General features: G+C 71.5%; 42 protein-coding genes and 1 pseudogene (1 of these 43 cut by a window edge). 25 read left to right on the forward strand and 18 right to left on the reverse strand.

Going from position 1 to position 48,429, the window contains the following annotated elements:
- Window positions 1–1,028: the 3' portion of an amidohydrolase family protein gene (locus CSR00_RS05860; protein ID WP_099021455.1), read on the forward strand. The gene continues 307 nt to the left of window position 1, outside the view; 1,028 of the gene's 1,335 nt are visible here — the last part of the coding sequence; its start codon lies beyond the left edge, outside the window; its stop codon occupies window positions 1,026–1,028.
- Window positions 1,029–1,048: 20 nt separating this feature from the next.
- Here CSR00_RS05860 and CSR00_RS05865 read toward each other — a convergent pair.
- Window positions 1,049–1,282, reverse strand: a pseudogene (locus CSR00_RS05865) (acyl-CoA dehydrogenase family protein); the annotation flags it as partial.
- A 46-nt stretch (window positions 1,283–1,328) separates the two neighbouring features.
- Window positions 1,329–2,225 (reverse strand): alpha/beta hydrolase, encoded by an 897-nt coding sequence (locus tag CSR00_RS05870; RefSeq protein ID WP_099021456.1) that lies wholly within the window; start codon window positions 2,223–2,225, stop codon window positions 1,329–1,331.
- 167 nt (window positions 2,226–2,392) lie between these two features.
- Between CSR00_RS05870 and CSR00_RS05875 the strand changes: the two genes are divergently transcribed.
- Entirely contained in the window at window positions 2,393–3,037 is a 645-nt protein-coding gene (locus CSR00_RS05875) for a TetR/AcrR family transcriptional regulator (RefSeq protein WP_176561921.1), read from the forward strand.
- Here CSR00_RS05875 and CSR00_RS05880 read toward each other — a convergent pair.
- Together CSR00_RS05880 and CSR00_RS31170 are read right to left on the reverse strand one after the other, a co-directional pair.
- Window positions 3,017–4,216 (reverse strand): thiolase family protein, encoded by a 1,200-nt coding sequence (locus CSR00_RS05880; RefSeq protein ID WP_245905851.1) that lies wholly within the window; start codon window positions 4,214–4,216, stop codon window positions 3,017–3,019. The two genes, CSR00_RS05875 and CSR00_RS05880, sit on opposite strands and share 21 nt — an antisense overlap.
- Window positions 4,213–4,623, reverse strand: a complete 411-nt coding sequence (locus tag CSR00_RS31170; protein WP_245905852.1) for a Zn-ribbon domain-containing OB-fold protein — start codon at window positions 4,621–4,623, stop codon at window positions 4,213–4,215. Before CSR00_RS31170 ends, CSR00_RS05880 begins: the two co-directional genes overlap by 4 nt.
- Before the next feature lie 294 nt (window positions 4,624–4,917).
- Here CSR00_RS31170 and CSR00_RS05885 point away from each other — a divergent pair, with 294 nt between their 5' ends.
- Both CSR00_RS05885 and CSR00_RS05890 read left to right on the forward strand, forming a co-directional pair.
- Entirely contained in the window at window positions 4,918–6,138 is a 1,221-nt protein-coding gene (locus tag CSR00_RS05885; protein WP_245905853.1) for a cytochrome P450, read from the forward strand.
- Window positions 6,135–6,848 carry an enoyl-CoA hydratase/isomerase family protein gene (locus CSR00_RS05890; protein ID WP_176561922.1) on the forward strand — a complete coding sequence of 238 codons (714 nt, stop codon included), beginning with the start codon at window positions 6,135–6,137 and terminating at the stop codon, window positions 6,846–6,848. The genes CSR00_RS05885 and CSR00_RS05890 overlap by 4 nt, the downstream gene beginning before the upstream one ends.
- 4 nt (window positions 6,849–6,852) lie before the next feature.
- Here the strand turns inward: CSR00_RS05890 and CSR00_RS05895 are convergent, their stop codons facing one another.
- Together CSR00_RS05895 and CSR00_RS05900 are read right to left on the reverse strand one after the other, a co-directional pair.
- Window positions 6,853–7,557, reverse strand: a complete 705-nt coding sequence (locus CSR00_RS05895) for a GntR family transcriptional regulator (protein WP_099021458.1) — start codon at window positions 7,555–7,557, stop codon at window positions 6,853–6,855.
- Window positions 7,554–8,093, reverse strand: coding sequence for an HD family phosphohydrolase (locus CSR00_RS05900; protein ID WP_099021459.1), 540 nt, complete (start codon window positions 8,091–8,093; stop codon window positions 7,554–7,556). The genes CSR00_RS05895 and CSR00_RS05900 overlap by 4 nt, the downstream gene beginning before the upstream one ends.
- Window positions 8,094–8,201: 108 nt before the next feature.
- Here CSR00_RS05900 and CSR00_RS05905 point away from each other — a divergent pair, with 108 nt between their 5' ends.
- From CSR00_RS05905 to CSR00_RS05940, 8 genes are all read left to right on the forward strand, one after another.
- On the forward strand, window positions 8,202–9,317 hold the full coding sequence (locus tag CSR00_RS05905; protein ID WP_176561923.1) for a TIGR03364 family FAD-dependent oxidoreductase: 1,116 nt from the start codon (window positions 8,202–8,204) through the stop codon (window positions 9,315–9,317).
- A gap of 72 nt (window positions 9,318–9,389) precedes the next feature.
- The gene (locus CSR00_RS05910; RefSeq protein ID WP_099021460.1) at window positions 9,390–10,073 is read left to right on the forward strand and encodes a phosphonatase-like hydrolase; all 684 of its coding nucleotides are present in this window, start codon (window positions 9,390–9,392) and stop codon (window positions 10,071–10,073) included.
- Between the two features lie 48 nt (window positions 10,074–10,121).
- Window positions 10,122–11,168, forward strand: coding sequence for a 2-aminoethylphosphonate ABC transporter substrate-binding protein (locus CSR00_RS05915; protein WP_099021461.1), 1,047 nt, complete (start codon window positions 10,122–10,124; stop codon window positions 11,166–11,168).
- 1 nt (window position 11,169) lies between these two features.
- Entirely contained in the window at window positions 11,170–12,351 is a 1,182-nt protein-coding gene (locus CSR00_RS05920; RefSeq protein WP_099021462.1) for an ABC transporter ATP-binding protein, read from the forward strand.
- On the forward strand, window positions 12,348–13,286 hold the full coding sequence (locus tag CSR00_RS05925) for a 2-aminoethylphosphonate ABC transporter permease subunit (RefSeq protein ID WP_099021463.1): 939 nt from the start codon (window positions 12,348–12,350) through the stop codon (window positions 13,284–13,286). The genes CSR00_RS05920 and CSR00_RS05925 overlap by 4 nt, the downstream gene beginning before the upstream one ends.
- Window positions 13,264–14,061: an ABC transporter permease gene (locus CSR00_RS05930; RefSeq protein ID WP_099021464.1), complete on the forward strand. Its 798-nt coding sequence runs from the start codon at window positions 13,264–13,266 to the stop codon at window positions 14,059–14,061. The genes CSR00_RS05925 and CSR00_RS05930 overlap by 23 nt, the downstream gene beginning before the upstream one ends.
- Before the next feature lie 85 nt (window positions 14,062–14,146).
- A complete protein-coding gene (locus tag CSR00_RS05935) occupies window positions 14,147–15,364 on the forward strand; it encodes an alpha/beta hydrolase (protein WP_099021465.1) in 1,218 nt (405 codons plus the stop codon).
- 40 nt (window positions 15,365–15,404) lie between these two features.
- The gene (locus CSR00_RS05940) at window positions 15,405–16,823 is read left to right on the forward strand and encodes a WS/DGAT/MGAT family O-acyltransferase (protein ID WP_099021466.1); all 1,419 of its coding nucleotides are present in this window, start codon (window positions 15,405–15,407) and stop codon (window positions 16,821–16,823) included.
- Between the two features lie 7 nt (window positions 16,824–16,830).
- Here CSR00_RS05940 and CSR00_RS05945 read toward each other — a convergent pair whose 3' ends face one another.
- From CSR00_RS05945 to CSR00_RS05955, 3 genes are read right to left on the reverse strand one after another with little or no spacing between them, the layout of a single operon-like run.
- Window positions 16,831–18,066: an alpha/beta hydrolase gene (locus tag CSR00_RS05945; protein WP_245905854.1), complete on the reverse strand. Its 1,236-nt coding sequence runs from the start codon at window positions 18,064–18,066 to the stop codon at window positions 16,831–16,833.
- Window positions 18,050–19,675 (reverse strand): acyl-CoA ligase FadD12, encoded by a 1,626-nt coding sequence (fadD12, locus tag CSR00_RS05950; RefSeq protein ID WP_099021495.1) that lies wholly within the window; start codon window positions 19,673–19,675, stop codon window positions 18,050–18,052. Before fadD12 ends, CSR00_RS05945 begins: the two co-directional genes overlap by 17 nt.
- 12 nt (window positions 19,676–19,687) lie before the next feature.
- Window positions 19,688–20,503, reverse strand: coding sequence for a 1-acyl-sn-glycerol-3-phosphate acyltransferase (locus tag CSR00_RS05955; protein WP_099021467.1), 816 nt, complete (start codon window positions 20,501–20,503; stop codon window positions 19,688–19,690).
- A gap of 112 nt (window positions 20,504–20,615) precedes the next feature.
- Here CSR00_RS05955 and CSR00_RS05960 point away from each other — a divergent pair, with 112 nt between their 5' ends.
- The 3 genes from CSR00_RS05960 (at window position 20,616) to CSR00_RS05970 (ending at window position 23,388) form a co-directional block, all read left to right on the forward strand.
- Window positions 20,616–21,392 (forward strand): crotonase/enoyl-CoA hydratase family protein, encoded by a 777-nt coding sequence (locus CSR00_RS05960; protein ID WP_099021468.1) that lies wholly within the window; start codon window positions 20,616–20,618, stop codon window positions 21,390–21,392.
- Between the two features lie 42 nt (window positions 21,393–21,434).
- Entirely contained in the window at window positions 21,435–22,325 is an 891-nt protein-coding gene (locus CSR00_RS05965) for an arylamine N-acetyltransferase family protein (RefSeq protein WP_099021469.1), read from the forward strand.
- A gap of 190 nt (window positions 22,326–22,515) precedes the next feature.
- Entirely contained in the window at window positions 22,516–23,388 is an 873-nt protein-coding gene (locus CSR00_RS05970; protein ID WP_099021470.1) for a type IV toxin-antitoxin system AbiEi family antitoxin, read from the forward strand.
- Between the two features lie 71 nt (window positions 23,389–23,459).
- Here CSR00_RS05970 and CSR00_RS05975 read toward each other — a convergent pair whose 3' ends face one another.
- Window positions 23,460–24,554 carry an acyl-CoA dehydrogenase family protein gene (locus tag CSR00_RS05975; RefSeq protein ID WP_099021471.1) on the reverse strand — a complete coding sequence of 365 codons (1,095 nt, stop codon included), beginning with the start codon at window positions 24,552–24,554 and terminating at the stop codon, window positions 23,460–23,462.
- A 60-nt stretch (window positions 24,555–24,614) separates the two neighbouring features.
- Window positions 24,615–25,778, reverse strand: coding sequence for an acyl-CoA dehydrogenase family protein (locus tag CSR00_RS05980; RefSeq protein ID WP_245905855.1), 1,164 nt, complete (start codon window positions 25,776–25,778; stop codon window positions 24,615–24,617).
- A gap of 64 nt (window positions 25,779–25,842) precedes the next feature.
- Here CSR00_RS05980 and CSR00_RS05985 point away from each other — a divergent pair, with 64 nt between their 5' ends.
- From CSR00_RS05985 to CSR00_RS06000, 4 genes are read left to right on the forward strand one after another with little or no spacing between them, the layout of a single operon-like run.
- Window positions 25,843–26,388, forward strand: coding sequence for a dihydrofolate reductase family protein (locus CSR00_RS05985; RefSeq protein WP_099021496.1), 546 nt, complete (start codon window positions 25,843–25,845; stop codon window positions 26,386–26,388).
- 50 nt (window positions 26,389–26,438) lie between these two features.
- Window positions 26,439–27,938, forward strand: coding sequence for a class I adenylate-forming enzyme family protein (locus CSR00_RS05990; RefSeq protein ID WP_099021473.1), 1,500 nt, complete (start codon window positions 26,439–26,441; stop codon window positions 27,936–27,938).
- A 23-nt stretch (window positions 27,939–27,961) separates the two neighbouring features.
- Entirely contained in the window at window positions 27,962–28,261 is a 300-nt protein-coding gene (locus CSR00_RS05995; protein ID WP_099021474.1) for a hypothetical protein, read from the forward strand.
- A gap of 41 nt (window positions 28,262–28,302) precedes the next feature.
- Complete coding sequence (locus CSR00_RS06000) at window positions 28,303–30,138, forward strand: acyl-CoA dehydrogenase (RefSeq protein ID WP_099021475.1); 1,836 nt, start codon at window positions 28,303–28,305, stop codon at window positions 30,136–30,138.
- Between the two features lie 27 nt (window positions 30,139–30,165).
- Here the strand turns inward: CSR00_RS06000 and CSR00_RS06005 are convergent, their stop codons facing one another.
- The 3 genes from CSR00_RS06005 to CSR00_RS06015 all read right to left on the reverse strand — a co-directional run bounded on the left by CSR00_RS06005 (window position 30,166) and on the right by CSR00_RS06015 (window position 33,897).
- A complete protein-coding gene (locus CSR00_RS06005) occupies window positions 30,166–31,350 on the reverse strand; it encodes a thiolase family protein (protein WP_099021476.1) in 1,185 nt (394 codons plus the stop codon).
- 242 nt (window positions 31,351–31,592) lie between these two features.
- On the reverse strand, window positions 31,593–33,074 hold the full coding sequence (locus tag CSR00_RS06010) for an aldehyde dehydrogenase (RefSeq protein ID WP_176561924.1): 1,482 nt from the start codon (window positions 33,072–33,074) through the stop codon (window positions 31,593–31,595).
- A 55-nt stretch (window positions 33,075–33,129) separates the two neighbouring features.
- On the reverse strand, window positions 33,130–33,897 hold the full coding sequence (locus tag CSR00_RS06015) for a class I SAM-dependent methyltransferase (protein ID WP_099021497.1): 768 nt from the start codon (window positions 33,895–33,897) through the stop codon (window positions 33,130–33,132).
- 28 nt (window positions 33,898–33,925) lie between these two features.
- Here CSR00_RS06015 and CSR00_RS06020 point away from each other — a divergent pair, with 28 nt between their 5' ends.
- Entirely contained in the window at window positions 33,926–35,098 is a 1,173-nt protein-coding gene (locus CSR00_RS06020) for a glycosyltransferase family 4 protein (RefSeq protein WP_099021478.1), read from the forward strand.
- Between the two features lie 132 nt (window positions 35,099–35,230).
- A complete protein-coding gene (locus tag CSR00_RS06025) occupies window positions 35,231–35,722 on the forward strand; it encodes a nuclear transport factor 2 family protein (protein WP_099021498.1) in 492 nt (163 codons plus the stop codon).
- A 20-nt stretch (window positions 35,723–35,742) separates the two neighbouring features.
- Here the strand turns inward: CSR00_RS06025 and CSR00_RS06030 are convergent, their stop codons facing one another.
- The gene (locus CSR00_RS06030) at window positions 35,743–37,479 is read right to left on the reverse strand and encodes an MmpA family trehalose lipid delivery protein (protein ID WP_099021479.1); all 1,737 of its coding nucleotides are present in this window, start codon (window positions 37,477–37,479) and stop codon (window positions 35,743–35,745) included.
- A gap of 7 nt (window positions 37,480–37,486) precedes the next feature.
- Window positions 37,487–38,704, reverse strand: a complete 1,218-nt coding sequence (locus CSR00_RS06035) for a cell envelope lipid trafficking protein PgfA (protein ID WP_099021480.1) — start codon at window positions 38,702–38,704, stop codon at window positions 37,487–37,489.
- 130 nt (window positions 38,705–38,834) lie between these two features.
- On the opposite strand from CSR00_RS06035, the gene CSR00_RS06040 reads away from it, so the two are divergent.
- Genes CSR00_RS06040 through CSR00_RS06055 form a run of 4 tightly spaced genes read left to right on the forward strand, consistent with a single transcriptional unit; the run spans window position 38,835 to window position 43,614 of the window.
- Complete coding sequence (locus CSR00_RS06040) at window positions 38,835–40,061, forward strand: acyltransferase family protein (RefSeq protein WP_407662401.1); 1,227 nt, start codon at window positions 38,835–38,837, stop codon at window positions 40,059–40,061.
- A gap of 37 nt (window positions 40,062–40,098) precedes the next feature.
- On the forward strand, window positions 40,099–41,433 hold the full coding sequence (locus CSR00_RS06045) for a nucleotide disphospho-sugar-binding domain-containing protein (RefSeq protein WP_245905856.1): 1,335 nt from the start codon (window positions 40,099–40,101) through the stop codon (window positions 41,431–41,433).
- Window positions 41,426–42,631 carry a glucosamine kinase gene (locus CSR00_RS06050; protein WP_099021482.1) on the forward strand — a complete coding sequence of 402 codons (1,206 nt, stop codon included), beginning with the start codon at window positions 41,426–41,428 and terminating at the stop codon, window positions 42,629–42,631. Before CSR00_RS06045 ends, CSR00_RS06050 begins: the two co-directional genes overlap by 8 nt.
- Window positions 42,628–43,614 (forward strand): SIS domain-containing protein, encoded by a 987-nt coding sequence (locus CSR00_RS06055; protein WP_099021483.1) that lies wholly within the window; start codon window positions 42,628–42,630, stop codon window positions 43,612–43,614. Before CSR00_RS06050 ends, CSR00_RS06055 begins: the two co-directional genes overlap by 4 nt.
- Window positions 43,615–43,627: 13 nt before the next feature.
- Here CSR00_RS06055 and CSR00_RS06060 read toward each other — a convergent pair whose 3' ends face one another.
- Both CSR00_RS06060 and CSR00_RS06065 read right to left on the reverse strand, forming a co-directional pair.
- Window positions 43,628–47,854, reverse strand: coding sequence for an alpha-(1->3)-arabinofuranosyltransferase (locus tag CSR00_RS06060; RefSeq protein ID WP_218014427.1), 4,227 nt, complete (start codon window positions 47,852–47,854; stop codon window positions 43,628–43,630).
- A gap of 52 nt (window positions 47,855–47,906) precedes the next feature.
- A complete protein-coding gene (locus CSR00_RS06065) occupies window positions 47,907–48,080 on the reverse strand; it encodes a DUF2613 domain-containing protein (RefSeq protein ID WP_099021485.1) in 174 nt (57 codons plus the stop codon).
- Window positions 48,081–48,429: the final 349 nt, after the last annotated feature.

Here is a 48,429-nt window from a genome sequence, read left to right on the forward strand (position 1 = left end):
TCGCCGGGGAACTGACCCGCCACATCCTCGACGCCGCCGCGCCCGAGAACCCGGTGCGGGTCCAGCACCGCAGCGGGGCGCTGTGGGTGCTCAACTCCGCCGCGCTGCGGCGGGTCGGTGCCGCCGACCACGCCGACGGCCGTTTCCTGCGCGGCGACCCGCTGCCGGAGCCGCCCCGCCGGGAGCCGTCGCTGGATGCGCTCGGCGAGCTCCTGGTGGCCCGCGGCGTCACCGGTGTCACCGACGCGACACCCGGTCAGGGTGCGCGCGATCTGGACGGGATCGCCGCGCAGCGGCGCTCGGGACGGTTCCGGCCGCGGGTGCACTGCCTGGCGCCGGCGGGGCTGAGCGCACCCGAGGGCCTTTCCGTGGGCCCCGCGAAGCGGATCCTCGACGACCACACCCTGAACCTCGCCGAACTGCAGGACTGGGTGGCCGCCAACCATGCCGAGGATCACCCGGTGGCCGTGCACTGCGTCACCGACGCCCAACTCGTCGTCGTCCTGGCGGCGCTGCAAGCTGTCGGCGCGCACCCCGGGGACCGGGTCGAGCACGCGGCGATGGTCCCCGACGACTGCGTCGAGGACCTGGCCGCTCTCGGGGTCACGGTGGTGACGCAGCCGAACTTCGTGGCCGAACGCGGTGACGAGTACCGCGCCGAGCTGCCCGCCGCGGAGCTCGACCGGCTCTGGCGGGTGGGCACGCTGGTGGCCGCGGGGGTGCGGGTGGCGCTGTCCACCGATGCCCCGTTCGGGGTGGCCGACCCGTGGGCGGCGATGCGTGCGGCGGTGCACCGGCGTTCCCCGTCGGGGGCACTCATCGGGCCGCGGGAACGGCTCTCGCCGGACGCGGCGCTGTCGATGTTCCTCGGCCGCGCCGACGACCCCGCCCGCGCGCGCACCCTGGCGCCGGGGGAGCCCGGCGATGTGTGCGTGCTGTCGGGTCCACCGGCGGCGGTGCTGGGCGAACTCGACGCCGGAATGGTGGCGGCGACGGTGGTCGGCGGTCGGGTCTGCTATCGGCGCTGAGGGCAGGCGGTTCGGTGCGGTCAGTGCGGGAGGTCCCGAAACGGGGTGTCCCGGAAGGGGTCGGGTTCCTTGGGCAGCCCGAGCACCCGTTCGCCGATGATGTTGCGCTGGATCTGGTCGGTGCCGCCGCCGATCGAGGTGAAATAGGCGTTGAGCGCGCGGAAGGTGACCGCGTCGCCGACCGGGTTGTCCGGTCCGGACAGCATCGTCTCGGCGCCGGCGATCTCGGTCTGAACCCGGGCCGTCTCGTGCAGCGTGCCCCGTTCCTCCTCCGTCGCTTGCGGTGTCATGGCCGGCGCGTCATTCCCCGAACGCCGACCGCAGGCTGGCGCATTGGCTCTCGAAGAACGACCGGGCCACCGCCGAACCCGGCCGGAGGCCGTCGAACCCGTGGAACGCCCCGGGAACCACCTCCACCTCGCAGGGCACGCCGGCCTCGGTGAGTCGTTGCGCGTAGGACAGATCCTCGTCGTGGAACAGGTCCATGGTCCCCACCCCGATCCAGGCCGGCGGCAGCCCCGCCAGGTCGGTACGTCGGGCCGGGACGGCGACATCCGGGTCGGCGGTACCGAGATAGGCCCGCCATCCGAAGGCGTTGCTGTGCCGGTCCCACAACCGGTACTCGCGACCGTCGTGGCGGGGGTCGGCGGCGCTGCGGTCGTCGAGCATCGGGTAGACCAGCAGCTGTCGCACCGGGGTCACGGCGGAACGCTCGCGCGCCAGGAAGGCCAGCGCGGCCGCGAGGCCACCGCCGGCGCTGGCGCCGCCGACGGCCACCCGGTCGGGGTCCACCGCGGGCAGGCCGGCCAGCCAGGTCAGCGCGGCGTGGCAGTCCTCGACGCCGGCCGGATAGGGATGCTCGGGGGCCAGCCGGTAGTCGACGGCGGCGACGGTCGCCCCGAGCTCGTCGGCGAAACGCCGGCACAGCCGGTCGTCCTGGGCCGCGGTGCCGATGAGATAGCCGCCGCCGTGGATCCACAACAGCGCCGGGCCCGGCTCGGTGCGCCCGGGCGGGCGGTGCAGCCGGACCCGGATCCCGTCGGCGGTGGTGAGCTGCTCGACGCCGGGGGGTTGCGGCAGCAGTCTCTGCAGATTCTGTGCGGCCCGCAACACGCTGAGAGAGCGGGGCCGGACCAGGACCTGCGGGGTGAACCGTGCGGCGGTGCGCAGTTCGGGGTGAATATCGGTGATGGCCATCACAGCGAGCCTAGGGCAGGGTGACCGTGGTCGCGGCGTCCCGCCCGGGCCGGCGGCTATCGTCGCGGAGTGGGCGTGCGGCGGGTACGCGGGATGCCTGGCGCCGGGACCCCCACATGCGGGTGGAGGCGGGGAAGATCCCGGAGAAGACCGGAGAAGGAGGCGGGGTGACGAAGTCGACGGGCCCGGGTGCGGAGCGGCTCGGGCGTCCCCGCCTGTTCGATGACGACACCGAGCGGCGGATGATCATGGACGCCGCGGTGCGGGTGATGGACCGAAACGGCTACACGGCGATGTCGGTCGCGGATGTGTTGGCCGAGGCCGCCCTGTCGACCAGCAGTTTCTACCGGCATTTCGCGTCCAAGGACGCGCTGGCCGAGGCGTTGATCCGCCGGGACGGCCGTTCGGCGAGGCGCTATCTGGAGCGGGCCGTCGGCGCGGCGGCCGACCCGCTGGCCGCGTTTCACGCCTGGCTGGACGCGCTGCTCGACTTGTTCTTCGCGCCCCGGCGAGCCGAACGGGTGGTGCTGTTCAGCGCGGCCGACGTGCTGGGCTCCAAGACCATGACCGAGGTGACCGAGGAGATGCGGTGGCTGCTGGCCGAGCCGGCGGTCGAGGTGCTGCGCGCCGGCCACCGTGCCGGGGTGCTGAATTCGCCTGCCCCCGAGGCCGATGCGGTGAGCCTGTTCGCTCTGGTGAGCCAGCTGGCGTGGTCCGAGCACGGGTACCGCGGGGACCGGGTGGGCACCCGCGCCCACGTGATGCGGTTCGCCGGTCCGGCCCTGCGGCTGTCACCCCAGCCGGGTCAATAGCATGCATCCCGAGACGGGGCCGCCCCCGTTGGACACCACCGCGACCTCGGGCGTCCCGCCGACCTGACGGGCGCCGCCCTCGCCGCGCAGCTGCAGCACCGCCTCGTGCAGGAATCCGTACCCGTGCAGGCGGCCCGCCGACAACTGGCCGCCGTGGGTGTTGACCGGCAATTCGCCGTCGAGTGCGATCCGGTGCCCGCCGTCGACGAACGGCCCGCTCTCGCCGTGGCCGCAGAACCCGAGTGCCTCCAGCCACGACATCGTCAGCCAGGAGAAGCCGTCGTAGAGTTCGGCGACGTCGACGTCGGTGGGCCGCAGGTCGGTGCGCGACCACATCTGTGCGGCCGAGGTCCGTGCGGGCATGGTCGTCAGGTCGTCCCACTGGTCCCAGGACGGGCGGCCGCGCAGCGCGGTGCCGACGGCCTCGATGCGCGCCACCGGATGGGCGACGGCCCGGGCGTGCTCGGAGAGCGAGACGACCAGCGCCGTGGAACCGTCCACCGGGACGTCGCAGTCGTAGAGCCGGAACGGGGTGGAGATCATCCGCGCGGCCAGGTAGTCCTCCATGGTCAGCGGGTCGCGGAAGACCGCCCTGTCGTTCAGTGCGGCGTTGCGCCGCGCGGTGAGCGCGATCTGGGCCAGTTGCCGTTCGGTGGTGCCGAATTCGTGGATGTGCCGGTTGGCGTACATGGCCAGCCAGTTGGCCGCGGAGTACGCGCGAAACGGCAGGGTCCACTGCATCACCCCCGTCGCGGTCACCCCGGTCGCACCGTCGCCGCCGAGGCCGATGCCGGGCCGTCCGCCCCGGCCCTGCGCGGTGGATTCGGTCACCGTCCGGTAGACCAGCACGTGGCGGGCCAGTCCCATCGAGACGGCCATCGCGGCGTTGATCACGGCCTGCAGCTGTGCCGGTCCCTCGGCGCCGCCGCTGTGCCAGTTCAGCTCCAGCCGCAGCGCATCCTGGACGGCGGGCGAGCCGGGGCCGCTGAACCCCGGATATCCGGCGATGCCGCCCGGATAGGTGGCCAGGCCGTCGATGTCGGCGACGGTCAGCCCGGCGTCGCCGATCGCCGCCAGTGCGGCGTCGACGGTGAGCGCGAGTTCGTCGCGGCCGAGCCGGCGGCCGATCTCCGACTGGCCGATGCCGGAGATGACCGCGCGGTTCTCCGGGGACCTCATGACGCCGCGGGACAAAACAGCGGCAGGTGGATCGGTTCGTGCCGCTCGAACGTCACCTCGAGTGGCATGCCGACGTGGACGTCGTCGGGGGAGACGCCGACGACGTTGGTCGTCAGCCGCAGTCCGGGTTGTTCGGGGAATTCGACGATGCCGATGACGTAGGGCCGGCTGTCGCCGTCCCAGGCCTGGTGGTTGACCGTGAACGAGTACAGCGTGGCGCGCCCGGACACGGGATGTGGCGACGCGTCGCGGCTCCCGCACCGGGGGCAGTACGGGGCGGGCGGGTGGATGTAGAACGTGCACGCCGTGCACCGCAGAAACCGCAGCGCCCCGTCGCGGCCCATGGTCCAGAAGAAGCCGGTGGGCCCGTCCGCCGGCGGCAGCACGCGCCTCGGTTCCGTCGGCATGGTGCGCTCCCTCCAGCCTCGTGGGCGGCAGTGCCCGAGACTTCAAAAATAGCATTTGAAAAATATGGTGCCTAATGGCACGCTGGTCACAGCGACGCGGCTGGGGGGACCGCGCCGCCGAGTGTGACGTCGACGACAACGTCGGTGAAGACGTCGGTGAAGACGGTCGGTGAAGACGTCGCTGAAGACGTCGGTGAGCCTGTCGAGGAGCCTGCAGTGGCGCACGAAACGCCGGCACCGCGAGAACCGCGTGCATCGTCGGCTGCATCCGGGTCGGTGACACCAGGGCCTTCGGTGACACCAGGGCCTTCGGCGACACTGTCCAACCCGCTGGGGCTGGCCGGGGACGAGGTGGGCACCAACCCCCACCCGATCTACGCGGGCCTGCGCGAGAACTCGCCGGTGCTGCACGTCGACGGGGTCGGCACCCTGGTCAGTTCGTGGGCGCTGGTCGACGAGGTGCTCGACGACGTGGGACTGTTCTCCTCGGCGTTGACCGCCGGCGACCTCAAGAATGAGCGCCCGTTGATCCCGCTGCAGATCGACCCGCCCGAGCACCGCAAGTTCCGGCGCATCCTCGACCCGCTGTTCTCGCCGAAACGGATGAAACAGCGTGAGGGTGACGTCGAGGATCTGGTCCATCGTCTGATCGACGGCTTCGCGGGATCGCCCGAAATCGACTTCGTCGCCGACTTCTCGGTGCCCTTTCCCAGCCAGGTGTTCCTGACGATGCTGGGGCTGCCCGTCGCCGAGCTCCCCCGCTTCCTGGCGATGAAGGACGGCATCATCAGGCCCGATGCCGTGGTGGGCAAGCCCTACGACCATCCCGAGGTCCAGGCGCACCAGCGTGCCACGGCCCGGTCGATCTACGACTACTTCGACGGGGTGATCGCCTCGCGCCGGGGCCAGGGTGGCGACGACCTGATGAGCCATTTCCTGAGCGCCGAGATCGACGGCGAACGGCTGAGTCACGACGACATCCTCGACATCTGCTTTCTGTTCCTGATCGCCGGTCTGGACACCGTGTCGGCCTCGCTGGACTGCTTCTTCAAGCATCTGATCGACAACCCGGCCCTGCGGCGGGCCATCACCGATGACCCGGACCTGGTCCCCGCGGTGGTCGAGGAGCTGCTGCGTTGGGAGACGCCGGTGATGGTGGTCCCGCGTGCGGCGACCCGCGACACGGTCCTGGGCGGCTGCCCGATCCGGACCGGTGAGCGGGTCCTGGTGATGCTCGGTGCGGCCAACACCGACGGCTCCGCCGAACCGGGCAACGAGTCTCCCGAGTTCTCCCGCAAGATCAAGCGCCACTTCGGTTTCGGTGGCGGACCCCACCGGTGTCTGGGGTCGCATCTGGCGCGTGTCGAACTGCAGATGGCCCTGCGGGTCTGGCACCGGCGCGTCCCCGACTACGCGCTGAAGCCGGGTGCCGAGCTGAGGTTCACCACCGGTGTCCGGGCCGCGCACGCCTTCCCGATGACCCTGGGCCCCGTGCTGCCCCGCGGATATCCGTGATCGAGGAACGCGGCGACGGCGGCGTGACATGGCTGACGGCCGACCGGCCGGATCGGTTGAACAGCTTCACCGCCGACGACTATCGGGACCTGCACCTGGCCCTGAGCCGGCTGAAGGCCGACCCGGCGACCCGTGTCGTGGTGCTGTCCGGCCGGGGACGGGCGTTCTCCGCGGGCGCGGACCGCTCACTGCTGTCCGACGTGCACGGCGAGGAGGACGGGCGGCGTGCGGGTGCCGAGTTCGACCGCCTCATCACGGTGCTGTCGGGTTTCGACAAGCCGCTTTTCGCGGCCGTGAACGGACTGGCGGTGGGCTTCGGGGCCACCCTGCTGCTGTTCTGCGACTTCGTGGTCGCAGCCGAGAGCGCCCGGCTGCGAATGCCGTTCACCAGTCTGGGGCTGGTACCGGAGGCCGGCAGCTCGGTGCTGCTGGCGTCGCGCATGCGCTGGGCCGACGCCATGTGGGCGGTGTTGTCCAGCGAGTGGCTCGACGCCCACGAGGCGGCGCGCGCCGGGCTGGTGTGGCGGGTGGCCCCCGACGGGGAGCTGGTCACCGTGGTCGCCGACTACGCGCGACGTGTCGCCGACCGGGACCCGTCCTCGGTGCGTGCGGCCAAGCGGTTGCTGACCGCCGGTCGTGCCGAGGCGGTCCGGGCCGGGCTGGTGCGCGAACTCGCCGAGATGACGGCCTTGTTCGGGCACCGCCGCTGAGTGTTCACCGGTCGGTCAGCAGCGCTTCGAAGGCGACCCGGTCTCCGCGGTAGAGCGACCGGACCACCTCGATCGGCGACCCCTCGATGTCCAGCGAGCGGCGGTGCAGGCGCAGCATCGGCATGGCGGTCGTGGTCTCCAGCAGGCCGGCCTCGCGCGGGGAGGCCAGCACCGTCTCGATGCGCTCGACCGCGGACCCGAACACCACGCCGGTGGCGCGGATGGCCGCGTACAGGGAGGTGGTGGGGTCGAACGTCGCGGTGAAGTCGCCGAATCGGTGCCGGGGCAGGAAGGTGCTCTCCAGCCCGATCCGCTGGCCGTCGGCCAGCAGCACCCGCTCCAGGTGCATGACGGTGGTGTCCTCGGCGACGTCGAGTGCCGCCGCCAGTTCGGCGCCGGCCGCGATGTCCTCCCAGTTGACCAGCAGCCGGCCCGGCTTGCGGCCCATGGTCAGCGCGCCCTCGGTGTATGACTTCAGCGAAAGCGGTTGGGTGAGTTTGGGTGTGGCGACCACGGTGCCCCGTCCGCGCCGTTCGATCCGGCCCTCGACCAGCAGTTCCTGCAGTGCCTGGCGGACGGTTTCGCGGGCGACGCCGAACCGGCCGGCCAGATCACGCTCCGACGGTAGGGGGTCACCCTCGACGAGATCGGCCAGCAGTTCGTCGACCGCCCGGCGGATCAGATGGGGTTTGGAGGTCCGGTCGGTCATGGCGACAGCTGTTGCCGCAGCACCCGTTCGGCGATCACCAGCACGTCGTCGATGGTAGCGCCGACGCCGCCGGGGTTCTTGGCGGCATCGTCGTAGCGCCGCAACCGAAGTGCATCCGGCCACCACGGGTGGCCGGTGAACGACGGATCGACGCCCGGGCCGCCCTGGGCCGCCAGCGACTGCGCCGAGGCCGCGGTCAGTTGCCCGCCGTAGCCGGGGTCGGTCGCGGCGAGGAACTGCTTGGCGGCCACGTGCGCGCCGGCCAGCCACCCGACCCGGGCGCCGAACCGGGGTGTGAGCCAGTCGCGGGCGGCGGTGTCGTGGTGGGTGTAGGCCCCGGGGTGGTCGGCAGCGTCCAGCAGCGGGCTGTGCCCGAGGTCATGTAGGGCGGCGGCGAGTACCAGTTCATCGTCGGCTCCGTCCTCGGCGGCGCGGGCCGCCGACTGCAGAGCGTGGTCGAGCTCGTCGACCGTCTCCTCGTCCCAGACGCCGCGCAGCGATTCCAGCAGGCGACGGGTTTCCTTGAGCACCAACACATCGTCAGTGTATCCCAATTGGTCTATACCAATTGTTTACCGGCTGTTCGGGCGCCCCACATCCGGCGGACGGCCGGCCGTAGGGATGGCTGGGAAAGGTGACTCGGCATGCGTGTGGTGATCGTCGGTGGCGGGGTCCTCGGGACCATGCACGCCGTGGAGGCGGTGCGGCGGGGCCACCGCGTCACCCAACTCGAACGCGAGTCCGAGGCGCGGGGTGCCACCGTGCGCAACTTCGGTCTGGTCTGGGTCTCCGGGCGTGCCGGCTTCGAGCTCACCCCCGCCCTGCGCGCCCGCGAACTCTGGGAACGGCTCGCCGCGGATGTTCCCGGGATCGGGTTCCGGCCGGCCGGATCGCTGACGCTGCTGGCCACACCCCGCGAGGTCGCCGTCGCCGAGGAGGTGGCCGCGCGTGCGGACGCCGCACGTCGCGGGTTCACCCTGCTGGACCCGGCCGGGGTCCGCGCCCTGAACCCCGCCCTGCGCGGGAAGTACCTTGCCGGACTGCACTGTTCACGCGACGCCGCCGTCGAGTCCAGGCAGGCGCTGCCGGCCGTCCGGGCACACCTCGCCGAAACCGGCCGCTACACGTTCGTGCCCGGGACCGAGGCGCGGACGGTCGACGGCCGCGGCGTGCGTGACGATCGCGGATTCCGCCACGACGCCGACCTGGTGTTGTTGTGCCCGGGGGCCGCTCACGGCGGCCTGATCCGGGAGATCGCCGGGGAACTGCCGGTGCGCCGCGTGCGGCTGCAGATGATGCAGACCGAGCCGCTGGGCGAGCCGCTGACCACCGCGATCGCCGACGGCGACAGTTTCCGTTACTACCCGGGCTTCGCCGGTGACGGCCTGGACGAACTGTGCCGCACCGAACCACAGCGGCCGGTAGCCGCCGAACACCGGATGCAGCTGCTGTGTGTGCAGCGGCTGCACGGCGGGCTGACCATCGGCGACACCCACGAATACGACGAGCCGTTCGCCTTCGACGTCACCGAGGCCCCCTACACCCACCTGGTGGACGTGGTCGAACAGTTCCTCGGGCGCCCGCTGCCCCCGGTGCGCCGGCGTTGGGCCGGCGTCTACAGCCAGTGCGTCGACCCGGGACAGCTGGTCTGCCGGCACTTCGCCGGCGACGGCGTCTGGGTTGTCACCGGGCCGGGCGGTCGCGGGATGACCCTGGCCCCGGCCATCGCCGAGGAAACCGCCGATCTGATCGGGCTCTGAACCGATCGACCCTGAACCGATCGACCCCGAACTGATCGACCCCGAACCGATCGACCCCGGAAGGGAGAGCACGTGTCCACGAAAGCGATCCAGGTGGCCGTCATCGACATGGCCGGCACCACGGTGGCCGACGACGGGCTGGTGGTCCGGGCGTTCGAACACGCCGCCACCGCTGCCGGGGTGCCGGAGAGCGGAGAACACCGCGAGCGTGCCCGCCGGTATGTCCTGGACACCATGGGGCAGTCCAAGATCGCGGTCTTCCGCGCGTTGTTCGAGACCGAGGATCTGGCCCAGCGGGCCAACCGGGCCTTCGAGCGGGCCTACGAGGACCTGATCGAGCAGGGTGGTGCGCGGCCCCTCGACGGTGCCGCCGACGCGATCACCCGGCTGCGTCAGGGTGGTGTTCGAGTCGCCCTGACAACGGGTTTCAGCGCGGTGACCCAGGAGAAGCTGCTCGCCGCCCTGGGCTGGCAGGCCCTGGCCGATCTCGTGCTCGCCCCCGGCGAGGGGGTCCGGGGCCGACCGTATCCGGACCTGATCCTCACCGCGCTGATGCGGCTGCAGGCCGACAGCGTGCACAACGTGGCCGCGCTCGGTGACACCAGCAGCGACGTCGACTGCGCACTGCGCGCCGGCGTGGCCATCGCCGGCGGAGCCCTGACCGGCGCGCACGACGAGGACCAGCTGCGTGCCGCCGGAGCCACCCACGTCTTCGGTTCGGTGTCCGACTTCGCCGACCTGATCCTCACCGACTGAGTGTCCGTACATCCGTCCGACCCATCCGAACGAAGAGAGGCCCGACCCATGAGATTCCGCAAGACCATCGCGGCCGCGGCGGCGGCCGCCCTGGCCGTCACCATGACCGCCTGCGGCGGCACCGGCTCCTCGGGCTCCGGTGACGGCGTCACCCTGACCGTCTACAGCGCCGACGGCCTGGCCACCTGGTACAAGGACCAGTTCGAGAAGTTCACCGCCGACACCGGCGTCAACGTCAACCTCGTCGAGGCGGGCTCCGGCGAGGTGGTGTCCCGGGTCGAGAAGGAGCAGTCCAACCCGCAGGCCGACCTGCTGGTGACCCTGCCGCCGTTCATCCAGAAGGCGCAGCAGAGCGACCTGCTGCAGCCCAGCGGCGCGGACACCAGCGGGATCCCCGACGACCAGATCGGTCCCGACACCAGCTTCGTGCCGATCGTCAACAACGCCCTGAGCTTCATCGCCAACCCCGGCGCCCAGCCGCAGCCCGTCACCTGGGACGACCTGCTCAAGCCCGAATTCAAGGGCAAGTTGCAGTATTCGACACCCGGCCAGGCCGGCGACGGCACCGCGGTGCTGGTGCTGCTGCAGCACCTGATGGGCGAACAGGGCGCCATGGACTACCTGGCCAAGCTGCAGGCCAACAATGTCGGGCCGTCGTCCTCGACGGGCAAGCTGCAGCCCAAGGTGAGCAATGGAGAGCTGCTGGTGGCCAACGGCGACGTGCAGATGAACCTGGGCTCGATCCGCGACGACGGCTCGACGTTCAACATCTTCATCCCCGAGACCGCCGACGGGAAGAAGGTCACCGTCTCGCTGCCCTATTTCGCCGGAGTGACCAAGGGCGCCCCGCACGCCGAGGAGGCCAAGAAGCTGCTGGCGTTCCTGATCTCCGAGGACGTGCAGAAGACCGTCGGCCCGGGCGCCCTGGGCATCCCGGTGCGCGAGGACCTGGTGTCGGCGTCGGAGAAGACCGCGGAGCCCAACACCCCCGCCGCGGTGCTTCAGGGCGTCGAGGTCTGGGTCCCGGACTGGAACGCCGTGCTGGCCGACCTGGACGCCAGCCTGGCCGCCTACCAGAAGGCCACCGGTAGCTGACATGGCCGAGACCGAGGTCCGCCCGGGTCCCGCCGGCGCCCGGCAGAGCCGTGCCGAGCGGGCCGGGCAGGCCGAAACCGCCACCCCCGCGATCACTTTCGATCGCGTGGGGGTGGCCTACGGCCGCGGCAGGAAGGTCACCCACGCGCTGGTGGACTTCAACCTGAGGGTGGCCGCCGGCGAGACGATCGCGCTGCTGGGCCCCAGCGGGTCCGGCAAGTCGACCGCGCTCAACGCCCTGGCCGGGTTCGTCCGTCCCACCTCGGGCAGCGTGCGGCTGGCCGGACGCGACGTCACCGACCTGCCGCCGGCCAAACGCGGTATCGGTGTGGTGCTGCAGTCCTATGCGCTGTTCCCGCACATGCGGGTCGCCGAGAACGTCGCCTTCGGGCTGCGGGCACGCCGGCTGCCCGGACGTGAGATCACCGCGCGGGTCGCCGAGGCGCTGGACATGGTGGGCATGTCGCAGTACGGAAAGCGGCTGCCGCGTGAGCTTTCCGGCGGCCAGCAGCAGCGGGTGGCGATCGCCCGCGCCCTGGCGATCCGGCCCAAGGTGCTGTTGTTGGACGAGCCGCTGGCCGCCCTGGACGCCCAGCTGCGCCAATCCATGCTCGCCGAGCTGCAGCGCCTCAAGGAGGCGCTGCCCGACACCGCGATGCTCTACGTCACCCACGACCAGTCCGAGGCGCTGGCCCTGGCCGACCGGATCGTGGTGATGAACAACGCCCGCATGATGGACGTCGGTGCCGCGGAGCACCTCTGGAAGCGGCCACCCTCCAGCTTCACCGCCGCGTTCCTGGGCGGGGCCAACCTCATACCGTGCACGGTGGGACGGGTGATCGGGACCTCGGCGCTGGTGACGGTGGGCGCCAAGACCGTCAGCGCCGAGGCCCCGCAACCCGCGGTCGGCAAGGCCGAGTGGACGCCCGGATCGCCGGCGTTGCTGTGCATCCGGCCCCATGCCCTGCGCATCGTCGGCCTCGGGGACCGCGACGCGGTGCGGGCCAAGGTCAACGCCGCGGTGTGGCGGGGCGCCACCACCAGGCTGGTGCTGTCGGTCACCGGTCTGCCCGACCGCCTGGTCGATATCGACGTCCCCGGCCACACCCAGGTCGAGGTCGGCGCCGAGGTGGGCCTGCGTCTGCCCGAACCGGCCGGTGTCCTGGTGGCGGAGGGCACATGACGGCCGTCCTGGACGAGCCCGCCGGCCCGGAGGCGCCCGACGCGCCGGCCACCCGGCCGGCGCCGCGCTCGCTGTCCTGGCTCTGGGCGCTCCCTCCGTTGCTGCTGGTGCTCGTCGCGGCGGTGTACCCGCTGGCGCGGATGCTGTTGGAGTCGACGAATGTCGAGGCCGGCGCCTCGACGTGGTCGCACTGGACCGACGTGCTGGAATCCGAGGCGTTTCGGCAGGCCCTGTGGCGCACCGTGATGATCGCGGTGTCCTCCACCGTCGGCTGCCTGATCTTGGGCACCTTCCTGGCCATCGTGCTGGCCTTCGTGCCGTTCCCGGGCTCGTCGCTGGCCGGACGGGTGATCGACACCGTGCTGGCGTTGCCGTCGTTCCTGATCACGCTGGCGTTCACGTTCCTCTACGGCACGGCCGGGGCCGTCAACGCGCTGATCTCGGGAATCACCGGCTCGTCCTCGCCGCTGCTGAACTTCCTCTACACCCCGTGGGGGGTGATCGCCGCCGAGATCACCTTCTTCACCCCGTTCGTGGTGCGCCCGCTGCTCGCCGCGTTCACCCTGCTGCCGCGCGCCCAGCTCGACGTCGCCGCCAGCCTGGGCGCCTCACCGTTTCGGGTGCTGCGCCAGGTGATCATGCCCGAGGCGTGGCCGGCGCTGATGGCCGGCGGCAGCCTGGTCCTGCTGCTGACGCTCAACGAATTCGGCATCGTGTTGTTCACCGGCGCCAAGGGCGTGATCACGCTGCCGGTGATGATCTACACCCGCGGCATCGTCACCTTCGATCTGCCGGGGGCCGCGGTGATCGCGACCGTGCAGGTCGCGCTGTCGCTGACGCTCTACATTGGCTACCGGATGCTGCTGAACCGGGTGGTGGCCGGACGGCAGGGACGTGAGAAGGGACTCGGCGATGCTGCTGTGGAGCGCCCGTAGCCGGTGGGCGGTGCTGGCGGTGTTCACGCTGGTCGTCGCGGTGGTGTTCGTCGCCCCGCTGGCCACCGTGGTGCTGGCCGGATCGGCCGGTTCGTGGACCGGCCCGCTGCCGTCGGGCCTGGGCTTCACCCGGTTCGGCACGGCGCTGTCGGGGGAGAACCTGGCCAGCCTGTCGGTGAGCCTGCAGACCGCGTTCATCGCCGGTGGCATCGCACTGGTCGTGGGTACCTGGGCGGCGCTGGCCGCCCGGGAGGTCCCGACGTGGCTCGGCCGCACCATCGACGCCGTGTTCCACCTGCCGATCGCGGTGCCCTCGGTGGCGATCGGCCTGGGACTGCTGATCGCGTTCAACGAGCGGCCGCTGCTGCTCGGCGGCACCCGCTGGATCGTGATCCTGGCGCATACCGTGCTGGTGCTGGCGTTCGCGTTCAGCTCGGTCTCGGCGGCCCTGGACCGGCTCGATCCGGCCTACCGGCAGGCCGCCGAATCGCTGGGTGCGGGTCCGGCGCGGGTGCTGCTGCGAGTCACCCTGCCGATGCTGTTGCCCGCGTTGGGGGCCGCCGCCGGCCTGGCGGTCGCGCTGTCGATGGGCGAGCTCGGGGCCACCGTCATGGTCTATCCGGCGACCTGGAAGACACTGCCGGTGGCGATCTTCGGCCTGACCGACCGTGGCCAGGCCCTGCAGGCCGCGGCGAGCACCACCGTGCTGTTGCTGGTGACACTGCTGGCGCTGCTGGTGCTGGGGCGGATCCGCGGTCGTGCCGCGCTGCGCTGACCGGCACCCGGCGTCGCACGACACGGAGTGAACAAATTCGTGAATCTGTAGCTACCGACCGGTAGGAAACGGGTACTCTCGCGCCATGCCGGATCAACCAGAAACCCGATATCCCGGCCCGTCGATCGCGGCGCGGGCGCGCTGGTTCCTCAACGCCGGCCCCTCGGACTACCTGCTGGCGGCCAGTGTGGCCTCGGCGTCGCTGCCGGTCATCGGCAGGCACCTGCAGCCCCTCGGCGGGCTGGCCGCCATGAGCATCTGGGGATGCCGGCAGGCTCCGGAGCTGCTGGCCTCGACGGCGAGATCCTGGCTCACCCCGGGCATGGGGGCGGTGCGCCGGCGCGAGCGCGACGAGACCGGCGCGGTGTCGGAGGCGGCGTTGCGCACAATCCTGTCCGCCGCCGATCTCGACGTGCAGTGGCCGGCCCCGGACCGCGCGGCACCGCTGCTGAGGATGTTCCAGCACCGCCGCCATCTGCACCGGTCCTCGGTGCGCTACGGCAGCGCGCCCAGCCAGGTTCTCGACGTCTGGCGCCGCGACGATCTCACCGGCCCCGCCCCGGTGATGGTCTTCGTCCCCGGCGGGGCCTGGGTGCACGGCAGCCGGATGCTGCAGGGCTACGCGCTGATGCACCATCTCGCCGAGCAGGGCTGGGTATGCCTGTCGGTCGAATACCGAGTGTCGCCGAATCATCGCTGGCCCCAACACATCACCGACGTCAAGGCGGCGATCGCCTGGGCCAGGGCCAATGTCGACCGCTTCGGCGGCGACCGCAACTTCGTCACGATCTCGGGGTGCTCGGCCGGCGGGCACATCGCGGCGCTGGCGGGGCTGACACCCAACGATCCGGAGTACCAGGGCGATCTGCCCGAGGGGTCGGACACCTCGGTGGACGCGGTCGTCGGCATCTACGGGCGCTACGACTGGGAGGACCGCTCCACCACCGAGCGCGAGCGTTTCGTCGACTTCCTGGAGCGCGTGGTGGTCAAGCGCCGGATCGACCGCCACCCGCACATCTTCCGCAACGCCTCACCGATCGCGCGGGTGCACGCCGACGCGCCACCGTTCCTGGTCATCCACGGCAGCGGTGACACCATCATTCCCGTCGCCCAGGCCCGCAGCTTCGTCGAAGCTCTGCGCTCACGGTCGCGGTCCATGGTCAGCTATATCGAATTGCCCGGTGCCGGACACGCTTTCGACATGACCGATGGCGCGCGCACCGGGGCGATGTCGACCGCGATCGGGGTGTTCCTCGACCACGTGAAACGGGCGCGGGCCACTCTGGCCAAAGAGGTCGTCTAGGCGCGCCCGGCTTGTACGCTCGCTCTGTGGGAGGTACAGGGTGAAGCGATTGACCGGATGGGATGCGTTTCTGCTCTACAGCGAGGCGCCCAATGTGCACATGCACACCCTCAAGATCGCGATCGTCGAACTGGTCGACCTCGGGGGGCGCGAGTTCGGTATCGAGGAGTTCCGCCGGGTCATCCACGGCCGGCTGCACAAGCTGGAACCCCTGCGCTACGAACTGGTCGACATCCCGATGAAGTTCCACCACCCGATGTGGAGGGAGAACTGCGAAGTCGACCTGGAGTACCACATCCGGCCGTTGACCCTCCCCGCGCCGGGGGGCCGGCGCGAACTCGACGACGCCATCGGGCGCATCGCCGGCACACCACTGGACCGCAGCAGGCCGCTGTGGGAGATGTACTTCATCGACGGACTGGCCGGCGGGCGCATCGCGGTGGTGAACAAGATCCACCACGCCCTGGCCGACGGGGTGGCCGCGGCGAATCTGCTGGCCCGCGGCATGGATCTGCAGTCGGCGCCCGACGCCGACGCCGACGACTATCTCACCGATCCGCCGCCCACCCGGGGCGCACTGGTCCGCGAGGCGTTCCGGGACCACTTCCGTCAGCTCGCCAAGGTGCCCTCGACGGTCCTCTACACCGCGCGCGGCATCAACCGGGTACGCCGCAGCACGCGCAAGCTCTCCCCGGAGCTGACCCGCCCCTTCACCCCGCCGCCCAGCTTCATGAACCACGTGCTGCCGCCCGAGCGCCGGTTCGCCACCGCGTCGCTGTCGCTGGCCGACATCAAGCAGACGAGCAGGCAGCTCGGGGTGTCCATCAACGACCTGGTGTTGGCGATGTGCGCGGGCGCACTGCGGAAACTGTTGTTGCACTACGACGGGAGGGCCGACCATCCGCTCCTGGCGTCGGTGCCGGTGAGCTTCGACTTCTCGCCGGAGCGGATCTCGGGCAACTTCTTCACCGGCGTGCTGATGCCGATCCCGGTGGACCTCGACACCCCGCTGGAACGCGTGCGGCGGGCCCACGACGACGCCGTGCTGGCCAAGGAGAGCAACAACCTGATCGGACCCGAGCTGGTCAGCAGGTGGTCCAACTACATGCCACCGGCGGCGATGGAGGCGCTGTTCCGGCGGCTGTCCAGCCATGAGGGCCAGAACAAGGTGCTCAACCTCAACATCTCCAACGTGCCCGGCCCCCGGGAGTACGGACGCGTCGGCGGCGCGCTGGTGACCGAGATCTACAGTGTGGGACCACTGACGGCCAGCAGCGGCCTGAACATCACCGTGTGGAGCTACGTCGACCAGCTGAACATCTCGGTGCTCGCCGACACCGACTCCGTTCGCGACGCCCACGAGGTCACCCGGGCGATGGTCGACGAGTTCATCGAGATTCGCAGGGCTGCGGGGCTTTCCCAGGAGCTCGCGCCCGTCGAGAAGGCGATGGCCCAGTAGCGTCCGATCAGGGGTGCCGAGCGTGCACCCAGGACAGGAAACGTTCGATGACCTCGGCGGTGTGGTGGCCGCGCGGAGAACCGAAGAAGTCGAACGCGTGCTGGGCGTGGGGGACCTCCGAATAGGCGACGACGTCGTCGGAGGCCGAGCGCAGCGCCTCGGCGAATGCGCGCCCCTCGGCGACCGGGATGAGCGAGTCGTCGCGACCGTGCAGCACGAAAAACGGTGGCGCACCGGGACCCACCCACGCGATCGGTGAGGCCTCGACGTAGGTCTGACGGTGCCGCGCGAACGGCAGCTTGGTGACGAAACGCTGCAGGAACGCCACGAACTCCCGCCGTCCGTCGCCGGCGGTGGAGAACCAGTCGTAGCGCCCGTACACCGGAACCGCCGCGGCCACCGTCGTGTCGGCGTCCTCGAAGCCCGGCTGGAACCGCGGATCGTTGGGGGTGAGGGCGGCCAGCGCGGCCAGGTGCCCGCCCGCGGACCCGCCGGTGATCGCGACGAAGTCGGGGTCGCCGCCGTACTCGGCGATGTGGTCCCTGACCCAGCTCAGCGCGCGCTTGACGTCGACGATGTGGTCCGGCCAGGTGTGCCGCGGGCTGACCCGGTAGGCGATCGACACACACACCCAGCCCTGTTCGGCGAGCCTGCTCATCAGCGGGTAGGCCTGCGGGCGGCGCATTCCGATGGACCAGGCCCCGCCGGGCACCTGCACCACCACCGGCGCCTTGGCGTCGTCGGGCAGGTCGCGGCGCCGCCAGATGTCGGCGAGGTTGGCCCGGCCGTGCGGACCGTACCGGACGGTGTCGGCCCTGCGCATGTAGCGCCGACGCGACCAGCCGGTGCGGAACACCCCGGCGCGGCGGCGGAACCGGCGGGTGTCGGCGACCGAGCGGTAGTCGGGGCCGAGCGCGTCGCGCAGCCCGGCCTCCAGGTGTGGTCCGCTGTGCAGGTTTTGCCAGGCGATCAGCCCCAACAGGGCCCATTGCGCACCGTGCACGCACAGCGCGGCCCGCCCCGCGGTGCCGCGGAAGTCGCCGCGCCACCCCCGGCGCGCGGCGTCGGCCGCCGAGACGGCGAACACCAGCGGCGAGAGCTCACTGGTGGGCCAGCCGAATGCGAACACCGGCATGCTGAGATAGCCCTGGCGGCCCAGCGGCCGCACCCCGTTGACGGCGTTGACCAACTCGGCGGCCGCGCGCAGCAGCGTGCGCCACCGCCGGTCAGACCCGGCCGGCACGGTCCTGCAGTTCCCGGCGTGCCACCTTGCCGGTGTTGTTGCGCGGCAGCTCGTCGACGACGGTGATCGACCGGGGCACCTTGTAGTTGGCCAGGTTCTCCCGGATGTGCTGCTTGAGCTCGTCGCTGCCGACCGCCGCCCCGGCGGCCGGCACCACGAACGCGGCCAGCCGCTGGCCGTACTCCTCGTCGTCGACGCCGATGACCGCGGCCTCGGCGACCGCCGGATGGGACACCAGCGTCTTCTCCACCTCGATCGGGTAGACGTTCTCCCCTCCGGAGACGATCATCTCGTCGTCGCGGCCGACGACGAACAGCCGTCCGTCGTCGTCGAAACGACCCAGATCGCCGGAGGCCATGAACCCCTCGTGGAACATCCTGTTCTGGCCGGAGGTGTAGCCGTCGAAACGTGCTCCGTTGCGGACGAAGATCTGCCCGATGCCACCGGGTGCGACCTCGTGCAGCGCGTCGTCGAGGATGCGCAGCTCGGTGCCGACGACCGGCCTGCCGGCGGTGTCGGGGGCCGCGCGCAGATCGGCGGGGGTGGCCGAGGCGATCATGCCGGCCTCGGTGGCGTTGTAGTTGTTGTAGATGATGTCGCCGAAGCGGTCCATGAACCGGATGACGACGTCGGGACGCATCCGCGACCCCGATGCGCTGGCGAACCGCAGCGACCGTCCGCTGTAGCGGGCGAGTACCTCCTCGGGCAGATCCATGATCCGGTCGAACATCACCGGAACGACGCACAATCCGTACGCCTCGTGCTCGTCGACGAGCGCCAGCGTGGCTTCCGGGTCGAATTTGCGGCGGGTGACCACCGTGCACGCCATCGACGCGGCGAACACCAGCTGGGAGAAACCCCACGCGTGGAACATCGGCGCGACCACCACGACGGTGGTCTCGGTGTGCCACGGGATTCGGTCGAGGATCATCCGCAGTTCGTTCACGCCTCCGCCGGAGTGCTTGGCGCCCTTGGGTGTACCGGTGGTTCCCGACGTCAGCAGAATCATCCTGCCCTTGCCCGCCGCACGTTCGGGACGGCGGCCGCGGTTGGCCTCGATCAGCTTCTGCACGGTGTGCCCGGGGCCGGCCGGATCCGAGGTCCAGCCGACGATCCGGACTGCCGTCGGGCGGTCGGTCAGGGCGCGGTCGACGATCGCGGAGAACTCGTCGTCGTAGATCACCGCGTCGACCCGCTCGCGCCCGACCACCTCGGCCAGCGCGGGACCCGCGAAGGAGGTGTTGAGCAGCAGTACGTCGGCGCCGATCCGGTCCGCGGCGACCAGGGACTCCACGAACCCGCGGTGGTTGCGGCACATGATCCCGATCGTGGCCGCCGGGCCGGTCAACTCCTGCAAGGCCGCGGCCAGGGCGTCGGCGCGCTCGTCGATCTGCTTGTAGGTGAGGGTCCCGAGTTCGTCGACGAGCGCGGGCCGGTCCGGGCAGCGTTGCGCCGACATCGCGAAACCCGAGGTGACGGAGAGCCCTTCGCGGCCGGCGGCCGCCATGATGCGCAGGTACCTGTCCGGGCGCAGCGGGGCGATCATGCCCGCCCGGGCCATGGTCGCCACCAGGGCGCCCGCACCGGTGAGCCGATCAAGCAGGGGGATCGCGGCCACGGTTCAGCCGATCACCGGCAGTCGGCGTTCCTTGGCCAGGTGGTTCAGCGCCCGTTGCATGACCCGACGAACATGGGAGTCCACCTCGTCGACGTCGGGGTCCTCGCCGAACTCCGCGGCGACGTCGATCGGTTCCAGCACCTGCATCACGATCTTCGTCGGCAGCGGAACGTTGACCGGGATGACGGCGGACAGCCCGAACGGGAAACCGATCGACAGCGGCAGGATCTTCGAGCGCAGCAGTTTGTCCAGCCGCAGCAGCTTGGCCAGGCCGGTGCCGCGCGACAGGTACAGCTGGGTCTCCTGGCCGCCGATCCCGACCATCGGCACGATCGGCACGCCGGCGCTCAGCGCCGCCTTGATGTAGCCGGTGCGGCCGCCGAAGTCGATCTTGTTGCGCGCCGTCGTGGGCCGGTACACGTCGTAGTCACCACCCGGGAACACCACGACGACCCCGCCCGAGCGCAGCGCCTCGTCGGCGTTTCGCGGGTTGGCCCTGATGAATCCGGTGCGCCGGAAGAACCCGGCCGTCGGTCCGGTCAGCAGCAGGTCGAAGCTGAGGGTGAACACGGGCCGCACGTAGCCGAAGTGCTCGTAGAAGTCGGTCGCGAAGACGGGGACGTCCATCGCGAACAGGCCGCCGGAATGGTTCGAGACCACCAGCGCGCCGCCGGCCGGTGGGAAGTTCTGCAGGCCGCGGACCTCGGAGCGGTGATAGCCCTTGGTGAGCAGGCGCACCAGCCCCATCACCTTCTCGGTCAGGCCGGGGTCCCACTTAGTGATCTCGCCGGGCGTGATCTCGGTATCGGTCGCGTCCACGGCACCCCTCCGATAAAATGGAACGTGTTCTAGTTTTGGATCGTACCGATGGGCCGGCCGGGGAGCCAGGCCTGGTCCCTGTCGGCCCTACCGTGCGGATTACGATATCCCCGTGAGCGAAGAAGCGACCGAACCCGAAGTCATCGTCGAGCAGCGCGACCGGATTCTGCTGATCACCATCAACCGCCCCAAGGCCAAGAATGCCGTCAACGCCGCGGTCAGCCGCGGGCTCGCCGACGCCATGGACCGTCTCGACGGAGATCCCGGTCTGTCGGTGGGCGTGCTGACCGGGGCGGGCGGATCGTTCTGCGCCGGGATGGACCTCAAGGCCTTCGCCCGCGGCGAGCGTGTCGACATCGAGGGCCGTGGTCTCGGATTCACCGAGAGCCCGCCGACCAAGCCGCTGATCGCGGCGGTGGAGGGTTTCGCACTCGCCGGCGGCACCGAGGTGGCGCTGGCCACCGACCTGATCGTGGCCGCCAACGACTCCGCCTTCGGCATCCCCGAGGTCAAGCGCGGCCTCGTCGCCGGCGGCGGTGGGCTGTTGCGGCTGCCGCAGCGCATCCCCTACGCGGTGGCGATGGAACTGGCGCTGACCGGTGAGAACCTCCCGGCCACCCGGGCCCATGCGCTGGGCATGGTCAATGTGCTTGCCGAGCCGGGCGGGGCGCTGGAGGCTGCGCTGGAGTTGGCCGGCAAGATCACCGCCAACGGGCCGCTGGCCGTGGCCGCGACCAAGCGGGTGATCGTGGAGTCGCGCGCGTGGTCGCCGGAGGAGATGTGGAAGAAGCAGATGGAGGTCCTCATCCCGGTGTTCACCTCCAACGACGCCAAAGAGGGTGCCATCGCATTCGCCGAGAAGCGGGCGCCCAAGTGGAGCGGCACGTAAACAACTTGACCTCGACCCCGGTTGAGGTACGACGATGTGGGCATGGCAGGACGCACCGCGGTGGATAGCCGGCCCGAGGACGGGCGGCTGAGCGACGCTCAGATCGCGCAGTACCTTCACCGCGTCGGCCATACCGGCCCGGTCGAGGCGACCGAGGTGGCGCTTCGGGCGCTGATCGCCGCCCACGGCTCCGCCATCGCCTTCGAGAACCTCGACCCGCTGATGGGTATCCCGGTCGCGGACCTCGGTGCGGAGGCGCTGTGCGACAAAATGGTTCGCCGCCGGCGCGGCGGGTACTGCTTCGAACACAACGGCCTGTTCGCCGGGGTCCTCGAGGGGTTCGGGTTCGGGGTGCAGTCGCTGACCGCGCGGGTGGTGTGGCAGAACCCCGCCGGTGTGGCGGAGCCGCCGACCGGGCTCACCCACCAGTTGCTCGCCGTGACCGTCCCGGGCACGCAGGACCGCCTGCTCGTCGATGTCGGCTTCGGTGGCCAGACGCTCACGTCGCCGATCCGGTTCGTGCCCGACGAGGTGCAGGCCACCCGCCACGAGCCCTACCGGCTCACCGTGCAACCCGACCGCTACGAGCACCGCTGGGTGCTGCACACCCTGATCGGTGACCGGTGGCGCCCGTTGTACACCTTCGCCGACCAGCCGCGGCCGCCGATCGATCTGCTCATGGGCAGCTGGTACGTCTCGACGCACCCGGACTCGATCTTCGTCCGGGGGCTCTCGGCGTCGCTGGTGACCGACGACGCCCGCTGGAATCTGCGCGGCCGCCACCTGTCGATCCACCACGTCGGCGGGCCCAGCGAGCAGGTCACCTTCGACAACGCCTCGCAGGTGCTCGACACGCTGATGCACCGGTTCGGTCTCGACGTCGGGGGGATCGGCGACGTGCACGCCCGGATCACCGAGGTCCTCGACAGCTGAGGGCCCCGAGGCGGTTCACCCGGGCGCGGCTCACCCCGACGTGGTTTCCTCCCGGCGCGGTTTCCTCCCCGGCGCGATTTCCTCCCCGGCGCACCGAGCGTGCACACAGATCGAGATCCATCCACAGCCATGGGTCCAGGCGCACATTCGGTGCGGGTGGAGCGTCGTAGGACGCCGGGATGGTGCGGGTATGGACCTTCCCTTCGTCGGCAGCGACGCCCTTGACCGGGGCCACGTCGCCAACAAACACCAACTACGGACGCGCTACCGAGCTCTCTTCCCCGACGTGTACCTGACGTCGGCGGTGCCGGTGCCCACGCTGCGGCAGCGCACGATGGCGGCATGGTTGTGGTCCGGGAGTTCCGGGGTGGTGGCCGGGCTTGCCGCCGCGGCCCTGCACGGCTCGAAGTGGGTCGACGACGACGAGCCGATCGAGCTCGTCTGCCGCAACGCCCGTACCCCGGCCGGCCTCGTGGCCAGGCGCGACACCCTGGCACCGGGCGAGGTGACGCGACTCGGGCGGATGCACGTGACCACGCCCGAGCGGACCGCGTTCGACCTCGCGCGGCTCAGAGCGGAGGCCGACGCGGTGGCCAGGCTCGATGCCCTGTGCAACGCCACCGGTCTGACCGTCGCCGGCGTGCGGAATCTGGCACGGAATCACCGTGGCGTTCGGGGCATCCGACGCGTGGGGCCGGTGCTCGACCTCGTCGATCCCGGTGCTCAATCACCGCGCGAGACGTGGTTGCGATTGCTGTTGCTGCGGGCGGGGTTTCCCAGTCCGCGCACACAGCTTCCGGTGTTTCACGGCGGCGGCCGGCGTCCGCGCTACTACCTCGACCTGGCGTGGGAGGAGGTGATGGTGGCGGCCGAGTACGACGGTGACCAGCACCGCGCGGACCGCGAACGCTACGGCGCCGACATCAAGCGGCTGGAGGCTCTGACGGCCATGGGGTGGACGATGATCAGGGTTGTCTCCGGTGACCGCCCCGCCGACATCGTCGATCGCGTCCGGGCCGCGTGGGCCGCACGGTCGACAACGGGCGCACCGAGCGTGCGCTGAGATCGACCTCGCGCGAACGGAACCGGTCTGGACGCACGTTCGGTGCGGAGTTCACCCCGGCGCAGGGGGCGTCAGGCGAACCCGCCGGTGTCGGTGCCGGTCAGCACATCCCACAGCGGCGCACCGCTGCGCGACAGGGCCACCCGCCCCAGTCGGCGGGCATAGCGGTCCGTGCCGCCGAACTCGTCGATCCAGGAGTGCGCGCGGTTGGTGGCCGACCACAGGGCATGCTCGATCGTGACACCGATGGCGCCGTGCAGCTGGTGAGCCGCCGTGGCCACACCGGGAACGACGCGTCCCAGCACGACCTTGGCCATCGTGACGGCGTAATCGGCCTGCGGGCTGGCGAATCCGTGGTCGGAGGCCGCGGCCACCGCCAGCGTGGTGGCCGCGCGACCGCGCTCGATCTCGCCGGCCATCTGGGCCAGCGAATGCTGCACGGCCTGGAACCTGCTCAGCGGCCGGCCGAACTGCACGCGTTCCCGTACATGGGCGACCGACAGCTCGGCGGCGCGGTCGAGGGCCCCGATGCACTGCACGCACCTGGCCCACGCCCCGCGGCGGGTGAACTCGCCGAGCACCGCCGCCCCGATCGGACGAAAGTCGTCGACGGCCAGGGCATAGCTGACCCCGTCGCGCGGCTCCCCGGCGACGTTGTACCCGTCGACGACGTCGAGATCGCCCGGGGAGGCACTCCCCACCAGTATCGCGTCATCGGTGCTGGCGACCAGTACGACGCGGCCGGCCGCCCGCGTCCACGGCACGTCACCGGCCGTACCGCGCAGGCGATCGCCGTCGCGCACCGCCGGGCCGACGGCCACGGTGAGCGGGCCGGCGCCGGGGACCCCGACACCCGCGGTACGGGCCAGCCACGCCGCCAGCACGTCGGTCTCGGCGATCGGTGCGGCGACGGCGTGATAGGCCAGCCCACGCAGCACCACCGCCGCCTCGCCCGGGCCCGCCTCCAGCTCGGGCGTCGTGGTCAGCCGGCTCAGCCCGGTCTCCTCCAGATTGGCCCAGGCCGCGGCGTCGAACTCCTCCGGCAGTCGCCGTTGCCCGACCCGCGCCTGAACCGACCGGGTGCCCAGATCCGCCACCAGCGACCGCAATTCGTCGAGGCCGTCGGATGATTCGGCGGCGAAGACCCCGCCGGAGAGCGCGCTCATCGGTTCCTTCCGCTCTTCGCGCAAGCGCTCATCGGTGTCTCCGGCTCTTCGCGCAAGCGCTCATCGCAACCCCATTCCCCGCGCCACCACGCCCCGCAACACCTCGTTGGTCCCGCCCCGCAACGTGAACATCGGCGAGTGCAGGCGCGAGGCCGTCAGCAGGAGCTTCAGCCGTGGGTAGGTGGGCCCGGCCGAATCGACGTAGTCGAGGAGGTCGGCGGCCAGCTGCACCGACTCCTGCTCGAAACGGGTGCCGAGGTCCTTGACCAGCGCCGCCTGGTTGGCCGCCGGCTCGCCCGCAGCCAGGGCGTGAGCCACCGACACCGAGAGCTGGCGCAGCGACACCAGCCGCGCCACCAGATGGCCGACGTCGGCCGCGGTGCGGTCATCGGGCGGTGTGCCCTCGGCCAGCGCACCGAGCAGCCCCAGCAGCAGCGGGGCCGTCGACAGGATCCGTTCCGGCCCGCTGCGCTCGTAGGACAGTTCGGCGGTGACCTGCCGCCAGCCGTCGCCGATCTCGCCGAGCACAGCGGAGTCGGCGACGACGACGTCGGTGAACGTGGTCTCGTTGAAGTGGTGTTCGCCGTCCATCGTGATGATCGGCTCGATGGTGACCCCCGCGGCATCGGTGGGAACCAGGAACTGGCTGAACCCCGCATGACGGTGTTCGGGGTCCGGGGGGCTGGTGCGTGCCAGCACCACGACCTGGTGAGCCAGGTGGGCTCCGCTGGTCCACACCTTGCGGCCGTTGAGCACCCACCCACCCTCGGTGCGCACCGCCCTGGTTGTCGCCGCGGCCAGGTCCGAGCCGGCCTGAGGCTCGCTCATCCCGATCGCCGAGAAGAACCGGCCCTCGGCGATGCGTGGCAGAATCCGGCTGCGCTGCTCCTCGGTGCCGTAGGCGAGCAACCCCGGAGCGACCTGGCGGTCGGCGAACCAGTGGGCCGCCACCGGAGCCCCGGCCAACAGCAGCTCCTCGGTGACCACGTAGCGGTGCAGGTGTCCCAGCCCGTGCCCGCCGTACCTCTGGGGAATGGTCAGGCCCAGGAATCCGGCGTCGCCGAGCCGGGCGCTGAACTGCGGGTCGGCGCCGCACAGCCAGGAGTCGACGGCGGGTTCCCAGCCGTGCCGTGCGCGGTCGGCCTCGAGGAACCGGCGAATCGACGTCCGCAGCGACGCCAGCTCGGGTTCGTTGACGCACAAGGCGTCGAAGCCTTCGGGCACCGGTCTAGTATGGCGTGCCGGATTTCTGGCCGGATGAGGCAACCGAGCGGTGGGGAGGATCTCGATGCCGACCATCTACTACACGGCCTCCAGCATCGACGGGTTCATCGTCGACGACGACGCCAGCCTGGACTGGCTGACCTCCCGCGAGATCGACCCCGGCGGGCCCTTCGGATACCAGGCCTTCGCCGCCGGCGTCGGAGCGCTCGTGATGGGCGCCACCACCTACGAGTGGCTGGTCCGCCATCAGCCCGGTGCATGGATGTACTCGCAGCCGTCCTGGGTTCTCACCCACCGCCCGGAGATCATCGCCGACGGGCATCCGGTGCACACCTTCGCCGGCGACCCGGTGGAGTTACATCCCCGCTTGGTGGCGGCGGCCGGCGACCGCGACGTGTGGGTGGTCGGTGGGGGGCGGGTGGCGGCCCAGTTCGCCGCGGCCAACCTGATCGACGAGATGATCGTGGCGTATGCGCCGTGCACGTTGGGGTCGGGCGCGGCGCTCCTGCCCGCCCGCACGGAGTGGCAACTCGCCGAGACCGGACGCAACGGCGATTTCCCGTGTGCCCGCTGGATCCGGCCGGGAGCCCCGGTGGCGCCGCCCCGATAGGGGTCGTTACAGTGCCTGGTAACGTCGTTCCGCACCAGGATTGAGGCTCGATGAGCATTTCGCTACTGCTTGAGATGGCGGTTTCGGGTAATCCCGACCGTCCCGCGGTGGTCTCGGGTGATGTCCGTTTGACCGCCCAGGAGCTGTCGGATCTCGCCGACGGCGCCGCGGGGGTGATCGCTGCCTCGGGCTGCGATCACGTCGCCTACGTCGGCGCCGGCGGCGCCATGCTGCCGCTGTTGCTGTTCGGCTCGGCCCGCGCGGCGCGCCCGTTCACACCGATCAACTACCGGCTCTCGGCCGAGGGCATCCAGACGCTGATCGAGCGGCTGCCCGGCGCGCTGGTGGTTGTCGACGCCCGCTACCGGGACATGATCGGCGCGGCGGGCAAGCAGGTGATGGGCTCCGATGAGTTCCTGGCCGCGGCGCGCGAGTCCGAACCCGCCGCGGAGTTCCCGGATCCCGACGAGGTCGCCGTCGTGCTGTTCACCTCGGGCACGACCTCGGCGCCAAAGGCCGTCGAACTCACCCACAACAACCTGACCAGCTACATCACCTCCACCGTCGAGTTCGACGGCGCCGAGCCCGACGACGCGGCACTGATCTGCGTGCCGCCCTACCACATCGCCGGGGTCAGCGCGGCGCTGTCGAACCTGTACGCGGGCCGCAAGATGGTCTACCTACCCAACTTCGACGCCGCCGAATGGGTCCGGCTGGTGTCCGACGAACGCGTGACCACGGCCACCGTCGTCCCGACCATGCTCGACCGCATCGTCAAGGTGCTCGAGGCCGAGCGCCACGACCTGCCGACCCTGCGCAACCTGGCCTACGGCGGGTCCAAGGTGGGGCTGCCGCTGGTGCGCAAGGCGCTGGAGCTGCTGCCGCACGTGGGCTTCGTCAACGCCTACGGGCTGACCGAGACGTCATCGACGATCGCCGTGCTCACCCCCGACGACCACCGTGAGGCCCACGGCCACGACGACGAGAAGGTCGCGCGCCGGCTCGGTTCGGTGGGCCAGCCGGTGGCCGGGATCGAGGTGCAGATTCGCAACGACGCCGGCGAGGTGCTCGGTGCCGGCGAGGTCGGCGAGTTGTTCGTGCGCGGCGACCAGGTCTCCGGGCGCTACACCGGGATCGGGTCGGTGCTCGACGAGCACGGCTGGTTCCCGACCCGCGACATCGCCATGCTCGACGAGGACGGCTACCTGTTCCTCGGCGGGCGCTCCGACGACACCATCATCCGCGGTGGCGAGAACATCGCGCCGGCCGAGCTCGAGGACGTGCTGGTCGAGCACCCGCACGTGCACGAGGTTGCCGTGGTCGGCGCCGAGGACGCCGAGTGGGGGCAGGCTATCGTGGCCGTGGTGGTGCCGGTCGCGGGTATCGACCCCGACCCCGAGGAGCTTCGCGAGCACGTCCGCAAGAGCCTGCGCGGCTCGCGGACCCCCGACCGGGTGGTCTTCCGGGAGGAACTTCCGACCAATGCCACGGGCAAGGTGCTGCGACGTGAGATCGTCGCCAGCCTGAACGACGACAACACCTCCAAGTGAGCCGAGAGCGCTAAGGACAACCGATGATCAAGAACGGCACCCGACTGCAGAGCCAGGTCGACGACACCCAGGTGATCGTCGTCAAGACCGCCGATTCCCTCGACGAGCTGCGCTGCGGTGGCACCCCGATGGTGCCGCTGGATGCGGACAAGACCCCGGCCGACATCGACCCGAAGTTTGCCGAGGGCACGGTGATGGGCAAGCGGTACGTCGATGACGGCGGCGCCGAGCTGCTGGTGACCAAGGCCGGCCAGGGCACCCTGAGCGTCGGTGCGACCCCGATGAGCCTCAAGGAAGCCAAACCGCTGCCCGCCAGCGACTGATTCCCGTTAGGCTGTCCGCAGTCTAACGAGGAGGTTTCGTCTTGGGGCACTACAAGAGCAACGTTCGTGACCTCGAGTTCAACCTCTTCGAGATGCTCGGACTCGAGAAGGCCCTGGCCGGTGGACAGTTCGGTGAACTCGACGGTGAGACCGTCCGCGAGATGCTCGCCGAGGCCGCCCGCCAGGCCGAGGGGCCGGTCGCCGAGGCGTTTGCCGAATCCGACAGACATCCACCGAGTTTCGATCCGAACACCCATACCGTCACCCTCGGTGAGCCGTTCAAGGCCGCACTGCGGGCCTGGCAGCACGGTGAGTGGTTCCGGATCGGGCTGCACGAGGCGGTGGGCGGGGTCCCCGCGCCGAAGATGGTCGCGTGGGCGATCAGCGAGCTGGGCCTGGGCGCCAATCCCGCGGCGTTCCTGTACCTGACCGGCCCGGTCCTGGCCGACGTGCTCTACGGCCTGGGCAACGAGCAGCAGCGGCACTGGGCCACCCTGGCCGTCGACCGCAATTGGGGCGCCACCATGGTGCTGACCGAGCCCGACGCCGGCTCCGACGTCGGCTCCATGCGCACCCGCGCGACACCGCAGGCCGACGGCACCTGGCACATCGAGGGCGTCAAGCGTTTCATCACCAACGGTGACACCGACGACCTGTTCGAGAACATCCTGCACATGGTCCTGGCCCGGCCCGACGGTGCGGGGCCGGGCACCAAGGGGCTGAGCCTGTTCCTGGTTCCGCAGTACCTGCCGGATCCGGTCAGCGGTGAACCCGGGGCCCGCAACGGGGTGTTCGTGACGGGTCTGGAGCACAAGATGGGGCTCAAGGCCTCGGCCACCACCGAGCTGACGTTCGGGGGCCACGGTGTGCCCGCGACGGGCTGGCTGGTCGGCGACGTGCACGACGGCATCGCGCAGATGTTCCGGATCATCGAGTACGCGCGGATGATGGTCGGCACCAAGGCGATCGCCACGCTGTCGACCGGCTACCTCAACGCCCTGGAGTACGCCAGGACCCGCGTGCAGGGTGCGGACCTGACGCGGATGACCGACAAGACCGCGCCGCGGGTGACGATCATCCACCACCCCGATGTGCGCCGGTCGCTGATGACCCAGAAGGCCTACGCCGAGGGCCTGCGCGCGCTGTACCTGTACACCGCCGCCCACCGCGACCCGAGCGTGGCCCAGATCGTCTCGGGTGCCGACGAATCGATGGCCGCGCGCGTCAACGATCTACTGCTGCCGCTGGTCAAGGGGGTGGGCTCCGAACGTGCCTATGCGTGCCTGACCGAGTCGCTGCAGACCTTCGGTGGGTCCGGGTTCCTGCAGGACTACCCGATCGAGCAGTACATCCGCGACGCCAAGATCGACAGCCTCTACGAGGGCACCACCGCCATCCAGTCGATGGACTTCTTCTTCCGCAAGATCGTCCGCGACCAGGGAGCCGCGCTGTGGCACGTGGTCGGGCGGATCGAGGAGTTCCTCGCCGCGCCCAACCCCCGGCCGGAACTGGCCGACGGTCGCGCGGCGCTGTCGACGGCCCTCGATGACGTCAGGGCGATGGCGGAGGCCCTGATCCGGTACCTGATGAGCTCTCAGGAACAGCCGCGGGAGGGCTACCGGGTGGGCCTGGAGTCGGTGTCGTTCCTGTTGGCCGTCGGCGATCTGCTGATCGGCTGGCTTCTGCTCTGGCAGGCCGACACCGCGCTGGCCGCCCTCGACGACGATCCCGGTACCGGCGACCGTGGCTTCTACGAGGGCAAGGTCGGCGTCGCGCTGTTCTTCGCCCACCGGATGCTGCCGCTGCTGAGCGCCCGGCGCCGGATCGCCGAGACCGCCGACCTGACCGTCATGGACCTGTCCGACCGGGCGTTCTAGCCACGAAGCGCCCGGTCGGGGGTCGGCTCAGCCGACCTCGATAACCATGGCCGCGCCCATGCCGCCGCCGGCGCACATCGACACCACGCCCAACCCGCCGCCGCGGCGGCGCAGTTCGTACACCGCCGAGGTCACCATGCGAGCCCCGGTGGCCGCGATCGGGTGCCCCAGGCTGATCCCCGATCCGTAGACGTTGACGAGCTCCTCGTCGAGGCCCAGCTGGCGCGCGCAGGCCACGGCCTGGGCGGCGAAGGCCTCGTTGATCTCGAACAGCGCCACGTCCTCGATCTTGCGGCCGGCCAGTTCCAGCGCCTTCGGGATGGCCAGGATCGGTCCGCTGCCGGTGCGCTTCGGCGGAACACCCACCTGCGCCCACGACAGGACGTTGGCCAGCACGTTCTGTCCGGTGTCCGGGCGGGCCAGCGCCACGACCGCGGCGGCGTCGTTGGTGCCCGACGAGTTGCCGGCGGTGACGGAGAAGCCCTCGATCTCGGGGTGCAGGATCTTCAGCCCGGCCAGCGTCTCCATCGAGGTATCCCGGCGCGGATGCTCGTCCTCGCTGAACGTGATGGTCGAGCCATCGGCCTGCGGCACCTGGATCGGCACGATCTCGTCGACGAAGGACCCGGCGTCGATGGCCTTGACCGCGCGCTGGTGGCTGCGCAGCGCCCAGGCGTCCTGATCCTCGCGGGTGATGCCATATTCGGTGGCCGCGTTGTGGGCGACGGTGATGGACATGTCGAACGGCGGGGCCTCGGCGCTGGGCGGATTCGACATCGGCGCCCACCGCTCGTAGTCGTCGGCCTCCTTGCCCGTGGTGAACGGCTTGCGCTTCAGGAACTGGGGCATCATCGACAGCGACTCCATGCCGCCGGCCAGCACCGCGCTGCTCATCCCCGAGGCGATCTCGGCGGCGCCGACCGCGATCGCGGACAGGCTGGACGCGCACTGCCGGTTGACCGCCAGGCCCGGGATGCTGTCCATACCCAGATCGACGGCGATGTAGCGCGCGCTGTCGCCGCCGCCCTGCAGGCTCTCGGCCAGCACCAGATCCTCGAACTGGCCGGCGTCCAGGCCGGACCGCTCGACGGCCGCCGACACGATCGGCTTGGTGAACTCGATCGGTGCCATGTTGGCCAGCGTGCCCTTGCGCGCGGTGCCGATCGGGGTGCGTGCGGCCGCGATGATCGCGGCCTTGCTGCTGCTAGCCATCTGCTTCTCCCGAGAATTCGATTTACGTATTGTGAGAATAGTGTAACGCTCACCGCAGTCTAGCTCCGATGACGGACGGGCGGAATCGGGCACCCGAGTGGGCCCCGTGCCACGCCCGCGGCGCGCATCGACATCGCTTCCGGCGGCGGTCATCCGGTCCCGCCGCCGGGCAGCCGGACGCCGGACCGCCGGACGCCGGGCAGCCCGGCGTCCGGCGGCGTCAGGACGGTGTCAGGACGGTGTCACAGTTCGGGGGAGTACCCGAACGGCAGCAGGATGCTCTTGGGCTCGCAGTAGGCCTCGATGCCCTCCGGCCCGTTCTCGCGGCCAATCCCGGAGTTCTTGAAGCCGCCGAACGGTGAACCCGGATCGAACGCGTACATGTTCACCCCGTAGGTGCCGGTGCGGATCTTCGAGGCGATCTCGATGGCCTTGGCGTTGTCGGTGGTGTAGACGCTGCCGGCCAGCCCGTAGACCGAGTCGTTGGCGATGCGCACCGCGTCGTCCTCGGTGTCGTAGGGGATCACCACCAGCACCGGCCCGAAGATCTCCTCCTGGGCGATCGTCATCGAGTTGTCCACGTCGGCGAACACCGTGGGCTGCACGAACCACCCGGAGTCCAGGCCGTCGGGACGGCCGCCGCCGGCCACGACGCGCGCGCCCTCCTCGAGGCCCTTCTTGATGTAGCCCTCGACCCGGTCGCGCTGCTTCTCGCTGATCAGCGGGCCGATCGCGGCGGCCGGGTCATCCGGCAGGCCCACCGGCATCGCCGACACCGCCGCGGCCAGCTTCTCGACGATCTCGTCGTAGCGGGAGCGGGGCGCCAGGATCCGGGTCTGCCCGACACAGGCCTGCCCGCAGTTCATCAGCCCGGAGAACACCAGCATCGGCAGGGTGGAGTCGACGTCGGCGTCCTCGAGGATGATCGCCGCGGACTTGCCGCCCAGCTCCAGCGTGCACGGCTTGAGCTTCTCGGCGGCGATCTTGCCGATCTCCTTGCCGACCGCGCTGGACCCGGTGAAGGTGAACTTGTCCAGCTCCGGGTTGGCGGTCAGCGCCCGGCCGGTCTCCGGCCCGCCGGGGACCACCGAGAGCACCCCCTCGGGCAGGCCGGCCTCGGCGAAGACCTCGGCGAACAGGTTCGTCGTCAGCGGGGTCTCGGCGGCCGGCTTGAGCACCACGGTGCACCCGGCCAGCAGAGCCGGGCCCAGCTTGTTGCAGGCCAGGAAGAACGGCACGTTCCAGGCGATGACGGCGCCGACCACGCCCACCGGCTCGCGGACCACCAGGGTCTGGCCGTAGATGCCGTCGCGCACCTCTTTCCAGGTGAACTTGTCGGCGGCGCCGGCGTAGTACTGCAACCCCGAGAGCCCGGCGCCGAACTGCATCATGTCGACGACCGTCGCCGGCTGGCCCGTCTCCAGGGTCAGGAGCTGCTTGAACTCCTCGGCGCGCTGTTCGACCAGCGAGACGACCCTGGCGAGCACCGCCTGGCGCTCCTGCGGAGTCATCCGTGGCCACGGGCCCTCGTCGAAGGCCTTGCGCGCCGCCGCGCACGCCGCGTCCACATCGGCCTGCGCGGCCACCGGCACCTGACCGACCTTCTCGCCGGTGGCCGGCGAGAACACCTCGATGACCTCCGACGTCGACGGCGCCACCCACTTGCCACCGATGAAGAGTCTGTCGTATTCGGTCTTGGCCGCCGTGGCTGTGCTCTGCGTCATAGGCGCCACAGTACCGACAAAACGGCGCAACGAGAACCTGTTGCAGTTCGGCCACTCAGCGGGGCTGCAGGACGAGCACCAGATTGCTCACCAGCAACTCCCGCACCCCTCGCGCCGAGGTCATCCACCACGCCCATCGGGGGTGGTAGCGGGGAAAAGCCGCCACCAGCGCGCCGGTCTCGGCCGCCCACGTCAGGCCGTCCCGGACCGAGACGGCGAAAAGTGACGATCCGTAGTCGTTCTTGGGTCGATGACCGTGTTTACGGGTGTAGCGCGCGGCCGCCCGCTCCCCGCCCAGATAGTGGGTCAGTCCCATCTCATGGCCCCCGAACGGGCCCAGCCACACGGTGTAGGACAGGATTGCCAGCCCGCCGGGGCGGGTCACCCGCAGCATCTCGGCGCCCAACTGCCAGGGCCGGGCCACGTGCTCGGCCACATTCGACGACAGGCAGATGTCGACGCTGGCGTCGGCGAAGGGCAGCGCCAGTCCCGAGGCGCGCACGAAGGCGCCGCGCCCGCGGCCCGAGGCGCCCGGCGCGGCGTGCATCTCGCGGGGATCGGGCTCCACACCGAGGTAGGTGACATCCCGCGCGGCGAACGCCTCGGCGAAGTAGCCGGGCCCGCCGCCGACGTCGAGCAGCACGGCCCCCGCCGGGGAACCGCCGTGGGCCCCCCGCCACAGGTCGGCGACCATCGTCGCGGTGTCCTCGGCGAGCGCGCCGTAGAACCGGGCCGGGTCGGTCTGCTCGAACCGGAACTCCGAGAGCAGGCGCACCGAGCGGTGCAGTGTCGCCCGGCGGGCGAAGACATCGGTGACGGCCACCGGGCTCACCCTAGTTACGCTGGACCCGATGTCCGACCCGCTGTCTTCTGCCCCCGTGCGCTCGGTGCTCATGCTGTGCTGGCGTGACACCGGCCATCCGCAGGGCGGCGGCAGCGAAACCTACCTGCAGCGGGTCGGTGCCCGGTTGGCCACCGACGGCGTGCGGGTCACGCTGCGCACCGCCCGGTATCCGGGTGCGCCGCGCCGGGACGTGGTCGACGGTGTCCGGGTCAGCCGCGGGGGCGGCCCCTACTCGGTGTACATCTGGGCCGGGCTGGCGATGGTGGCCGCCCGGTTCGGGCTCGGCCCGCTGCGCCGGGTGCGACCCGACGTGGTCATCGACACCCAGAACGGCATCCCGTTCCTGGCCCGGCTGGCCTATGGCCGGCGCGCGGTGGTGCTGGTGCACCACTGCCACCGCGAGCAGTGGCCGGTCGCCGGGCGCCGCACCGGCCGGTTCGGCTGGTTCGTCGAGTCGCGGCTGTCGCCGCGGCTGCACCGCGCCAACCAGTACGTGACGGTGTCGCTGCCCTCGGCGCGCGAACTGACCGACCTGGGTGTCACCGGGGACCGGATCGCCGTGGTGCGCAACGGCGTCGACCCCGCCCCCGAGCAGACCCTGACCGCGCCGCGCTCCGAGACGCCGCGGGTCGCGGTGTTGTCCCGGCTGGTCCCGCACAAGCAGATCGAGGATGCCCTCGACGCCGTGGCGGTGCTGCGCCGGCGCATCCCCGCGCTGCACCTCGACGTCGTCGGCGGCGGCTGGTGGCGCCAGCGGCTGGTCGACTACGCCGCGGCACTGGGGATCTCCGATGCCGTGACGTTTCACGGTCACGTCGACGACGTGACCAAGCATCATCTCGTCCAGCGGGCCTGGGTGCACCTGTTGCCGTCGCGCAAGGAGGGCTGGGGCCTGGCGGTCGTGGAGGCCGCCCAGCACGGCGTCCCGACCGTGGGGTACCGGTCCTCGGGTGGTCTCACCGACTCCGTCGTCGACGGCGTGACCGGGGTGCTCGCCGATGACCACGACGATCTGGTGGCGCGCCTGGAGGAACTGCTCGCCGACCCGGTCGCGCGCGCCGAACTGGGACGCAAGGCCCAGGTGCGCAGCGGCGAATTCTCCTGGGGGCAGAGCGCTTCGGCCATGCGCACCGTCCTCGACGCGGTGCACCGCGGTGAGCGGGTCAGCGGGGTCATCTAAGGCTCCGGGCCCGGCCCGTCGGGCACGATGCGGCACCGGGATGCGGCACCGGGATGCGGCACCGGGATGCGGCACCGGGATGTGGCACTGGGATGCGGCACTGGGATAGAGCACTGCAATAGAGTGGTCGCGATGTCCATCGAAGACCCCGCCCCGGCACCCCTGCACTCCTTCACGGCCGGTGGTGCGGCCGGGCGCACCGATTTCGACGTGCGGGACCGGCTCGCCGTCAAACACCTCGTCGACACCTACGCGCTGGCGTACGACAACCGTCAGGCCGAGCAGTGGTTCGAGTTGTTCACCGACGATGCGGTCTTCGCGGTCGGTGTTCCCGGGCAGCCGCCGGTCGAGCAGCGCGGCGAACAGTTCCGTGGCTTCTGGCGCGACCGGATGTCGACCTTCGGGGAGAGCGGCGACCAGCGGCGCCACCTGATGTCGAACATCGTGTTCCTCGAGGAGACCGACACCACGGCGCACGCCAGCGTGCTCGGACTGCTGGTCAACACCTCGGACGGCGCGGCCTTCACGGCCGTGGCCGCCCTCAACTACGAGGGATGGTTCGTCAAGCGGGACGGGGTCTGGAAGATCAGCCGCTGGCATGACTTCCCCGACGGGCCCGTGTAGGCGGTTTCACCGCCCGCCACTCAGGCGCCCCGGCGCCGGGTGAGCATCGCGGCAGCGCCGCCGGCCAGCATCGCCGCAGCGCCGCCAACCAGCACCGCCAACCAGGCCAGGTGCGCCGCGACCACGGCGCGGCGCCGCTCAGCTCCGGCGCCGGCGGCGTCGCCCCCGACCCGGTACAGCGTCAGGTCCTCGTCGCGGTACACGACCGGGAAGTAGGACAGTGTCCTTGCCGCCGAACCGGTTTCGCCGCCCGTTCCCGATTCCACGAGCACCCATCCCACGCCGGCGTCGGTGATCCGGTCGGGGTCGGCGCCGCCGAGCAGCAGTCCCTCCACGCTGCGGGCGTGCCCACCCTCGCCGTGCACGGTGCGCCCGGAGATCGTCAGATCGCCGGTGGCCAGCACGTCGGCACGCACCCAGCGGGGCAGCGGGTCGAGCACCGGGGCGGGACCCGACCAGTCGAACCGGCGCATCGAGCCGGCCGGCAGCACCGCCACCGGGCGGGGGTCGGCGTCGATCACCGCGGCCACCCGAGCCCACCCGGGCGGGTAGTGCACCGCGGTCACCCGCCCCCAGGCTCCCCAGGCCAGGTCCGGCAGCACCGCGATCACCGCGGCGCAGCACAGCCCCGCGGCCGCCGCCGGCGGCAGCGCGGGTCGCCACCGCCGCAGCGTCACCACCGCCCCCGCACCGGCCAGCGCGTAGCCGGGGACCGCCAGCGCCACCCACTTCTGGGCGTCGCGCACCACGCCCAGTCCCGGCGCCGCCGACACCATCGCCTGGACCGCGGCCAGCCCCGGGCCGGTGGCCATCGCCGCGGGGATCACCACCGCCGTCGCGGCGAGCGCCAGCAGCGCCAGCCCGGTCCGGGTGCGCGCCGCCACCGGGGCCCCGGCGAGGACGACGGCCAGCAGAACAACGGTGGCCACCACCGCAAACGGCCCCGACCGCGAGCCGGGGACCGCCTCGGCGTTCCAGATCCCGCCCAGCCCGGCCAGGCTGGTCAGGGTGCCCAGACCGGGTTCGGCGCGTGCCGCGAAGTCGGCGACCCCGGCGCCGCCGGAATCCTGGTAGGCCGACAGCGACTGCCCCAGACCCGCGGCCACCAGCCAGGGCAGGGCCACGAGGGCGGCCACCGCGAGCGCCGCCGCCACGCACCGGGGGCGCGGCCAGCCGTCGCCCGGGGCTGCCACCGCGACCAGCGCCACCGTCGCCGCCAGCATCAAGCCGGTCGGGGTGAGCCCGGCCAGCGCCAGCCAGAAACACAGGGCCCCCAGACCGGCCCCGGGGACACGAGCACCGCCTGCGCGCAGGCGCACCACCGCCGAGGCCACCCAGGGCAGACACCCGTAGCCCACCAGCAGGCTCCAATGTCCCTGCAGCAGCCGCTCGGCGACATAGGGGTTCCACACCGCGACGGTCGCCGCGACGAACTGACCCGCCGCCCCGGCCTGCGGTACCAGCACGGCCGCCAGCCGCGCCGCGCCCCAGCCCGCCAGCCACACCCCGGCGACGAGCAGCAGTTTCACCACGAGGCCGCCGTCGAGGACCCGGGAGGCCACCGCGACGGCGAAGTCCTGGGGCAGGGCGCGGGGCGCGGACTCGGTCAATCCGAGGGCGGCGTCGGAGAGGTGGGATCGCGGGGTGGACACGGCGTCGCGCAGCAGCAGATACCCCGGCGCCAGCAGGGGCGCGGTGACGACGACAGCCAGGATCAGCGCGTACCCGGGCACCGCCAGCCGGCGTAACCAGGGCATCGCGGCGCTAACTTCGGTCCGGTGGCCCCTGATCGGGGTGCAGGTCGGGACGCTGGGCGGGAAGCTTCTCGGTCTCGGCCTCCGCGGCGGGCATCGGGCCGGTGTCCTCACTCTTGCCGCGCCCGAAGAATCCGCCGCTGGGGCTGTCGAGGCCCGGATCGATCAGCGCCGCATCGGTACGCAGGCTGAACGAGCCCAGCAGCGCGCCGGCCACCAGTGCCACCAGACCGGCCGCGGTGAAGGTGATCGGCAGGATGCGCGACCACAGCGCGACCCGGTCCCGCTCGTCGCGGGCGGCGGCCACCTGCGATTCGATGGTCTGCTCGGTGGAGGTCACCTTGTAGTCGGCGAGCTCCACCTCGGGCTTGAGGGCGTCCCGGGCGTAGTAGTGGTTGGCGTGTTCCTCGGCCTTGACGATGGTGCCCGTCACCGGGTCGACCCAGAAGGTGCGCTGCGCGGCGTAGTAGCGCGTCATGGTGATCGGCTCGTCGGGGTCGCCCTCCAGGCCCCACAGCGACGCCCGGGCGGTCACCTCGCTGTCCTCGTCGTTCTCGTAGAGCGAGGCGTACTTGATCGGCTCGACCAGCTTGCCGTCGGCGTCGTAGCCCACGTTCTGGGTGAACCGGTAGGTGGTCAGCCCGTTGACGTCGTCCTCACCCTCGTAGTTGGCGTCGAAGGCCTTCTGGGCGATCGGGTCGAAGTACGGGTAGGTCTTCTTCTCCGTGTTGAACGGGAACCGGTAGGACAGGCCCTCGTGCGGCAGCGCGATGTTCCTCGGCGGCTTGGTGTCCTCGACCGTGCGCGGTTTCTGCACCGAACCGCCCGGATGGCTGTCGTCGGAGACGGCCATCGCGGTGCTGCGGTTGAGGGTGACGGTGTCGACCATCGCCAACAGCAGGCCGGTGTCCTGCTGCTTGTCGGTGCGCCGCACCGTGGTGCCCACCTGCAGTGTCACCACGTCGGCGTTGGAGGGGGACTCGACGGTGAGCTGCTGCTGCGATACCAGCGGGACGTCGCGGTCGACGACGAAGCGCTCACCGAGCAGCGACTCGGGGTCGAGCGCGGTCCCGGTACCGTTGCTGACCAGCGTGGTGTCCACATCCAGCGGGATCCGCTCGATCTTGCCGGCGGTGTAGGTGGACAGCAGCAGGGCCGCGATCAGCAGGGCGGCACCGACCCCCAGCAGGGCGCAGGCGGCGACACGCAACATGGCTGCTCGGTTCAAGGCGTGCGTACCTTCCTTCCGGTCCCGTTGCGCGCAGGCAAATCCGTACGACCCTAACAGCAGAAACTAAAGCACCAACTTATTCGCCGCGGGGGTTACCCACCGCCGGACACCCTGCACACTGGTACCCGTGACAGTGCAGCCCGGCGACGTCGATGCGGGCACGCGCGCGGGCACCACCGATGCGGGGGTGGGCGGAACCCGAAGCTTCCTACCCCAGGTGGAGGGACTGCGCGCGTGCGCGGCCATCGGAGTGGTGATCACCCACGTGGCGTTCCAGACCGCCTCGGCGTCCGGGCTGCTCGGCCGTGTCTGGGCGCGCTTCGATCTGGCGGTGGCCGTGTTCTTCGCCCTGTCGGGGTTCCTGCTGTGGCGCGGGCACGCCGCCGCGGCGCGCGGCCTGCGCGCCGCACCGCCGGCCGGGCACTACCTGAGGTCGCGGATCGTGCGGATCATGCCCGGCTACCTGGTGGCCGTGATCGTCATCCTGACCCTGCTGCCCGACGCCTCGGGCGCGGGCATGACGGTCTGGCTGGCCAACCTGACCCTGACCCAGATCTACGTGCCGCTCACGCTGACCGCCGGGCTCACCCAGATGTGGAGCCTGTCGGTGGAGGTCACCTTCTACCTGGCGTTGCCGCTGCTGGCGCTGTTCGCCGCGCGGCTGCCGGTGCGCGCCCGCGTCCCGGTGATCGCCACCGTGGCCGCGGCGAGCCTGGCCTGGGGGCTGCTGCCCATCCACACCGCCGAAGGCGTCAACCCGCTGAACTGGCCGCCGGCCTACGCGTCGTGGTTCGGCGCGGGCATGCTGCTGGCCGAATTCACCGTGTCCCCGGTGGGCTGGGTGCACCGGCTGGCCCGCCGCCGGGTGGTGATGGCGCTGATCATGCTGGCCGCCTTCGCCGTCTCGGCGTCGCCGCTGGCCGGCCCCGAGGACCTGACCCCGGCCACCCTGAGCCAGTTCGTGGTGCGCACCGCGATGGGGGCGATCGTCGCGGGCGCGCTGCTGGCGCCCCTGGTGCTCGACCGCCCCGACACCCCCCACCGGATCCTGGGCAGCGCGGTGATGGTGACGCTGGGCCGCTGGTCCTACGGGTTGTTCGTCTGGCACCTGGCCGCCCTGGTGATGGTGTTCCCGATGATCGGTGAGTTCGCGTTCAACGGCCACATGCCGGTGGTGCTGGTGCTGACGCTGGTGCTGGGTTTCGCGATGGCCGCCGTCAGCTACGCGCTGGTGGAGAATCCGTGCCGCCAGGCCCTGCGGCGCTGGGAGTACCGTCGCGCCGGCCGCCGCCGGGCGGTGCCGCCGCTGGACAGTTCGGTCAGCAACACCCCCGAGCCCGTCGTCGCGCACTGAGCTCACCCGGAGCGGGCGTGCGGCGCACAATGGCACGGTGACGACACCCCTGACCATCATGTTCTGGCCGGAGTCGGCCTACGGGCCGACGAACCAGTGCATCGGGCTGGCCGCCCTGCTGCGCGAGCGCGGCCACACCATCGTCTTCGCGGCCGAGAGCTCCTGGGCGGGCAAGCTCGCACCGCACGGCTTCATCGAGGAGCTCGTCGATCTCGCGCCGCCGGCCGACCCGACGACCGATGACGCTGCCGAGGACCCGGGCAAGTTCTGGACCGATTTCATCGCCGAGACCGCGCCGGAATTCCGGAAACCCACCATCGAGCAGCTGTCCACCTTCATCCAGCCCACCTTCGCCGCCCTCATCGACGGGGCCAGGTTCTGCGAACCCCGATTGCGCGAGATCATCGCGACCCACCGGCCCGACGTCATCGTCGAGGACAACGTCGTGCTCTTCCCGGCGCTGGCGACCTCGGGGGCGCCGTTCGTCCGGATCGTCTCCTGCAGCCCGCTGGAGATCCCGGGACCCGGCATCCCGCCGCCGTTCTCCGGGCTGCCCAGCGCCGACCGGTCACAGTGGAACGCCTACCGCGCCGAGTTCGACCGCACCCACCGGGCGATGTGGACGGAGTTCGACACGTGGGTGCGCGAACAGGGCGCCGGACCGCTGCCCGAGCTGGAGTTCATGCCCCGGGGTGGCACCCACAACCCGGCCGCCAACCTCTACGTCTACCCGGCCGAGGCCGACTACACCGATGCCCGCCCGCTCGACGACACCTGGACCCGGATGGACTCCAGCGTCCGGGAAACCGACGAGGACTACGTCCTACCCGCCGAACTGGCCGACCGGCCGGACGGCAGCGCCCTGATCTATCTGTCGCTGGGATCGCTCGGCGGCGCCGACGTCGCGCTCATGCAGCGGCTCGTCGACGTGCTGGCCGGCACCGAACACCGCTTCATCGTCAGCAAGGGACCCCAGGCCGACCGGATCACGCTGGCGGACAACATGGTCGGCGCGCAGATGGTGCCCCAGACCACGGTGATACCCCAGGTCGATCTGGTGATCTCGCACGGCGGCAACAACACCGTCACCGAGACGCTGCACTTCGGGAAACCGTTGATCGTGCTGCCGCTGTTCTGGGATCAGTACGAAAACGCCCAGCGCATCGACGAACTCGGGTTCGGTGTGCGGCTGGACACCTACCGGTTCGCCGACGCGGAGCTGACCGCCGCGGTGGACAAGCTGCTCGCCGACACCGCGCTGCGCGCCCGGCTCGCCGACCTGGGTGCGGCCATCCGGGCCCGCAACGGCCTGCGGGTGGGCGCCGACGTCATCGAGCAGGTCGGGCACCGGCACCGGGCCTCGCTTGCCTGAGGAGACGGACGTGCTCGACCTCGGCGAGCGCCACTGGCTGCAGATCCTGGCCGACCACGACGGCGGCACGGCCGAGCCGATGGTGTTGGGCCCGGCGGGGGACCGGCGCCGCGCCCGGCCGGGTGACGGGGCCGCGGAGGCCCTTATCGCGACGCTCGCCGGGGTCGACGGTGCGGTCTCGCGGGGCCGGTTCACCCTCCGTTCCTGGACGAAGCGGACCGCGGTGGGCGAGCGGCCCGTGGGAGTCGACCAGACCAACGAGTCGGTCATCGTCGGTGACGCCGCGGTGGTCAAGTGGTCGCGTCGTCTGCATCCCGGGCCCCACCCGGCGCCGCGGCGGATCGCCGTGCTGCGCGCCCGCGGGTTCGCCGGGATGCCGCAGCCGTGGGGACAGCTGACCTGGCGCGCCCCCGACGGCTGCGAGACCCTGGTGGCCAGCGTGGACGAGTACCTGCCCGGCGCGGCCGACGGGTGGACCTGGGCCGTCGACGCGTTCACCGCGGCCGCCCGCGCCCGCGGTCGGGAGCCGGCGGTGTCCGCCGCCACCGACGTCGGGCACCTGGTCGCCGAGCTGCACGCCGCGCTGGCGGACACCGCGTCGACCGCCTCGGCCGCCGACGCGCGGCGGTGGCGGGCCGATGCCCGCGCCGCCGTCGAGGCCGCCTGCGCGGTGGGGGATTCGGCCGGTGCGGCGCTGCTGCGCGATCGGCGGCACGACGTCGAGACCGCCGTGGACGGCCTCGGCGAGCTGGCCGGGACCCCGGTGATCGAAGGACACGGCGACCTGCACGTGGGACAGATTCTGCGCAGCGCCGGGGGGTTTCACGTCACCGACTTCGACGGCAACCCGGTGCTGCCCGCCGAGCAGCGGATGGCGCCCATCCCGGCCGCCGCCGATGTCGCCGGGATGGTGCAGTCGCTGGCACATGTCGCCGTCGTCGCGGCCAGACACGCCGATCTTGACCCGGCGGCCGTCGCCGCGGTGGACAGCGCGGTACGTGCGGCCTTCCTGGGCGCCTACACCAGCCGGCTCGCCGGGCTCGGCCGGGCGGCACTCTACGTCCCCGAAGCCCTGTATCCGTTTCGGGTACAACAGGTGTTGCGCGAGATTCTCTACGCCGCACAGTATCTGCCGCGCTGGATGTATGTGCCCGACGCCGCGCTGCCGGCGCTGCTCGCCGAGAGGACGCCCGCATGAACCCGGACCTGTTCCTGGCCGACGTGCACCGCAAACCCGACGCGCTGCGCAGACTGGCCGCGGTGCTGGCCGCCGGCAATCCGTGGGCGCCGGTGTTGCCTCCCGACACCACCCGCGTCGTGCTGCTGGGCATGGGGTCCTCGGCCTACGCCGGCCACGTCGCCGCCGCGCGGCTGCGCGCCCGGGGCCTGGTGGCCGCCTCCGAGCTGGCGTCCTCGACCCTGCTGCCCGACTGGGGGCCGGGCACCGTGGTGGTGGCCACCTCGGCCGGGGGCGGGTCGGCCGAGACGCTGGATGCGCTGGGCCGCCTGCCCGACGCGGTGACCACGATCGCGCTGACCAACACCGCCGGGTCCCCGGCCACCCGGCACTGCGACGCCGCGGTCGGCCTGGACGCCGGCGACGAGGACGGCGGCGTGGCCTGCCGCAGCTACCAGCACACGCTGGCGCTGCTGATGGCACTCGAATGCCACCTGTGTGGAACCGGCACCGATGCCCTGGCCGCCACGGTGGAGGCGGCCGCCACCGCCAGTGCCTACCTGCTCGACACCGAGAGCCGTTGGTGCCCTGCGGTGTCCGCGCTCGTGCTGGGGCCACACGGAACGCATCTGGCCGCGCCGGCGCGGCGATTCTGCTCCGCCCAGCAGGGCGCGCTGATGCTGCGGGAGGGGCCGCGACGCTCCGCGGTCGGCTGTGAGACCGGCGACTGGAGCCACGTCGACGTCTACCTGACCAAGACCACCGACTACCGACTGCTGGTGTTCGCCGGATCCGACTGGGAGACACAGCTTTCCGAGTGGACCACCGCCAGGGGCAGCACCGTGGTGGGTGTGGGGGGCGAGGTGCCCGGCGCCCGCTACACCCTTCGGTATCCCGGCGACGGCGACGACGACGTCCGGCTGCTCACCGAGGTCCTGGTGCCCGAACTCGTGGCCGCGCGCGCCTGGCAGGCGGCCACCGCGGGTGGCCGCGCCGCGACCTGACCCGCGGCGGCGCTCACCGGTTCTCGGTGGCGTCCTGCGCCGCCGAATCGTCGCGCCGGGTCCAGGGGATCGCCGAGGCGGCCAGCAGCAGCACCGATACCAACGCGAGCAGCTGCACCCCCGCGGCGTGTCCGACATACCCGTCGACATCCCGCCAGGGATGCCGCGACAACGCCGCGCCGGCCAGGATCAGTCCGCCCGGCACCCCGCCCAGTGCCACGAGCCCGGCGGCCCGGGGCCGGTCGCGCAGCCGGTGGAACACGGCGGCCGCCGCTGCGCCCACCACCGCGCCCACCGGCCCGGAGATCGCCGCCCCGGCCGCCACCACCGCGACGGTCGCCCACCGGCCCGGCGCCCACGGCCGGACCGGGGTGGGGCCGCGCCGCCGCGCCGGCAGCAGCGCCAGCAGCGCCAGCACGGGCAGCAGCGCCAGGCCACCGGCCAGGCCGGCCCGGTACAGGGCGTTCGACGGGAAGGTCAGGGTGACGGTGCCCGATGTCCCGGGTGGGATCACCCAGCCCTGCTGCCAGCCGTTGACGGTGACCGCACGCAGCTCGACGCCGGCGGCGGTGTGGGCCCGCCAGCCCGGGTTGATGCTCTCCGGCACCACCAGGATCCGCCCCTCCGGGGCGGGCGGCACGACCACCTCGCGGCGATCCGCACTCCACGCCCCGGTCGCCACCGGGACCCCGGAGGGCCCGGTGTCCTCGGTGTTCTCCGTGGCCAGCGGCCCGGCCAGCTGAACCCCGTCGACGACGAACGCCTCCCCGGGGCTGACCAGCACCTCCTGCTCACCCCGCGGCAGCTCGACCGGTGCCGGGTCGCAGGGCCGGGCGGTGACCGGTTCGCCGTCGAGCAGCGCACCCACGGTGGTGGTCACCGAGGTCTGGACGAAGCGGCCGGCCGCGGCGATCACCGGGCCCTTGCCGCATTCGACGGTGACGGTGCGCTTCCGGTTGGCGGCCGCGTCGGCCGGGGCGATCGGGCTGCCGTCGGGGTGCAACGCCACGGCCTCGGCCAGTCCGGGCGGCTTGACCTGGTCGAACCCCAGCGCGGTCCGGTCGATGACGTCGTCCCAGTCCAGCAGGCTGATCCGGATGGTGTCGGTGACCCGCGGATGCAGCCGAAGCGTTTGGGCGCCTTCGGTTTCCATGGATCTGACCTGGGGGCCGTCGCCGAGGTCGACGGCCACCAGGGTCGGATGGGTGGGCAGCGCCGACGAGCTCGGCGTCAGGCGCAGGGCGCCCACCTCGGTCGGGCGCGGCAGCGTCAGCGTCAGCGTCGGGGGACTGCGGTGCTGCACCACGCTCTGCGGTGCGGTCCACGCGGTGCGCGGGTCTCCGTCGGCGGCGGCGTAGGCCGAGCCCAGGACATCGATCGAGTCGGCCGGGCCGGTGGCGCTGGTGGTGCCCGGCTGGCGGACCAGGTCGGCCAGGGTGCTGCCCTGACGCGGCCGCACCCACACCGTGGGTGTGACCGCGATCGGTTCGGGGACCGTCAGCGTGCGGCTGAGATTGACCGGCTCCTCGGGCGCCAGCGCCATCGACGGCGCGCAGTGCACCCCGCCGGGGGCCTCGGCGCACCCCGACCGGCCCAGCAGCTCGGCGCCCAGGTCCCACTTGGCGATCTGGGCGTTGCGTGGTGATCCGGGCACCAACACGCTGTGGCGCAGGCTGACCGGATGTGCGAATCCGTTGGCGTCGTACTGGGTGACGGCCAGATCGATGATGCCGAACTGCACCCCCGGTGAGCCGTCGTCGGTGCCCACCGCGGTGATCCGGACCCAGGGCGTCTCCCCGAAGGGCAGCGCGGCGACCAACGGTTTGCCCGGTTCGTCGAAACCCACCGTGGTGGTGCCGTTGGCGGTGGAGATCTGAATGCGCCGCACCTGCGCGCCCACGGCGGTCGCGCTGGGCGTGATCGCGATCGTGGCGTTGGTGACCGGGTGGTCGAAGTCGACCTGGAGCCACTGTCCGACGGCGTTCTGCAGCGAGTTCGACACCCACCCGGTGGCATTGTCGCCGTCGATCGCGGCCGGCGGCCCGGAGGCCGGCGCCACGTTGGGCAGCGCCGTGGAGTCCGACGCCGAGCTCGAGGCGGTCAGCCTGCCGCCGTCCCACACCCCGTACACCGGATCGGCTCCCGGCGCCGGATAGTCGGGCACCCGGTTGTGGGTGTGGCGTTCGTCGCCGAGCGCGCGGATTGCCGAGGAGTGGTCGTCGACGCGGCCGTAGTCGGTCTCCCGCACGGTCGGGGTGTCGGTGACGGTCACCACCGGGGTCGGCAGGTACGCCCGCTCGGCATCCTGGGTGAGCAGCGCCGGCCCCAGCGGTCCCAGCCCGAGCAGGCGCCGGCGTTCGTCGAGGCGCAGCAACGATTCGGGTCCGCCGTCGACGCGTTCCATCGCGGTCGTGTCCACGAGGTAGGGGGCGCCGGGATTGCCGGGTGGCACCCCCACGGGGGCGACCCGGAAGATCTCCACCGCCGGATAGGCCGGGCGCAGTCCGCTGTCGGTGACGAAGCCCTCCAGGTTTCCGGGGCCCACGGGATCGCCGAACTGCGCGACCTTGACCAGGCCCGGCGAGCCCTCGATGCTGCGGTGCACCAGCAGCGGGCGCGCCGAACGGGAGGTGTCGGGGTCCAGGTCGTTGCGCAGCACCACATAGGAGATGCCTTGGCGTGCCAGCGTGTCGGCCAGTCCCGCCGACGGCCGCCCCGCGGCGAACAGTCGCTGCACCGAGTCCAGCGCCCGGATGGTCTCCGGCGGGTTCAGCGGAATCGAGTCCCGCACCCCCCAGGGGCTGTGCCCCAGCACCTGCAGCGGTTCGTCGTGGCTGTTGCCCCAGACCTGGGTGGCGAACGGGGCGCCGGGAACCGCCAGCACCCGCCCCGCCGTCGGGGTGCCCGTGTTGTGTTCGTCGAGCCAGTCGGCGGTCTGCTGCCAGTAGCCGGGGATGGCCGAGAATCCGCCCGGGGGCACCAGGCGGCCCGTCCACGCCAGCGAGGTGCCCACGGCCAGCGCGGTGAGCACGACGATGCCGACCGCCACCCGCTTGTCGCGTTCGGGATGGGCGAAGGCCCGTATCCACACCGCCCGCGCCACGCTGCCGGGCAGCGGCACCCGGGACAGCAGGTGGGCCAGGCCCAGCACGATCGGCAAGCGCAGCACCGGCTCGAGCTTGTGGACGTTGCGCAACGGCGCGCCCGCGGCGTCCAGGAACGCCTGGACCTGACCGGCGACGGGGGAGCCCAGCCCCCCGGCGTAGCCCAGGCACAGCAGCACCACCCCGGTCACCAGCATGGTGATCAGCCGGCCCCGCGCCGGCATGCTGCCCAGCGCCAGCCCGGCCAGCCCGCCGGCCGCCACCAGCGTCGTCGCCAGGATCGCCACCGGCCCGGTCACCAGCGACGCCGCGGCGGTGGCGTCGGGCGCGACGAAGGGGGTCCACGCGGCGGTGCCGCGCAACACCTCGATCAGCGAGGTCCACTGTGTGGTGACGCCCGAGGACTCGATGTAGTCCAGGAACGGGGGGCTCACCCGGCCCAGGGACAGCAGCGCGATGACCCACCACGTGACCGCCAGCGCCGAGCACGGCAGCCACCAGGCGGTGAACCGCAACCACTGCCGGTTGGGCCGGTGGGCCGCCCACCAGATGACCGCGGGCAGGCAGGCGGTGAGCGTGGCGACCGCGTTGACCGCCCCCATCAGGGCCAGCGCCACCGCCGATCGTGCCGCCAGAACCCGCAGCGAGTGGCGGTCGTCACCGCGCAACGCCAGGATCACCGGCAGCAACACCCAGGGTGCCAGCATCATCGGCAGGGTTTCCGAGGAGATCGATCCCAGGGTGGTCAGCACCCGCGGCGAGAGCGCGAAGGCCACCGCCGCCACCAGCCGCGACGAGGTGGTGCCGATGCCCAGCGCCTCGGCGACGCGGACCACACCCCACACCCCGGCGGTCAGCAGCAGCGCCCACCACAGCCGCTGGGTCACCCAGCCCGGTAGCCCGAGGACGTCGCCGGCCAGGAAGAACGCGCCGTGCGGAAACAGGTAGCCGTAGGCCTGGTTCTGCACCTGGCCGAAGGGCAGGTCGCTGTTCCACAGGTTGGCCGCCCGGGCCAGGAACCGCAGCGGATTGGCGGTCAGGTCGAGTTTGGTGTCCGGTGAGATCAACCCCGGCGACTGCGCGAACGCCAGTACCAGCGACACCGCCCCCACCAGCGCAAGCCAGCGTCGCGACAGCGCGGAACGTGCCTCGATCTCCGGCCCTCCCGGACGGGCCGGCGCGGTCAGGCTAGGTGCGGTCGCCGTATTCGACGCGGTTCAGCACCGACGACGCGGGGTCGCCCGCACTCACCGGAGGCTTGGTGTCCTGCTGCACCATCAGCGTCACCCCGAACACCGCGGCGGCACCCAGCAGCAGACCGACCACGATGCTGGCGGCGGCCGGTACCACGAACCGGGACATGTGGGCTCCTTCGCCTGTTGGGGCCGCTAGGCCGATGGTCTGGGGTCGCCCGCCAAACTAGCATGCGAAACCGGCGCCGAACCCGCTCGCTCACGCCGGCGGGGACCGCTTCGACTGATGGGCGGGGACCGCCCCGGCCCGATGGGCGGGGACCGCCGTGACGGGCCCGTGATCGCTTTCGGCGTCGCCGCCATGACAGCATGGGGCATGCGTTTCGCCCGGTTTGTGTCCCGGACCCTGGCGGCCACCGCCCCGCTCGCGCTCTTGGTGGCCTGTGCGCCGGCCGGCTCGTCGCCGCAATCGGCCCCGCCGGACCCGGCGTCCCCCCAGGTTTCGGCCCCCCAGGTCT

The organism is Mycolicibacterium palauense (assembly GCF_002592005.1).
Classification (GTDB): Bacteria; Actinomycetota; Actinomycetes; order Mycobacteriales; family Mycobacteriaceae; genus Mycobacterium; species Mycobacterium palauense.

Bases quoted from the DNA above. Each gene is read 5' to 3' on its own strand.
- CSR00_RS05870 (WP_099021456.1), bottom strand. From the start codon at position 2,225: ATGGCCATCACCGATATTCACCCCGAACTGCGCACCGCCGCACGGTTC.
- CSR00_RS05880 (WP_245905851.1), bottom strand. From the start codon at position 4,216: ATGAGGTCCCCGGAGAACCGCGCGGTCATCTCCGGCATCGGCCAGTCG.
- CSR00_RS31170 (WP_245905852.1), bottom strand. From the start codon at position 4,623: ATGCCGACGGAACCGAGGCGCGTGCTGCCGCCGGCGGACGGGCCCACC.
- CSR00_RS05895 (WP_099021458.1), bottom strand. From the start codon at position 7,557: ATGACCGACCGGACCTCCAAACCCCATCTGATCCGCCGGGCGGTCGAC.
- CSR00_RS05905 (WP_176561923.1), top strand. From the start codon at position 8,202: ATGCGTGTGGTGATCGTCGGTGGCGGGGTCCTCGGGACCATGCACGCC.
- CSR00_RS05915 (WP_099021461.1), top strand. From the start codon at position 10,122: ATGAGATTCCGCAAGACCATCGCGGCCGCGGCGGCGGCCGCCCTGGCC.
- CSR00_RS05920 (WP_099021462.1), top strand. From the start codon at position 11,170: ATGGCCGAGACCGAGGTCCGCCCGGGTCCCGCCGGCGCCCGGCAGAGC.
- CSR00_RS05925 (WP_099021463.1), top strand. From the start codon at position 12,348: ATGACGGCCGTCCTGGACGAGCCCGCCGGCCCGGAGGCGCCCGACGCG.
- CSR00_RS05930 (WP_099021464.1), top strand. From the start codon at position 13,264: ATGCTGCTGTGGAGCGCCCGTAGCCGGTGGGCGGTGCTGGCGGTGTTC.
- CSR00_RS05935 (WP_099021465.1), top strand. From the start codon at position 14,147: ATGCCGGATCAACCAGAAACCCGATATCCCGGCCCGTCGATCGCGGCG.
- CSR00_RS05965 (WP_099021469.1), top strand. From the start codon at position 21,435: ATGGCAGGACGCACCGCGGTGGATAGCCGGCCCGAGGACGGGCGGCTG.
- CSR00_RS05970 (WP_099021470.1), top strand. From the start codon at position 22,516: ATGGACCTTCCCTTCGTCGGCAGCGACGCCCTTGACCGGGGCCACGTC.
- CSR00_RS05975 (WP_099021471.1), bottom strand. From the start codon at position 24,554: ATGAGCGCGCTCTCCGGCGGGGTCTTCGCCGCCGAATCATCCGACGGC.
- CSR00_RS05985 (WP_099021496.1), top strand. From the start codon at position 25,843: ATGCCGACCATCTACTACACGGCCTCCAGCATCGACGGGTTCATCGTC.
- CSR00_RS05990 (WP_099021473.1), top strand. From the start codon at position 26,439: ATGAGCATTTCGCTACTGCTTGAGATGGCGGTTTCGGGTAATCCCGAC.
- CSR00_RS05995 (WP_099021474.1), top strand. From the start codon at position 27,962: ATGATCAAGAACGGCACCCGACTGCAGAGCCAGGTCGACGACACCCAG.
- CSR00_RS06005 (WP_099021476.1), bottom strand. From the start codon at position 31,350: ATGGCTAGCAGCAGCAAGGCCGCGATCATCGCGGCCGCACGCACCCCG.
- CSR00_RS06010 (WP_176561924.1), bottom strand. From the start codon at position 33,074: ATGACGCAGAGCACAGCCACGGCGGCCAAGACCGAATACGACAGACTC.
- CSR00_RS06020 (WP_099021478.1), top strand. From the start codon at position 33,926: ATGTCCGACCCGCTGTCTTCTGCCCCCGTGCGCTCGGTGCTCATGCTG.
- CSR00_RS06025 (WP_099021498.1), top strand. From the start codon at position 35,231: ATGTCCATCGAAGACCCCGCCCCGGCACCCCTGCACTCCTTCACGGCC.
- CSR00_RS06030 (WP_099021479.1), bottom strand. From the start codon at position 37,479: ATGCCCTGGTTACGCCGGCTGGCGGTGCCCGGGTACGCGCTGATCCTG.
- CSR00_RS06055 (WP_099021483.1), top strand. From the start codon at position 42,628: ATGAACCCGGACCTGTTCCTGGCCGACGTGCACCGCAAACCCGACGCG.
- CSR00_RS06065 (WP_099021485.1), bottom strand. From the start codon at position 48,080: ATGTCCCGGTTCGTGGTACCGGCCGCCGCCAGCATCGTGGTCGGTCTG.